Genomic DNA, 54950 nt, shown 5'->3' with positions numbered 1-54950 from the left:
GACACCGAGCGTCCCCGCCCCCAGCGCGCCCGCACCAACCGCGCCGACCAGGAAATTCCTTCGCTGCATGCTTGCCTCCTACCAGCTCAGGCCGTGGCCGTAGGGGTAGAGCACGGAGCCCGCCCCCTCGGCCGTGGGGATCGTGACGGGCAGCCGTCCGCTCGGGGACAGCTCGCCGTGCAGCGCGCGGACGAGGGCGTCCATCGCCGCGCGGGTGTACGAGTACGTCGCCAGGTAGGTGGTGACACCCGGCAGGTACGCGATGTCGTACGGGTCGCGGACGGCCACGACGATCACGGGTTTCCCGGCGCCGAGCAACGCCGCGACGAGGCGCTGCTGAGTGGCTCGCGGGTCGGTGACGGCCGTGTCCCACGCCTTGTTCACGAGCACGACGGTGAGGTCGTGCTCGGCGGCCTGGCTCGCCGTGGCGGTGATCGTCGCGTCGGAGGGCAGGGTCGCCGGTCGGGCGGTGACGCGGGCACCACGCGTGGTGAATCCGGCGGCGACCGTCGCGACCGGGGCGAAGGCGGCGCTGTCCCAGCCCGTGACCAGGACCGACCGGTCGGCGTGGGGCAGGGGCAGCACTCCGGCATCGTTGCGGACGGCGGTGAGTGTCGGGTCGGTGACCTGGGTGACGGTGGCGAGGTGCTCCGGAGCGCCGACGGTCCGGACGGCCTTCTCGACGTCGACAAGCGGCGAGCGGGCGAGTCCCTGGCGATACTTCACGCCGAGGATGCGCCGGACCGACTCGTCGATCCGACGTTCGGTGAGCTCGCCGGTGGCGACGGCCCGCAGCACCGCGTCCCGCGCCAGCGCGAGATTCGGCGGCATGAGGAGCTGGTCGGCGCCGGCCTTGAGCGCCAGTACGGGCACCCGCTCGTCGCCGTACTTCGCCCGCACGCCAGCCATGTTCAGCGCGTCGGTGACGATGACGCCCCGGAAACCGAGCTCACCGCGCAGCACGCCGGTGAGGATCGTCGGCGACAAGGTCGCGGGGTCGCCGGACGGGTCGAGCGCCGGGACCACGATGTGCGCTGTCATGATCGTGTCGACACCGGCGCGGATGGCACGCTTGAACGGCGGCGCGTCGATCCGATCCCACTCGGCGCGGCTGTGGTTGATCACCGGGAGACCGGTGTGGCTGTCGGTGGCCGTGTCGCCGTGCCCGGGGAAGTGCTTTGCCACGGCGGTCACTCCGGCCCGGTCCTGAAAACCGCTGACCTGGGCGGCGGTGAGGTCGGCCACGAGGGTGGGGTCGGCGCCGAAGGACCGCACGCCAATCACCGGGTTGCCCGGGTTGACGTTGACGTCGGCGATCGGCGCGTACGGCTGTTGGATGCCGACGGCGCGCAGCTCGCGTCCGGTGACCTCCGCCGCCGTCCGGGCGGCCCGGGGCGACCGCCCCGCGCCCAGCGCCATCGACCCGGGGAACTGGGCGGCGGGGGAGGGCATTCGCACCACCGCGCCCTGCTCCTGGTCGGTGGAGATGAGCAGTGGCACCCTGCCCTTTGCCCCGTCGCCACGGGCAGCCCTCTGCAGTCCGTTGGAGAGGGTCGCGATCTGCCGGGGGCTGTCCAGGTTGTGCGACCAGGAGAAGTAGCAGACGCCGCCCAGGTGGTACCGCTCGATCACCTCGGCCGGTGTCTCCACACCGAAGGCGGCGAGGTTCGCGGTCCGGTCCGCGGCGCTGGGGTCCGTGGCGTCACCGCCGTAGACGTAGGTGGCGAAGAGTTGTCCGACCTTCTGCTCCAGGCTCATGTGTCGCAGCGTCGACGTGACCCAGCCGTGCTCGGCGGTCGACGGGCGCACCGGCGTGGCGCCCTGGGCAGGCAGGGGAGCGAGAGTGGCCGCCAGTGTGGCCGCCAGGGCGGTCGCGGTAACGAGTCGGGTCTGCATAGACGCCTCTCAGTCCGGGTGGCTGAAACTTAGCTACACGTCAGCCTCCCGTCAAGAAGACAACCTACGAATTGCCGCCGGCCGACACGGGGGGCCCCGGGAGCGCGCTTGAACCGTCGCCAAAGGACACGTCGATCGCCACCTCGGCTGGGAGCTGTTGGCCTACCTCCTCGCGTTCGGCTCGATCGCGATGAACGTCGCCACCCGCCGAATGACCCGGGCGATGCTGCGCTGACGACCACCGCATCCTCGACCCCTCATCGCTGGGCGACGATGGCCTCGAGCACCGTGCGGACGGGTGTCGGGCGATGGCCGATGACTGCCTCCAGCGTCGGATCGGTCACCGCGAACTCCTTCTCTCGCGCCGCGCGGTACATGCCGAGAGTGAAGTCGGCCGCCGCGGCGGGCATGCCCCGCTCGATGGCGGACGCCCGCCACTGGTCGTCATCCGCGACGACACGTTCGACGGTGCGGCCCGTGATGTCGGTGAGGATGGCGGCCACCGCTTCGAGGTCGAGCATCTCCGACGCGGTCAGCGGTGCCGTGACCCCGTCGAGCAGGCCCTCCTCGGTCAGGGCGACGGCTGCGGCCTCGGCCAGGTCGGCGTGCGCGGTCCAGGAGACCGGGCCGTCCGCCGGCGCCACGAGCTGCCCGGTCTCCAGCGCCGTACCGATGGAGAAGCTGAGCGTGCTCGCGTAGAACCCGTTGCGCATGGCGGTGAAGGGAACCCCCAGCCCGGCGAGATACTCCTCGGTCGCGGCGTGCGTGGGCTGGGGGGCGAAGAGCGAGTCCCGGGAGGCGGCCTGGTGGCTGGTGTAGAGGATTCGATTGACTCCGGCGTCGCGGGCGGCGTCGACGGCGGCGCGGTTCGCGACGAACGCGCCGGGGCCGCGGATGGCGGCGGAGACGACGAGGACCTTGTCGGCACCCTCGAAGGCGTGCCCCAGCGTGGCCGGGTCGGTGAAGTCCGCGGCGCGCAACCCGCACCCCGCGCTCGGCGAGGCCGGCGGCCCTGTCGACGTCGCGCACGCTCACGCCCACGGCGTCGGGTGACAGCCGGTCGAGCAACCGGTCGACGATCTGGGACCCCAGCTGGCCAGTGGCACCGGTGACGACGATCATGATGAGCACTCCTTGTTATCGACGTTACGGTGCGAACGTTAGCATCGATAATTCATGGATAACAAGTTACTGTTAGCATCGGTTCATGGTGACGACGCAGGACACCCGCGACGATGTCCGTGCGGGCATCGTCTCGGCAGCGACCCAACTGCTGCGGGAGAAGGGCGCGAACGCGGTGACCACGCGCGCCGTCGCCCAGGCCGCGGGCGTGCAGGCGCCGACCATCTATCGCCTGTTCGGCGACAAGGACGGCCTCATCGACGCCGTCGCCGAGCACGTCATGGCCACGTACGTCAGCGGCAAATCCGTGGCAGCGGACGGCGACCCGGTCGCGGACCTGCGCGCCGGGTGGCGCGCGCACGTGGAGTTCGGCCTGACAAACCCCGAGTTGTACGCGCTGATCGCCACCCGGGGGAGCGGTGCGCCCTCGCCGGCGACGATCGCCGGCCTCGACGTGCTACGCCGCCGTGTCCGACGACTCGCCGCAGCCGGCCTCCTCCGGGTCGACGAGGAGCGGGCGCTGATGATGATCCACTCTGCGGGCAACGGCACCATTCTCACGCTGCTGGGAATGCCCGCCGGGCAGCGTGACCTCGGTCTGGGTGAGGCCATGCTCGATGCCGTGCTCACCAGCATCCTGGCGACAACTCCGGTAACACCCGACACCACCGCTAACGCGGTCGCGGTGACCTTCGCGACCGTGCTGCCCGACCTCCCGGGGCTCACCGACGCCGAACGCGCGCTGATGGCCGAGTGGCTGCGCCGAACGCTGACCCACCAGACGCCGTGATCACGTGGCGAGGAAACAACTCGACGGGATCACGGCGGGGGATATAGCGTGCAGTCGACCGCGACACCGCCCGAGGAGGTGAGACCCATGAACGTTGAAGCGATGTGGGTGCTCCCCCTTGCCGTCACGGTCGGGCGATTGACGTAGGTGTCGCCGGGAGCGCCTTGCCAACACGGCACTCCCGAGAGGCAACACCTATGCACCCTCCGCAATTCACCGCCGACCATCCGTCGACCGATCGCACGCCCCACACGTATGACGTGATCATTGCCGGATGCGGGCCGACCGGTGCGATGCTCGCCGCCGAACTGCGGCTGCACGACGTACGGGTCCTCGTCGTGGAGCAGGAGACCGAGCCGGCGTCGGCCGTCCGCATCGTCGGCCTGCACATCCGCAGTCTGGAGCTGATGGCGATGCGCGGGCTGCTGGAACGCATCCTCCCGCACGGGCGGCAGCGTCCGGCCAGCGCCTACTTCGCCGCCATCGCCAAGCCAGCGCCCAAGGGCCTGGATTCCCGGTACGCCTATCTGTTGGGCATCCCGCAGCCGGTCATCGAACGTCTGCTCGAAGAGCACGCCATCGACCTGGGCGCGCAGGTCCGGCGCGGTCGGGCGGTCACCGGTTTCGAGCAGGACGACGAGGGTGTGACAGTCGAGCTGGCCGACGGGGAACAGTTGCGGTCGCGCTACCTCGTCGGCTGCGACGGCGGGCGCAGCACGGTGCGAAAACTGCTCGGCGTCGGCTTTCCCGGCGAGCCCGCCCGGACCGAGAGTCTGATGGGTGAGATGGAAGTGGGCGTCCCGCAGGAGGAGATCGCCGCCACGGTGGCCGAGATCCGCGAGACCCATCAGCGATTCTGGCTCCGGCCCGCGGGCGTCGGGGTCTACAGCGTCCTGGTGCCCGCCGCCGGAGTCAGCGACCGAACCGAACCGCCCACCCTCGACGACTTCAAACACCAGTTGCGCGCCATCGCCGGGACCGACTTCGGCGTGCACTCCCCGCGCTGGTTGTCCCGCTTCGGCGATGCCATCCGGCTGGCCGACAGTTATCGAATCGGGCGGGTGCTGCTGGCCGGCGACGCGGCGCACATCCATCCGCCCATCGGCGGACAGGGCCTGAACCTGGGCGTCCAGGACGCATTCAACCTCGGCTGGAAACTGGCAGCGCGGATCCGCGGCTGGGCGCCGGAGGCACTGCTGGACACCTACCAGACCGAACGCCGTCCGGTCGCCGAGGCGGTGCTGGACAACACCCGAGCCCAGACGGAGCTGCTGTCCACCGAACCGGGCGCACAGGCGGTGCGCAGGCTGCTCACCGAGTTGATGGACTTCGACGAGGTGAACCTTCATCTGCTGAAGAAGATCACCGCCATCGGCATCCGCTACGACTTCGGTGCCGGCCCCGACCTGCTCGGTCGGCGCCTGCCCGACATCGACCTCGAACAGGGCCACCTCTACGGTCTGCTGCACCGCGGCCGCGGTCTGCTGCTGGACCGCACCGAACGCCTCACGGTTGGCGGCTGGTCAGACCGGGTGGACTACCTCGCGGACTCGACCGCGGCACTGGATGTTCCGGGTGTCCTGCTGCGCCCCGACGGCCACGTCGCCTGGATCGGCGACGACCAGCAGGACCTGGACGCCCACCTCTCCCGCTGGTTCGGCCGGCCCGCCCTCTGACCTCAGGCCGGCGGCCTCGATGTTGAGGAACTATCAGTGACCGGGCTCGGAACGACGCTCTGGGTTGCCCCGAGCCCGGTCACTGATGTGAGGCTGGACGTGCCGGTGACGGTTCATGACGCCGCCCGCGGTCAGGTGCGACTGAACCGCCAACGGGTCGCGGTCAGCCCGTCCGTGCCATAGCCGAAAGCCCGGACGGGGGAGACCTCGTAAAAGGCATACTGGGGCGACCCCGGCAGACTCTCGTCATAGACTCGGCCGTCCCTGATGGCGAACGCCCAGGCGTACTTCGTTGCGAAGGCGGCGGCCACCCGGCGCAGCGCGGTGTCGCCCGACACCTGGTGAGCTTCACCGCTGACCACCAGGTCGAGGTCGTCGCTGCTCACGGTGATGACAGCGCGGGGGTTTCCGGCCAGGTTTCGACTCTTGCGGGAGGGTGGGCGGCTCGCAATGCACGGCGCGCCGTCGACCAGCACCACCATCACCGGCGCGGCATGTGGACCGCCGTCCGGTCCCACCGTGGACAGCCAACACTTGTGCGCCGACTCCACACAGGCCAACGCCAGCCTCCAAGGTTTGAGCGTCGCCACGTCGGTGTTGAAGGGTGTCGCATCTCCCTCGCCGAAGAGGAGCTCAGCGACTGGCGTGTGAACCCTCATGACGGGTCCCTGGTCGCGTCGTACTCGTCGTGCAGCCGCCACCACTGGTAGGGCTGGGTCTGCGGCCAGCCTTCCGGCGAGTCCTCCCAGGTCTCCTGTCGGCCGTATGGCGTCAGGTCGAGGAAGGACCAGTTACTGCCGAGCCGTTCCACGCCCCGCGCGGTGGTGGTGTAGGTGCGGAAGATCCGGTCGTCGGCGCGGAGGAAGACGTTCAGTCCGAAGCCGTCGCCGGTTCCCATGTCGGCGTTGAAGCTGTTGTTCAGCGACGAGTACCAGGGCAGGGCCCAACCCATTCGCCGCCGCAGCGCCAGCAGGTCGTCCAGTGGGCCATGGGACGTCAACGCCAGGGTGACGTCGCGGGCGTTGAGGTGGGCCGGGTGTCCGACGTTGTCGGTGAACATCGAGCAGCCGGAGCAGACAGCGTCGACGCCGTGCCACATGAAGGTGTACACGATGAGTTGGCGGCGACCCTGGAACAAGTCGGTCAGACTGGCAGGCCCGGCCGGGCCCTCGAACACGTAGTCCTTCTCGACCGGCGTCATCGGCAGCCGGCGACGTGCCGCGGCCACCGCGTCGAGCTGGCGGGTGAGTGCCTTTTCCTGGATACGCAAGGTGTTCAGTGCCTCTTGCCAGTCCTCGGTCGGCACGATCGGCGGATGGTTCATACGGGCCTCTTTCGGCTTCCATGCGCGCGTGGAGGGCTCAACCAGCCCGTCCCCTTAAGGAACGGACTCGTTGTGACGCTAACAGAGTCAGTTCCTTGAAGGAACCACCTTGCGTATCGTGGCGTCATGCAGCGAACGCAATTCGGCGCCATGGCGTGCTCGATCGCCCGCACACTCGACGTCATCGGTGAGCCGTGGTCTCCGCTGATCCTGCGGGACGTCTACGCCGGCACGCACCGCTTCGAGCAACTCCAGCGGGGCCTCGGCATGTCCCGCAAAGTGCTCGCCGAGCGGCTGAACTGGCTGGTCGAACAGGGCGTCCTGGCCCGGCGGGAGTATTCCGCCCGACCGGTCCGGCACGAATACCTGCTCACCGACAAAGGCAGGGAGCTATGTGATCTGCTCCTTGTCATGGTGCGGTGGGGTGACCGGTGGACGGCGGGCGAGGCCGGCCCGCCGGTGCTCTACCGCCACCACGCCTGCGGCAAGATCAGTCATGTGGAACTGCGGTGCTCGGAGTGCGAACAGCCCATGCGGGCTACGGACATCGACCTGTTGCCCGGGCCTGGAGCCCACCCGGAATCTTGACCATCGGATCGGTCAACATCTTGCCTCGGCACTCACAACGGAACTCGCCAGTGCGATCGATCCAGCACCGGAGCGGTCGCGTCGTGTGCTGTGGATGCTGGCAGACTCATCGCATGACGGGTCTGACAGCCGAGCTCGTGGTCGACGGTTGTGCCCCGCAGGCCCCGGCGCTCGCCCCGAACGGGCACTTGCTCTGCTACGTCCTCGCTCCCCTCAGCCGAAGCAGTGACCACCTCGACACCGAACTCTGGCTCGTCGACACCGATGCCGCGGTCGCGTCACGCCGGGCGACCGCCGACACCGCGACCGAGTCCCAGCCACGCTGGTCGGTCGACTCGGAAACGTTGTTCTTCCTGTCCGACCGCGCCGACCGCGGTACCCCGCAGTTGCACGGGCTCACCCTCGCCGACGGCACGGTGACCACGTTGTCCAGTTGGCGCGGCGGCGTCCTCGACCACCTGCCGCTCAGCGATCCCAACCTGGTCGCCCTGCTCGCCGAGGACGAACCTACCGAGCAGGACGAGCGCCGTGCCCGGGACCGCGACGACGCCATCGTCGTCGGCGAGCGTGAACCACGTGCCCGGATGCGCCTGCTCGACCTGCGTACCGGCCGGGTCACCACCCCGAGTGTGTTCGGTGACCGGCACGTCGTGGAACTGCGCCAACGTCCCGACGGCGGCCCACTTGCCGTTCTCACCTGGGCCTGCACTGACAACGACTACGGCCCACGCACCGGCCAACTGCACCTGTTCGACCCCACGACCGGGACTGCGGAGAACCTCGGACCGGTCGAGGTCGACGCACGATCTCTGGCCTGGTGGCCGGGCGCGGACAGTTGGCACCTCGGTTGGATCGCGCTCACCCCACCGGCTCTGCAGGCCGGCACCGCCGTGTTCGACCTGGCCGTGGGCAGCCGCGTCCTGCGCAACCGCACCGCTGGTCTTTCGATGTGCCCCACCGAACTTGGCCAGACCGACGCCGCCCCGCTGGTGGTGTTCGCCGACGGCCTGAACACGACCCTGGCCCGGCTCGACCCCACCGACCTCACGACCCTGTCGCATCAACCGGGGCGCCTCGACAACCTCACCACCACCCCTACCGGCGACAAAATCGCGGTACTGACCGGCACCCGTTATCAGCCCTCGAACGTTCACATCGGAGCGCCAACCGGCCCGTTGCGGCGAATTACCAACACCCGTCCGGAACTGGACGGCGTCGCACTCGGCACCCAGCAACCGCTGGCCTATCGCGCCGCTGACGGCCTCGACCTGGACGGCTTGCTCGTCCTGCCGGTCGGAAGAACCGCATCGGAAGGCCCGTTCCCGCTGGTCACGATCGTTCACGGAGGCCCATACGATCGCTACGCCGATCGTTGCCAGCTGTTCTGGTTCCCCAGCGCGCAGTGGTTGGCCGCCGCCGGCTACGCCGTGTTGCTGCCCAACCCGCGCGGCGGCCAGGGCCATGGTCACGAGTTCGCCGCCAGCGTCGCCGGTCGAGTCGGGCAGCAGGAGTGGACCGACGTCCTGACCGGCATCGACCTGCTCATCGCCGAAGGCATCGCCGACCCTGATCGGCTGGGCATCGCTGGCTGGAGCCACGGCGGCTTCATGTCCGCCTGGGCCGTCGGCCAGACCGACCGCTTTCGCGCCGCGCTGGTCGGCGCCGGCATCATCGACTGGGGCATGCTCGCCGCGACCGGGGAGAACGGCCAGTTCGAAGCCGCACTCGGCGGCAGCACCGGCTGGTCCGGTATCGGCCCACACCCACACGACGCGGTCAGCCCGATCTCCTTCGCCAGCAACATCCGCACTCCGGTGCTCATCCTGCACGGCGCCGAGGACACCAATGTCCCCCTCGGACAGGCCGTGTACCTCCACCGGGCGCTGCGCCACTTCGACGTCGAGCACGATTTCGTGATCTACCCGAGAGAGGGCCACTCGATCCGGGAACGCCACCACCAACTCGATGTCCTGCGCCGGACCCGCGCCTGGTTCGATCGCTGGCTCGGACCTGACCTGAGCTGACTGTGCGGCTGGACGGGCTGTACGCCACCGGCGCCCGCAAGGTCCCGGCCGGGTTTGTGCCGACGAAGTGAGCCGGCTACCTGGTCGCCGCGGAGCGGACCGGCGACAACCCGCCCGCGAAGCCACCCCCGCCAACACCTGAACTCAGTCGCACGTCGCCGCCGCGCGAAGGCTGCTGGTGGCCTATGCGACATCTCGCCCCAACTGATCGGCGTAGGCGCTGATCCACCTCGCGTCGCGTCGGTAGAGCCCGACGTGACTGCGAATGTTCTCCTGTCCTTGATCAGCCCGCGCCTTGGTGAAGGCGGCGAGGTCGTGTAGTCGATGGACCGCGACCTGGAGGATGTGAGCAGGGTCCTGCCCCGAGCCGTAGGCATCGCAGAGCATGCGCAGCCGACGTGCCCGCTCGCCCAGATCACTGTCGATTGCGTCGCCGTTGTCGGGATGGGCCAGCGGCACCAGCCGGTAGGCAAGGTAGGCCAGATCCCACGACCGGGGACCGGGCGAGGCGGTGTCCCAGTCGATGACTCCGGTGAGCCGCCGGTCGGTGAAGACCATGTTGTACGGCGCGAAGTCGTTGTGACAGATCACCTCAGCTGGCTGTCGCACCGGGAACTGCCAAACTCCGCCCACGGTGTCGAAGCTGGCGCTGGCGTGGTGAAGTTGTGCGAGGTGGACACCGGCATCGGTGAGGACGCCATCGCTCCAGATCCAGTCCGGCAACGGGTACTGCGGCACGATGCCCGGCAGGTACGAGACGCTGTCACGTCCGTGCTCATCGGTCCCGAGCGGTTGCGGAGTCCAGGTGACGCCACGCTCACGCAGATGTCGTAGCAGGCGTTGAATCGTCGGGCTCCAGGCGCCGGCACCGCGGCGAACAGTGGCACCGACACGCGTTGCGCCCCCCATGTTGCCCCCGGGCAGCGCTTCCTCCTGCTCGCCGACCGCGTTCGCGCTGTGGTCATTCATGCCGACATCCTCAGCGCGTGGGGGCCGCAACGCCACCGCGTTCCCGAGGCGGACTGACGCGAGGCCCGAGCCCAGGGAACCAAATACTGGATTGTTATTAACGATAATCCGCTAATTACCCGGGACGAAAGGTGCGAAACGTACGAGCACCATAATGACAGTTATGCAGCGTAATGAGTCAGGGTGTTGTAGGTGGCCCGACGAGCCGCCTGCCCTGTCCCGAGAGGACTTGATGCGGATCGCTGGTGGTGAGGCGTCTGCCAGAATGACTTCCTCGATCCGTGGGGGCGTGCGGTGCTTCCGGGTCGTGGATGGAGGAACGGTGTGAGCGACGTACGGGGGCAGTTGCTTGACGATGTCGCTGACATGGTTCCGACGTTCCCCGCGCCGCAGTGCGTACGGGTGGCCGTTGACGGGGTCGACGGGGTGGGTAAGTCCACGTTCGCCGGCGAGTTGGCCACATTGCTGAACGGCCGGGGACGTCATGTCGTGCACGTGTCGGCGGACGACTTTCATCACCGTCGGGCTGTGCGGCATCGCCGGGGCCGGGATTCGCCGGAAGGCTTCTGGCTCGACAGTTACGACTACGAGGCCCTCGTCCACAACGTGCTGGAGCCGTTCGGTCTCGGGGGCTCTCGCCGTTACCGTCCTGCTGCCCATGATCTTCGGACAGACGAGGTCCTGGATCTTGCGTGGCGGACCGCGGCGCCTGGCACGGTACTCATCGTCGACGGGCTGTTCCTGCACCGTGACGAGCTGGTGGAGTTCTGGGACTTCTCCGTCTTTCTTGACGCGCCGTTCGCGGTCACCGTGGCACGGATGGCCCGACGTGACGGCTCGCATCCGGATCCCGAACATCCCAGCCTCGGCCGCTACGTCGACGGCCAGCGGCTGTACTTCGCCGCCTGCGCGCCTCACGAACGCGCGTACGTCGTCATCGACAACCAGAATGTGACCCGACCGGTCCTCGCCAAGGTCAATATCGGCCGACGATGATCGAGGTGGTTGCAGGGCGCCTGCTACTGCGGCAAGCGCCCTGCTCCTGATGCTTCAGAGCGGGTTGCCATACCCGCCGGGTAGGACGCCGCAGTTTCGGCAGGCTTTTCCCGGGCGGGGGTTCTCGTCGCCGCAGACCAGGCATCGTCCGGCCGGGTCGACACCTGCGGCGTACGCATCGAGCACCCGCTCCACCACGATGGAGAGATCCTCGGTGGGATGCTTCTGCGGATCGGGGCAGTAGGCGATGTCGTGGCAACCCCACGAGTCCCACGGATGCGGCGTCGTGGGGACTCGCCGACCCTCCTGCTTCTGCAGTCGCCGCTGTGCCGCGAAGGCAACTGCCCTTTCCAGCACCAGAGGGCGGGCTGTCTCGAGTTCACCGAGGGCCCGGACCAGCGACGAGGGATCGTCCTCAATGACGGCGGGGATGCGGTGCCGGGTCGCCAGGTGATGCCAGGTGGCGTGGAAGCCGTACGGCGCGAAGTGGTAGAGGCAGTCCCGTAGGTGCCACCGGCGCCGTCGGGGGCTGAGGCTCTCGTCACGCACCCGGCGGGCGGTCGCGCGGAAACTGGTCATCTCGGGACGATCACTACGAGCGGCCGTACGCTGCGCGGGCCTGGGCTACCTCGGCGGCCTCACGCTCACGCCAGCGGCGCTGGGCCTCCCGGTTGCAACTGCGACAGACCCGACGGTACCGGCCCGTGGCCGGGTCGAGCTCACGGTCGTGGCCGTTGCGGCACTGTGCCAACTGGTTGCGGCTGCGGCAGGCCTCGGCCCGGCTGAGCTGGCGCAGATGTGTCGGCTCGATGCAGTCGGCGGCACCGCAGGTCTGGTCGACGTCGAGGGCGGGGTCGTACCCGCCGACGAGGACGACGTACGCGGCGATGTGCGCCCACGCGCGACCGGCGACCTTCTGGTGCACCCCGCGTCGTCGCCCGTAACCCTCGATGACCAGGCAGCCGTTCCCCGTGCGGTGTGAGCGCTCCAGCAGGTAGGCGCGCAGCGACTCCTCGGTGTGGTACCGGGACAGACCCTTCACGGCCGAGAGCACAGTGTCACCGTACCCACGTCGCGTTGCCACGTCGAACGACGGCGGTCGTGCTCCGGCCGGTAGCCGACCGTGCTGTCCACACCGGAGCTGCCGTAGCCTCGCCGAGTGGGTCTGCTGTTGGTGCTGCGCGCTCCGCTACCGCGTCCGAAGAGCCTGCGTCGGGCTACCCGCGCGCAGCGGCGGGAGCGCCATCGCGCCGACGCCGACGAGTGGGCCAGGGCGCAGGAGCGCGGCTTGCTGCTCGACGTGCCGGTGGAGAGGTTGCTGCCGTTGCTGAACGCGGCCGGCGGTAACCGACTTCCGATCTTGGGTCAGCTCGACCCGTGGTCAGATGGCGTACTCGTTCATGAGGATCTGCCGCAGCTCGACGCTGACGTCGCCCGTCTGGGGGCGGCGGCGGCTGACGAGGCGGAGCGTGGGCTGGTGGCGGCGCTGAAGGCGTTGTTGGCGCGCTGGCGTGACGAGCCGGGCCTGACGCTGCACTGGTATGGAGACTGACGGAGATGCCAGAAGTCGCACAGAACGGGCTGGGCGGCGCCCGGTCGGCGTCACCGACACAAGTCCGGGCCGGTGACGCCGACGACCGTCTCAGGTGCGGACGCGGTAGTGCAGGGACGCCACACCGTTGCTGAATCGGTGGTTGCTCAGTAGCTCCAGGTCCAGGCGGGTGCCGCTGGGCAGCCCGGGCTTGCCTCCGCCGGTGAGGATGGGATGGATCAGCAGGTGGCACTCGTCGATCAGCCCGGCCTGGAATGCCTGCGCCGCGAGGTGTGCGCCTCCGACGGTGAGGTCACTGGTGGCCGAGGCTTTCATGGCGCGCACCGAGGCGGGGTCGAAGTTCCTTTCCACCCGGGTCCTGGCGGTCGAGGTCGCGTCCAGGGTGGTGGAGTAGACGACCTTTTCCGCTGCCTGCCAGACGTCGGCGAAGTCGGCAGTGAGCTTCGAATGTGTGGCGAGGGACGGGTCGGTCTCCCAGACGGCCATCGACTCGTACAGGCGCCGGCCGTAGAGGTAGGTGCCGGTGGGCCGGACGAGATCCGTGATGAACGCGAGGTAGTCGTCGTCGGGTGGGGTCCAGTCGAATCTGCCGTGTTCGTCCTCGATGTAACCGTCGAGGGACACGTTCGTCACGTAGATCAGCTTGGCCATGGCGCTACACCTCGGTGTCGACTGCGACGGGGTGGGCATTCCGCAGTGCGGCGTCCAGTTTGGAGAAGGCCTCGTTCCAGCCCTGTTCGGCAGGGCCGACCACCCGCCCCGGGAGCCACTGACGGATCTCGAGGCGCGTCCGTCCATCGGCCTCGTCGTGGAACTCGACCCGCATCCTTGTCTCGTGCGGCTCAACGCCCTCCGGCAGCTGCCCGGTGACGTGCGCGACGCCGTCGAGCAGTTCGCCGTCGACGACGTCGGTGAGGTCGATGTGGACCTCGACTCGAAGGTCGGGTTGGGTCGGGAAGACCTCGATCCAGCGCTGGTGGCCGCCGGGTCGAACGTCGAATTTCATCTCCTCTCGGGGCAGTGAGTTGCCGATCGGTCCCCACCATGCGGCCAGGTGGTCCGGGTCGGTGAAAGCTCGGTAGACCAGCTCCCGTGGCGCGTCCATCACGCGTGAGATGACGATTGGCGGTTTGTCGCTGTCCATCAGTTCTCCTTGTCGTGAGCCTTGATCGGGGATTCCCTGTCGGGAATCGCCGGGCCGTGGGCCGTTCGGTCCGTTGGCTGGCCGGCGGCCTGCACGGCCGCGAGGTGGGCGTCGAGGCGGGTGAGGGACGTGTCCCAGAACCGCCGGTAGCGCTCGATCCACTCGGCCGCTTCGCGCAGCGGGGCGGCCTCGATGCGACTCATCCGCAACTTTCCCGACCGGGTGCGTGAGATGAGCCCAGCGCGCTCAAGCGCCTTCAGGTGCCGCGACACCGCCGGCATCGAGATCGGGAGCGGAGCGGTGAGCTCGGTGACCGTGGCGTCGCGGTCGGCCAGCTCGGCGAGGATCGCCCGTCGAGTCGGGTCGGCGAGCGCCGAGAACACCGCGCTGAGTTGATCGCTGCCAGACACCAGAACCTCCAGTCACTTAACCAACACGTTAAATGTAGTGCCGGATGAACGTGTGTCAACACGCCGAGACGTCGCGGTGCCCATGGCGTGCACGCCCGGGCACAGCCGGGTCAGCGCGAGTACGGCGGCCGGGATGACCACGACGCGAAGCCCCGGCGCCTGCGGAGGAGGCGAGCCCAGGACCACTGACAGGAAATGGTCGCGGGTGTCAACGGGCGCCGTAGCTCGCGCCGATCACGGAGCCCAGGGCGGTAGCCAGACCTCGATGTCGGGAGCCGGCACCCGCCGGGAAGCGAGGTAGTCGCGCAGTGCCCCTAGCGCGGGATGCGGGTTGTCGTCGCGCCAGATGAGTGACATGGGGTAGATCGGGGCCGGGTCGCGTACCGGCACGCGACGCAGGTCGTAGCTGTCCGGCCACAGGTACCGGGTGCGAACGCCGGCGAGGGTCGCCAGCTCCGCGGAGTCGGCGATCTCGGCCAGCAACGCCTCGTTGCCGAAGACCGGCCCGACCAGGTCGATGGTGAGGCCGAACGCGGCGGCGAGTTCGTCGTAGTAGTCGGCCCATTCGGTGCCGGGGGCCATCCCGGGCATCCAGATGCGGTGCTCGGCGAGTTGCGCGGGCGTGACGCTGCGGGCGTTGGCCAGGGCGTGGCGGGGGCCGACGAGCAGTTCGTGGTGCTCGTCGATCACGCGGGTGGTCCTGATCGCGGCGGGCAGGTGACGGGCGGCGACGGTGACGGCGTGGAAGGTGGCGTCGACCGTCCCCGCCTCGACGGCGGCCATCGCGGCGTGGACGTCGGCGTCGAGGGTGACGACGTCCAGCTCGATGCGGGGATGCGCGCGGTGGAAGTCCTGCAACAGCACCGCCGGTGCGATCCGTCGGCTGTGCACGTCGACGCGCAGTGCCCGTCGGCCGGGGCGTACGGAGGCGTCGGCGCGCGCCTCGGCTCGGAGCAGTTCACGGGCGTGCGGCAGGAAGGTCTGACCGTCGACGGTGAGGTGGGTGCCGCGAGCGGTGCGGGTGAACAGCCGTACCCCGAGGTCCTTCTCCAGTGCGGCGATGCGCTTGGAGACGGCCTGCTGGGTGATCGACAGCGCGGCGGCGGCGTCCTGGAACTGGCCGGCGTCGACGGCGGCGACGAAGGTGCGGACGGCGTCGAGATTCACCCGGCGAACCCTACTGACACAACCTCTGGTTGTGGCTCGCCGCTCACGCGGTTGTTTGATCCCGGGTGAGCGGCGTTGCTTTGATCCTCACGGTCAACGCCGAGTTGTCGGGACGGGAGGTGCGGGTTGTCCACGACGCGATCCCTGGGACGGCGGTTCGGCTGGTTGTGGGCGTCGTACGCGGTCAGCGCCTACGGCTCCGGGCTGGGTTTCGGGGCGTTGCCGTTGATCGCCGTTCTGGTGTTGCAGGCCAGCCCCGCTCAGGTGTCGGTGTTGGCCGCGCTGGGGCCGGCGGTGGGCGCGCTCATCGCGTTGCCGCTCGGGCCGTGGGTGGAGTTCCACCGCAAGCGGCGGGTGATGATCGCGATGGACCTGGCCCGGTTCGCGGTCCTGCTGACGATCCCCGTCGCGTACGCGCTGGGCCGGCTCAGCTTCGGGCAGCTGCTGGTCGTCTCGGCCGTGCTCGCCACCGCCAAGATCGCCTTCAACGCGGCCAGCGGCGCGTTCCTCAAGGCCCTCGTGCGGCCGGACGACCTACTGGTGGCGAACGCCCGGTTCGAGTCGACGACCTGGAGTTCGATTGCGCTCGGGCCGCCGCTGGGCGGCGCCGCGGTGGGACTTTTCGGGCCGGTCGTCACCGTCGTGGCCGACGCGCTCAGCTACCTGCTCTCCGCGCTGGGCCTCACCGCCATTCGCGGCCACGAAGACCGCCCCCGGCGCACCGGCGCCGGCCGGGTACGGGCCGGTGAGCTGCTCGACGGCTGGCGGCACCTGCTGACCCACCCCGGTCTGCGGGCGCTCTACCTCAACCAGTTGCTCGTCGGCGGGCTGATCATGGCCACCGAGCCGCTGCTGGCCGTGCTCCTGCTCGGCGAGCTGGGCTTCCCGCCCTGGCAGTACGGTCTCGCCTTCGCCGTGCCCTGTGTCGGGGGGCTCATCGGGTCACGCCTGGCCCCTCGGGTGGTGGCACGCTACGGCCAACATCGGATCATCCGCATCGTGGGTACGCTGCGCGCGATCTGGCTGATCGGCCTCGCCGTCGTCCAGCCCGGCGTGGTCGGCCTCGCCACGGTGATCGCCGTCGAGTTCGCGATCATCATCAGCATGAGCCTGTACAACCCGGTGCTCGCCACCTACCGCCTTCAACAGACTCCGAAGGATCGCATCGTCCGTACCCTCTCCGCCTGGTCGATCGGCAGCAGCGCGGCCATCGCCACCCTCAGCGCGCTCGGTGGGCTGCTCGCGCAGGCCACCAGCCCTCGCACGGCGATCACGGTCGCCGGACTGGTGATCCTCGCGAGCCCGCTGCTGCTGCCCCGACGCCCGGACGTCGATCGGCCGGCACCGGAGCGCTCCGCACGGGTCTCTACGATCGCGTGATGTTCCAGCCGACCTACCCGATCCGCACCGCACGGCTCGTCCTGCGCCCGGTCACGATCGACGACCTCGACGACGTGTACGCGTTCCAGCGTCGACCCGACGTCGTGCGCTGGATGCTCGGCGCGGAGCCGCGTACCCGTGAGCAGTCGCGGGTGTCGGTGCTCGCCATGGCGGGCGAGGACGCGTGGCGCGCGGAGGGCGACTGCCTGACGGTGGCCGTGGTCACCGACGCCGGGGTGATCGGGATCGTGGAGTTGGTGTGGCGCAGCCAGCTCGACCGTACCGCCGAACTCGGGTTCATCCTCCACCCCGACCACGGCGGTCGCGGGTTGGCCACGGAGGCCGCCACCGCAGTGCTGGACTGGGGTTTCACCGAGGTCGGACTGCACCGGGTCTACGGCCGGTGCCACGGTCGCAACACCGCGTCGGCCCGACTGATGGCGCGACTCGGCATGCGGCAGGAGGCCCGCCATGTCGAGAGTTACCTGTTCAAGGGGGAGTGGGCCGACCAGCTCGTCTTCGCGATCCTGGCGAACGAGTGGCAGGCCGGGACCAGCACGCCACACGGTGGGATGCATCAGTAGCTGGCCTTGCGCCGGCTGATCGGCTGGAGCCCTGGTCAGAGACGCAACTCGAGCACCAGTTCGTGCCGGACGGGGATGCCGTCGTCCTCCAGCGGGATGCTGGGCTTGAGCCGCCGGGCCCGGGTCACGGCATCCCGATCGACGCGTACCAGGTCGAAGCCGCGCCGCTGATAGAAGCGCAACGCCGCCAGATTTTCGTTGGTCGTCACCAACCAGAGCACTGTGACGCGTTGACGGATCGCCTCGGCCCGCAGCCAGTCGAGGAGGGCGCTGCCCGCACCGATCCCTGGCTCGGTGGCGGCGAGCGAGAGGATCTCCCAGGTCTGGGCGCCGTCGCGGCGGTAGGTGATCACCCCGACGCGGCGGCCGTCCCGCTCGGCTACGCCGGCAGCATCACCGGTGGCGTCCAGGAGTTCGTCGTGCACCGCCATCATGGTGCTGCCGAACGTGTCGGCCAGGGCCTCGTCGACGAACGGCGCGTCCTCGACGACGGCGTTCCGGACGGTCACGCGGGAATCCGATGTGTGCATGGTCATGGAGTCGGCTCTCCAGGTTCGGGGGACGGCGCGCGGAGCAGGCTAACGCCCAGGTTCGGCCGTACCCAGCGCGGGCCCTGGCCGCCTCGTCAACCGTGCACTTCCGCCGCCGTACCCGCGCGTCGCGGCGGCGGTCGATCGCCGCCGCGAGACGCGGGGTGTGCCTGCTCAGGCCCGGCGCGCGAGCCACTCCCGGTAGGCGGTGGGCGCGATGACGGCGTCGTCGCCTGCGATGAGGACGTCGCCGGACATGGCGGCGAACATGCCGGCGCCGGCGTCGGTGGTGACGGTGCGCTGGTCACCGCGGGCGGCGAGGGTGATCCGCCCCAGCTCGTCGAGGGCGAAGACGTCAGGTCCGGCGACGTTGCGGATGCCCTGCAACGGCGCGCCCATGCTGACCTCGGCGACGGCCTGCGCCACGTCGGCGGCGGCCATCGGCTGCACCGGCGTGCTGGGCAGGCGGACGGTGGTGTCGTCAGCCGTCCAGGACAGGATCGCCTCGACGAACTCGAAGAACTGGGTGGCGCGGACGATCGAGTACGGAATCGGACCAGCCGTGAGGATCTCCTCCTGGAGGGTCTTGGCGCGGTAGTAGTCCAGGTCGGGCACCTTGTCGACGCCGACGATGGAAAGGATCACCGCGTGGCCGACGCCCGCGCGAGCGGCTGCGGCCAGCAGGTTGTCCATGGTCGTCTGGAAGAAGGCGGGGGAGGCCTCGTCGAAGGTCGGCGAGTTCGTCAGGTTGACGACGACCTCGGCGCCGGCGAGCCCGTCGGACAGTCCCTGCCCGGTGAGCAGGTCCACCCCGGTGGACGGCGAGAGCGGCACCGCCTCGTGCCCTGCGGCCTGCAGGATCTTGACGACCTGCGACCCGATGAGGCCGGTTCCGCCCAGTACGGCGATCTTCATCCCATGCACCTTCCCGTGACTGTGGTCCGACTGCTGAGGTTCAGCCGAAACTCGGACCTTCCTTGTCCGAGAACTATACTCGGACACAATGAGTCCGAGTGGCGGGGTGACTAGGGTGACGTCATGAAGATGTCCGGCGGGGTCGAGTGGGCGCTGCACTGCTGCGTCGTGCTCACCGCCAGCCACACGCCCGTTCCGGCGGCGAAGCTGGCGGAACTGCACGACGTCTCCAGCAGCTACCTCGCCAAGCAGCTCCAGGCGCTCGCCCGCGCCGGCCTGATCCACTCCGTGCAGGGCAAGTCGGGCGGCTACGTGCTGACCCGCGCACCGGAGAGCATCACCCTGCTCGACGTGGTCCGGGCCGTCGACGGTCCCGGCCCGACCTTCGTCTGCACCGAGATCCGCCAGCGCGGCCCGTTCGCGACGCCGGCCGACGCCTGCACCACGCCGTGCCCGGTGGCCCGCGCGATGTGGGCGGCCGAGGACGCGTGGCGCCAGGCGCTCGCCGCGGTCACGATCGCCGATCTAGCCGGCGATGTCGACGCCACCTCCGGCCCCGAGGCCCTGGTCGGCATCCAGGCCTGGCTGACCGGCGGAGCCAGCTGACCGGCCCAAGCCGGTGGTGCGCGGTCAGCCGGTGTGGCGTACCTCGGTGTCCCAGATCTGCGACCACGGACGCCGCAGCCCCCGGCACACGTGGATCGGGCCGCCGTTCTCGTCGTTGTCCACCTCGACCCGCTGGTCCACCCGACCGGCGAGGACGCACTGCTCGAACCAGGTGTTGAGCTGGTCGGGGCGCTCCCAGCCGACGGCGATGACCACGTCCGCGTCGACCGGCGGGCGACCGAAGTCGGCCATGCTGTTGTGCCCGGAGTACGCCCGGGGGAGGTCACGGGCCGGACCGTAACGCGCCAGTGCGCCGGCCTCGCCGTAGTTGGCGGTCAGGACGACCGCCCGTGACCGCTCCTCGGCCGGCAGGCCACGATGGACCCTCGCGACCGAGTCGGCGAACGCCGGCCAACCGATCGTCTCGCCGGCGTCGTAGTTGACGTCGACCACGAAACCGGGCAACCGGTCGGCCGGCAGCACCGGCAGCAGCAGCACGACATTGGGCAGCAGGAACGGCACCACGCCCAGCGCGAGCAACCCCCGACGCCACCAGAGCGACCCGCGCGAGGCCCACGCCACGGTGACCAGCGCTCCGGCGGCGGTGAGGACCAGCAACAGCGGCGCGTCGTAGTAACCCTTGCCGCCGGCGATCAGCACGATGCCGACGACGACCACCCAGGCCCACCCCACCGCCCGGTAGGCCCGCCACGCTGGACGGCGTAGCAGCGCGACCAGGCCGGCGATCCAGATGGGTACGGCGTACGGGCTGATGATGACGAACTGGAGGGTGAACGCGTCCCGCCGGCCGCTGTATGAGCTGTCGCCGTCGGAGATGGAGGCGGCCACGCCGAGCTGCGGAAAGCCGTTGGCCGCCTGCCAGATCAGGTTCGGCGCGGCCAGCAGCACGGTGATCCCGGCGGCGGCGAGCACCCACCGGTCGCGCAGCAGCCGGCGTGGGCCGGCGATGAGCACCCCGGCGACCAGGCCGACGGCCAGCAGCGCCGGCAGCAGTTTGCTGAGCATGCCCACACCGAGCGCCAGCCCGATGCCCAGCGCCCAGCGGCTGTCACCGGAACGCAGCAACCGCACCGCACACCACGCCGCGACCAACCAGACCAGCAGGTCGACGGTGGTGGTGCTGAGCAGGTGGCCACTGGCGAGGACGATGCCGGAGAGCGCGGCGAGCACCGCCGCGAGGAGCTGCCCGCCCCGGCCGGCACCCAGCTCCCGGGCGATGGCGGCGACCAGCAGCACCGCACCGCCGGCCAGCACCGCCGACGGGGTACGCAGCACCACCAGGTTGCCCGGGGCGATCGTGTCGAGCAGCCGGGCCAGCGCCGGGACCAGAGGCCCCTGATCGACGTAGCCCCAGTCGAGGTGCCGGCCGGCGAGCAGGAAGTACAGCTCGTCGCGGTGATAGCCGTAACGGCCGGCGAGCAGCAGGAGCGTCACGGTGGTGGCGGCGGCCACCAGCCACGGCCCACGGGTACGAACGCCAGGCTCCGGCGGCCGCCCCGACGGCGGCGACTGGGTCGGCCGCTGAGGTCGGTCGATCTCGATCGCGGGCTCGCTCACCCCCTCATGATGACCGGCGGCGTTGCCGCGTGGGTGCCCCTACCGGCGTTCGGCACTGTCCCGAATGCGGGTGGTCGAGGCGGGTGCGAAGATCAGCTTTGTCACTCGGACCGAAAGGACGATATGCGCTATCGCACTCTGGGCAGCACCGGCACCGTGGTGTCCACCCTGTGTCTGGGCACGATGACCTTCGGCGCGGAGACCGACGAGGCCGGCAGTTTCGCCCAACTGGACCGGTTCGTCGAGGCCGGCGGCACCTTCATCGACACCGCTGACGTCTACTCCACCGGCGTCTCCGAGGACATCATCGGGCGCTGGCTGCGCAGCCGACCCGACCTGCGTGACCGCCTGGTGATCGCCACCAAGGGGCGGTTCCCGATGGGCCCGGGGGCCAACGACGCCGGACTGTCCCGGGTGCACCTCACCCGCGCCCTGGACGCCAGCCTGCGCCGCCTCGGCGTCGAGGCCATCGACCTGTACCAGGCGCACGCCTGGGATCCGCTGACCCCGCTGCCGGAGACGCTACGGTTCTTCGACGACGCGGTCAGCGCCGGCAAGATCCGCTACGCGGGGGTCAGCAACTTCACCGGCTGGCAGTTGCAGAAGGCCGCCCTGCTCACCCAACACCTCAACCTCACCCCGATCGTGACCCTGCAACCGCAGTACAACCTGCTGGCCCGGGAGATCGAGTTCGAGTTGGTGCCGGTCTGCGAGAACGAGGGCATCGGCATCCTGCCGTGGTCACCGCTGGGCGGCGGGTGGCTGACCGGCAAGTACCAGCGTGACAGCACGCCCACCGGCGCGACGCGGCTCGGCGAGAACCCGCAGCGTGGCGTCGAGGCGTACGCGGGTCGCAACGCCGAGGAGCGCACCTGGCGGGTGCTCGACGCGGTCCGCCGGATCGCCGGGGACCGCGACGTGTCCATGTCGGCGGTGTCGCTGGCCTGGCTGGCGGCCCGACCGGCGGTTACCTCGGTGATCCTCGGCGCGCGGACCACCGAGCAGCTCGACGACAACCTGACCGCCGCCGACCTGGTCCTCGACGCCGAGCAGATGCGGCTGCTGGACGAGGCGAGCGCCCCCCTGGTCGGCGACTACCCGTACGGCGCGGCCGGGGTGCGTCAGCGCGGCCGTGACCTGCCGGCCGGATCATGACGTCGTTCCCCGAGCCCACCGACCCGGCCGGCAGCCGCACCGAGGTCTTCCTGCGCTACCTGGACTACTTCCGGGAGTCCGTGGTGGCCAAGGTGTCGGCGCTGGCTGAGCCGGAGCTGCGGCGCAGCCGGCTGCCGTCCGGGTGGACGCCACTGGAGCTGCTCAAACACCTGCGCCACGTCGAACTGCGCTGGATCGAGTGGGGGTTCCAGGGCCGGGACGTCGCCGAGCCGTGGGGCGACCGCCGCGACGACCGCTGGTACGTCGGCCCCGACGAGACCCGCGCGGATCTGGTGGCGGCGCTGCGGGCGCAGGGCGCGCACACCACGGCCGTGGTGACGGCACACGACCTGGCCGAGATTGGCGCGCCGGGCCCGCGGTGGAACGGCGCGGACCCGGCGTCGCTGGAGCGGGTGCTGTTCCACCTGGTGCAGGAGTACGCCCGCCACCTGGGCCACCTCGACGTGGTCGCCGAACTCGCGGGCGGCCCGACGGGGAAGTGAGACCGTCGGCTCGATAATGGGCTGATGCCGCTGCTCGTCGCACCAGCCCTGCCCGCCGGGAGCCTCGCCGCCCAGGAGCAACCCCACCTTCCGGTACGCCACGGGCTGGCCCTGCGGCCGTGGCGCGACGACGACGCCCCGACAGTCCGGGCCGCCTTCGACTGCCCGCAGATCCAGCGGTGGCACGTCCGGCGCATCGACGGCGACGACGAGGCGCGGGCGTGGACGGCGCAGTGGGCCGGCCGTTGGCGTGACGAGACGTCGGCCAGCTGGGCGATCGTCGACGCCGACGACCGACCGCTGGGTCAGGTGGGGTTGCGGGGCGTGCTGCTGGACGAGGCGTCGGCGCAGGTGTCGTACTGGATGTTGCCCGCCGCGCGTGGTCGGGGCATCGCCACCGAGGCGCTGGGGGCACTCACCCGGTGGAGTTTCACGCGGGCCGGTCTGCACCGGCTGGCCCTGGAGCACTCGACCGCCAATATGGCGTCGTGCCGGGTGGCCACGCGGGCCGGCTTTCCGGTGGAGGGCGTGGCCCGGGGGTCGGTTCGCCACGCCGACGGCTGGCACGACATGCACCTGCACGCACGGCTGCGCACCGACGGCCCGATCTGATCACTTGATCTGCTCGGCGGTCGGCACAACTGGTGTCGGCGTCGCGCCATCCTCGTCGGCGCGTCGCACCGCCCGCGGCAGCCGCAACGCGACGACGCCGGTGGCCACCAGGCCGCCGACGCCCGCCACCATCAGGGTCACCGGGGCGGAGGTGGCATCCAGCAGGACACCACCGGCGAGGTAGGACGTCGCGGCGGCGACCCCGATCGCACCGTACAGATTCCCGAAGACCCTGCCGCGCATGCCCGGTGGCACCGTGCGTTGCAGCAGCGTGCTGGAGGCGACGTCCATGGCCGCCAACCCGAACCCACGGACGGCTTGCAGGGCGATCGCGGCGGCGACGGCCCAGGCGAGCCCGGTCAGCAGGTTGCCGACACTGCTGACGGCGAAGCCCGCGATCAGCAGCAGCGGCATCGACGCCCGGGTGCCCCACCTGGACAACATGGCGTAACCGGCCACCAGTCCGACACCGACCGCGCCCAGCAGAAGCCCGACCGCCGATTCGCCGACCTGAAAGGTCTTTTGAGCCAGCAGCACCAGCGCCACGTCGTCGACCCCGTTGAAGGCGACCACCGCGGTGAAGCCAAGGAAGATCACCCGGACCGTCGGAACACTCAACAGATAAGCGACGCCCGCTCTGGCCTGTCGCAGCAGGGACGGCTGCCGCCCGGCGCCGGAAGCTGGCGGTAGTGAGGGGAGCGTGGCGAGCAGCACGGCCGAGACCAGAAACGACACGGCGTCGACGAGCAGCACACCACGCAATCCGACCAGCGGGAACAGGGCCGCGGCGAGCAGGGGGCCGACCGCCTCCGCCGCGTTGGAGCCGAACCCGAGGGTGGAGTTGGCGGTTTCCAGGTCACGGTCACCGACCAGTGCGGGCACCGCCGCCCGAGACGCCGGTTGGAAGAGCTGCGACGCGGTGGCGCGAACCGCGACCAGAGCCAGCAGCATCGGCAGCGAGGGCATTGTCAGCACGATGACCAGCAGGACCACAGCTTGGATGAGTTCGCAGACGACCATCAACCGTCGAAGATTGAGCCGATCAGCGAGGGCTCCGGTGAAGGGACCCAACATGGATGGAGCGAAATCTCCGACCAGGAGCAGAAGCGCGACTGCGAGTCCCTTCCCCGTCGTCTCGGCGACGTGGAAGATCAGCGCGACAAGGCTGAGCGAATCGCCCGCGTACGAGACGAGCCGTGCCGAGAAGAGCGTTCGGAATGGTCTGTTGCGGCGAAGCAGCTGGGTGGGACGCAACGGCGCAGCGTCTGCCGTGGCGGACGCTGCGCCGGACATCTCGAACTTCCCCTGTCGCCGAGGGCTGCGGTCAGGCGTCGTGCTGCCGATACGAAGGACGGGTGACACCGTTCACCCACCAGCCTGTAGGTGAAGGTAGCCATCAAAGCGTCGGTGAGCGCGGTATTTACGGTTGTCGGGGAACTGATTCAGGAAGCTATCGGGACGTCGGTGGTGCTCCCGTTGGCGTCGGTGACCCGTACGTCGGTCGCGGTCGCGGGCAGGAGTGCCGCGTTGCGGCCGCCGTCCTGCCATTGGCCGTCGCCGATTCGGTAGCTCAGCGCCGACCCCTCGGCGGCGACGAGAACGCCCTGGTCGTCGGGCAGTCGTAGCTGCACAGGTAGGGGTGCCGACCAGTCCGCGGTCGTGCTGGCCACCGCTTCGAACGGAAGGTACCTGCGGGCGAGCAGCGCGATGACGCGGGACGGGTCGTCGTCGTACTGGACGGTTTCCACGAGGAGCCGCCGGCCGTCGGGGGTTGCCCCGTAGACCCATAGGAGGGGAGAGCCGTTGTGCGTGTGCGCTCCGACAGGGTCGATGTATTCGGCGAGGGCTTCGGTCGGGGCGTTCACCTGTTTGGCAGCGGGGTCGGTGCCCCAGACCTGCTCCGCGCCGGGCAACGTGTGGCGAAGAAGCGGTGGTGCGGGCCGATCCTTGTTGTCGGGGAAGTAGATCTCGCTCGTGCCGTCGATGTGAATCATGTTCTGCCGTCTAACCGGAGTCCTGGAGAGCGCGACGGTGAGCTTCGTGCGCTGTGACGGCACCGACAACACCGCCGCACCGTCCTGGAATACCACCGGCTCGAAGGTCCGCTCGACCTTGCCATCGGGCATCGACCGCAGTTGCGAGGAGAACTGCACCGGTTGCCCGAAGTCCAGCACAAGGAGCACGTCGCGCTGCGGTCCGAGCAGTACCGCCTGCTCGAGGCCGTCTGTTTCGCTGTCGGTGGCCCGCGTCAGAGTGCGGACGCGCGGACCGTCGGCGGTGGGTTCGACGAACCCCACCGTCGTGCCGTGTGCGGTGGCATGGGCGACGTAGGCGGCCGGGCCAGCAGGCGTGCCTCCTGCCCACACGACGTGCGGCTCGCCGCGCGTCCGATCTCCGACCTCCCTGATCCGGCGCTGCCACACCTGGCGGACCTGCCGCAGGTATCCCTCGTCGGCGGCCAGATCACCGCGAGTGGGCTGGTCGAGCAGCGGTGAAGCGACAGGTGCCTCTCCGGCGTTGCCGGGCAGGTCGAGGACGCCAGCCACGGGCACGGCCACCACGGCCGCGCAGACCGCCGCCAACACGGCCCGCCGGCGCACCACCCGCCGCCGCCCACCCCGACGCACCTCAGCGAGCAGGCCCGCCGGGCTGACCAGGTCATCCGTCGCGCGATGCAGGATGCCGCGCACGTCACTGTCGTTCATGGTCATCGCGAACTCCCGGTTCGAGTGATGGGCATGACGAGGTTCGATCCGGCCAGCGCCTCTCGCAGCCGAGCCAACCCACGGGAGGCGTGACTCTTCACCGCACCCTCGGAGCAGCCCATCGCCGCGGCAACGTCGACGACCGGCAGGTCTTCCAGGTAACGGAGCACGACGGCGGCCCGCTGCCGAGCCGGCAACGCCCGCAGCGCCCCGACGACCAGCTCGCGAACCGCCACCGCGTGGGCGTGGTCCCCGGCAACACCGTCATGGTCGCCCAGCGACTGTTCCGGACGGCGGGCACGCCACCGCCACCGGTTGATCGACCGATTGACCAGCGCGCGTCGCGCGTACGCCTCCGGGCTGCTCTGCACCCGACGCCAGCGCACGTACATCTGCTCCAGCACCTCCTGAAGCAGGTCCTCCGCCGCGTGCCGGTCCCCGGTCAGCAGGAAGGCAACCCGCAACAGCACCCCCGACCGTGTGCGAACGAAGTCGTCGAACTCCGCCCCGCGCGAATCCCTCATCTGACCTCCCGGCCTCGTCAACCAGCAAGACACCAGGTGGGCTCGCGAGGTTTACCGGGCCGGCAACTTCGCCCGGCGGATCGGACCCGGTGGAGGGCGTGGGCCGGTGATCCGGGTGGGTGCAGGCGGCCAGCTGTCAGTAGGGGCACCTGCGCCCATCGCGCAGCATCTGCGCGTACTCGGCGCCGGTGATGCGCAGCCGATCGGTCTCGGTGCCGTCCTTGGCCCGACAGCCGTTCAGCGGATTGAGGTAGATCCCGGCGTAGGCCGAGTCGTCAGCGCGCCCGGTCACCTCGAACGGTTTGTCGCCGGGTGCCGAGATCACCATGGTCTGGCGTCGTCCGTCGGCGAGGTAGTCCAGCTCCAGTCGCCACCGGCAGTGCTGCTTCGCGCTGAGCGCTCGTACCTGGATGACGTTCTTCTCACCCTTGGGCAGGGTGATCTTGTGGGTGGAGAAGAACGGGGCACCGGCACCCTCGCCATCCGGGTCGTCGACGAGCATGCGGGGATTCGGTCGGTCCACGTGTGTCACGAGGACGATCTTCTTGGAGTCGCCCTGGGAATCGTTGTGTTCCCGAGTCCCGGTGAGCGGGGGGCGGCATGGCTCGACGAGGACGGGCCGCAGGTCGACGGCCTCGCCGGCCTCGTCCCGGGTGCCGACGAGGGTGATCTCCCAGGTGCTCCGTTCGATGTCGACAGCGCCGGCCTCGACGGTCGGATCGTCCGGCCGCTTGGCGTCCAGGCGAGCCAGGTCGGCGCTGGCGGGGTAGACGTAGTCGAGCGCACCCTCCTGCGGGTAGGGCACGTGCTTCACGTCCAGGACGACGACCGGCCCCCGGCCGGCCAACTGCTCCGCCAGTTCGTTCGCGGGCTTCCACTGGTTGATCGTGCCGACAACGACGGTGCCGAGCCAGGTGGCGACGGCGCCGACCACGATCGTCAGCAGCCAGGTGACGGGGCGTTTCCACCAGGCGACGGCTGCTGGCGCGGGCGGCGACACCGGGGCCGGTGCGGCCGCAGCGGGGGCCTTACGGCGACGCGGGCGCTTGTCACGTGGACTCATGGACCGGAGTCTCCTGCGTATCGATGGATGTTTCGGTGTCGAGGAGCCGACGGGCCAGCAGCACCGGCAGCGCGACGAGCCAACCCCAGGCCGCGCCGAACCGCAGCGCTGAGGTCAGTTGCAGGCCCAGAGACTGCCAGGGCGCACAGCCGGTAGGGGAGTCGGAGATGGCGCAGTCGACGAGGACATCGGACGTCGCGGTCAGCGCGGACGCCGCGATCGTGGCACCCCAACAGACGACGACGAGCCCGAGGCGGTGCCCGGAGTTCGGCAGACCGGCTAGCAGTGCCCACAGCAGGAGCCACAGCACCACCAGCAGGGCGAGGGCGAGCACCGACCTGTGCACCCATACGTCCATCGACAGGGCATTCGGATCGATCTCGTGGGTCAGCCGATATTCGACGTCGTCGCGTCCACGTGGAGGTGGGGACAGGGCGGGGCGGGACAGGAACACCCTGAGCAGCGCCAGGAATCCTCTCCCCGAATAGCTGTCCCACACCGCCTGGGTGCCGTTGACCAGCATGAGCACCAGCACCGGAAGGACGCCGGCCAGGGCAAGGTTCGCGCTGCGTCCTCGCACGTCGCCGATCAGCGGAACGCGGGCTGCCGGAGCGCTGTCGTCGGTCACGTCCCGGGGCTCGTCGGCACCGTCGTCGGTGTCCTTCTTGAACCGGTCCAGCAGCAGTATCGCCAGGCTGGTGCAACCCACCAGGGAAGCGTTCGCGCCCGCCAACAGGCAGCCGAGGAAGAGGGCGTCGGACGTCCAGCCGGTCAGCGTCAGGTGCGCGCTGGCGAGGAGCGTCGAATGGTCCAGTGCCTCGTTGGCGTACCAACCGGTGGGGGCGGTGTGGACGCGGACCACCAGGGTGGCCCACCAGAGCAGGTCCCCGATCGCCGTGGCGGTGAGGGCGGCGGCCGCACCGACCATCGCCGCGATGAACGGGTGCGTCCGCCGGGTGACCAGGCCGCAGGCCAGGTACGTCGACACCCCGACCAGCAGGATCACGACCCAGCGGATCAGCGGCGTCACCGCGTCCATCATGGGAGCGGTGACGGGGTCGAGCGGGGCGAAGAAGACCATCCCCTTCGCGACGAGGGTCTGGAAGTCGACGGCGGTCCGCGTGACGGTGATCGGCTCCGACATGGAGTTGACCTCGGCGGTGACCACCAGGTACATCAGGATGGCGCTCACCGCGGCGAGCACGGCGGCGACGGTCCTGAATGGTCGGCTCATCCGGGCGGCCTCATCCCGGGGCGGGTCGTCACGCCGTCAGTCTCCCGCATCGTGCTGACTCGTACAGACCCCCGGGGTGGTTGACGACCGCCTCAGCGGGCCTCTGCCCAGCCGACGAAACGCGGGGTCGCATCGGGCAGCGCGACGTCCGGGTTGAGCGTGGTGAGATCGGCCGTGTACGAAGGCTCCCGGTGCTCGCCGGGCGCCTTCGCCGTTGGTGGGCCCGGCCCTCGATCACCGCCCATCGACGACCGATGTGCTCAACGGACGGCGGCTGGGTCGGCCGGTTGCGGTTGCGGGGTCGCCGGCCAGGTGAGCCGGCGTACGCCGGGCACGAGCGCGGTGCCCGCGCAGGAGGCGAGGACCAGCAGGCCCGCCACGGCCAGCGGAAGGGGTGCGCCGAACGCGTCGGCGGCCAACGGCGCCAGCGCGTAGCCCAGCGGCATGGCGCCCAGCGACACCAGCCAGTCGTACGAGGTGACCCGGGCCAGGACCTCCGGCGGGAAGTGGTGCTGCACGACGGTCTCCCACACCGGGTTGAGGTAACCGAGGGCGGTCAGTGCCACCGCGTAGGCGGCGATCACCGCGGGGGCGGGCGCGGCGACGGCGAGCAGGAACAGCGGCGCGGCGTAGCAGGCCAGCCCGAGGTTGGCCAGCAGCACCGGCCGGTGCAGCCGGACCCGCCCAGCCAGCAGCGATCCGGTGAGCATCCCGATCGCGCCGGCCTGCAACAGCAGCACCCAGGTCGTCTCGCCACCCAGGCGGTCGATGGCGACGGCCGGCCCGAGGGTCATCAGCACGGCGGCGGCGCCGTTCCACACGCCGTGCCCGAGCAGGCTGGTCCAGAACCAGTCGCGGGCGCATACCTCACCGAAGCCGTGCCGCAGGTCGGCGAGGACGGAACGGCGGGGCACCGGCACGTGGCGGACCCGTACCAGCGCGAGCAGCGCGGCGCTGAGCGCGAACGACGCGCCGTCCAGGATGAACGCCCAGCCTGGTCCGGCGGCCCAGATCAGCGCGCCGGCCAGCGCCGGGCCGGCGAGTCGGCTGGTGTTGGCGGTGATCCCCATCAGGGCGTTGGCCCGCTGCCGCTCGGCCGGTTCGACGGTGCCGGCGACCAGCGGAGACGCGGTCGGGATGGCGAACGCCGAGGCGGTGCCGCCGAGCGCGGATGCCACGACCACTGTGGTGAGTGACGGGTCGCCGCCGAGCAGTTCCACGCCGACGGCGAGTTGCGTCGCGCAGCGGACCAGGTCGGCCAGGAGGGCGACCCGGCGGGCATCGAACCGGTCGGCAACCACACCGCCGAACGGCAGGAAGACCAGCCGGGGGACGACCGCCGCGGCGAGGACGACGGCCAGCGCGCTGGTGGAGCCGGTGGCCCGCAGTACGGCCAGCGCCAGCGCGGCGGGCACCACCGCGTCGCCGATGGCGGAGACGGTGCGACCCAGGAACAGCAGCCGGAAGGAGTGGTTGCGCAGTGGGTGAGCCATAACCGCAATGTAATTCGACGTCGAATATTTCGTCAACGAATATTTTGGCGCTGAGGTAAGCTGGCCTGGTGACGACCACTCCGGACGCCGTCGACCGGCACATCGAGCGTTGGCTGCCAGTGGTTCCCGACCTCGACGCGGACGTCGAGGGGGCGGTGACCAGAATGATCCGACTGACCCGGCATCTGCGGGCCGTCAAGGAGCGGGTCCTGGTCGACCTCGACCTGCCGGCGCACGAGTACGACACCCTGCACGCCCTGGCCGGCCGCGGCGGCCGGGCCGCACCCTCGGACCTCGCCGCGGACCTCACGATGGCCCCCGCCTCGATCACCGCGCGGGTCGACGCGCTGCTGCGGCGGGGCTTCGTACACCGGATTCCGTCGACAGTCGACCGTCGACGCGTCGACGTGGAACTCACCGAGGCGGGTCAGGCCGCGTGGCGCGGGGCGATGGAGGTCCAGGGCGCCGAGGAGCACCGCCTGCTCGGCGCGCTCACCGCGACCGAGCGGCGACACCTTTCCGACCTGCTGCGCCGGGTGCTGCTCGTCGCCGAACAGCCGCAGAGCACGCCGCAGACCGACTGAGCGGGGCCGAAAATCGCCTGGCGGCCCGCGTACCGCTGATGCAAGGGTGACCGGCGTGACTGCGCATGTGCTGGCCGGGGCCCTGGCCGACGACGGACGGCGACGAATCTTCGCGGCGGTCGTGCTGGGTGCGACCAGCGCGACCGAGGTCGCCGAGCGGACCGGCCTGCCGGCGCGGGCGGTGCTCACCGGGGTCCGCCGACTCACCGACGCGGGCCTCGTCACCGGCGCGGACGGCGCGCTCGCCGCCGACGAGGCGTCGCTGCGGGCCACCGCGCGTGACAGCCGTCCGGCCGACGACCCCGAACCCGGCGTCGACCCGGTGCTGCGGACCTTCCTGCGGGCCGGCGTCCTGGTGGGTCTTCCGGCACAGCGGGGTCGACGGCGGGTGCTGCTGGCGCACATCGCCGAGCAGTCGTTCGAGCCGGGCACCCGCTATCCGGAGCGGGCCGTCGACGACGCGCTCAAGCCGTGGTGCGCCGCAGGCGGGTCGGATCACGCGACGCTGCGCCGGTATCTGATCGACGAGCGGTTGCTCACCCGCGAGCACGGCATCTACCAGCGGCTCTGAACGTCGGCTGCGCGAACCGTCTGGTTGCGGAGGATCTTGCTAGCCTCGGCGCATGACCTCGTGCACGCCCTCGGATGGCCCGCCGGACCTGTTGTTCCTGCTCTCCTGGGCGAGTCACGCGTTGCAGACCGAGCACGCCGCCGGCCTGGCCGAGTTGGGCATCTCGCCGCGGGCGCACTACGTGCTGGCGCAGGCCCACACCGGTGAGCTGACCCAGCGGGAGATCGGCGAGCGGTGTGGTGTGGACAAGACCACGATGGTCGTGACGCTCGATCAGTTGGAACGGGCCGGGCTGGCCGAACGCCGTCCGGTGCCCACGGACCGGCGGGCCCGGATGGTCGCTGTGACGCCGGCCGGGGAGCAGGTGCTGCGGCAGGCGCAGCAGGTTGTCCGGCGCATCCAGGACGACCTGCTGGAAACCCTGCCCGAGCAGGACCGGGAGGTGTTCCTGCGGGCCCTCCTGGCGCTGGTGGGCGGACCGTTGGCCAACACCTCCCCGTACGCGCCGGGGGCCCGTTCCGGCTGTTAGTTCCGAGAGAGATAGTTCCGAACAAGACTATCTGTTACGGTCGTACTCGTTCACTTCCCCTGAACGAGGAGCCGTCATGAGTGCTACCGCCGTCACGACCCCCGCCCCCTCACCACTGCGCCGCCGTGCCCTCGGCGTCGCCGCCGCCGTCGTGGCTCCCCTGGCCATCTGGGCGATCGGCGCGTTGGCCGGAGTCGACTACACCGTCGAGAGCCCGGGCCAGCCCGCCACTGTCATCGGGGCCGGCGCGATCGTCATGATCGCCCTGGTGGCCGCCCTGCTCGGCTGGGCGGCGCTGGCGCTGCTGGAGCGGTTCGCCACCCGGGTCGCCCGACCGGTCTGGATCTCGCTGGCCATCGTCGTGACGGTGCTGTCCTTCGTCCCCGTGCTCAGCGTCGAGGCCACCGGCGGGGCCAAGCTCGCCCTCGGCGCGACACACGTGGCCGTGGCGGTCGCGTTGATCGCCCTGCTGCCCCGCCCCCGCCGGTAGACGACTGGTATTCCCCCCGCCCACCTCGTGTCGCGCTGACCACGGGGTGGGCGAAACCCTCGGGAGTCGATGCGCCGAGGTTGCTACCATCGCCGCCATGGCACGAGGTATCTGGTCGCAGAAGGTCCGCTCCGCCCGCTGACGGCGGCGCCCTTCGTTCTGCTGAATTCGCGCTCGCCGTCCCGGTTCCCGCCGGGCGGCCGTTGGCTGCTGCCCGGCTCCATCGCGAGCTGCGGAGCACCGTTGAACCCCGAAGTCATCTCCCTGCCGGCCGAGGCCGGCGGCAGCGCGCACGTGCGCGCCACGAACATCACCGTGACCCGCGGGTCCCGTCGCGTCCTGACCGATGTCTCGGTCACCGTCTCCGCCCGTTCGCGGGTGGCGGTCGTCGGCGAGAACGGTCGCGGCAAGACGACGCTGCTGCACGTCCTCGCCGGGCTGATCACGCCGGACCACGGCACCGTGCAGCGGGCCGGCACGATCGGCCTGGCCCGCCAGGAGCTGCCCGCCCGCGACGGCGAGACGGTCGGCACCCTGACGTCCGAGGCGCTGGCCGCGTCGCTCACCGCCCTCGCCGCGCTGGACGAGGCGACCCTCGCCCTGACCGAAGGCGATCCGAGCGCCGAGGACCGCTACGCCGCCGCGCTCGACGCGGCCACCCGGCTCGACGCGTGGGACGCCGAACGCCGCGTCGACGTGGCACTGGAGGCCCTCGGCGCCTGCACCGACCGCGAGCGTCCCCTGGCGACGTTGTCGGTGGGGCAGCGCTACCGGGTGCGGCTGGCGTGCCTGCTCGGCGCGCGCCACGACGTACTGCTGCTCGACGAGCCGACGAACCACCTCGACGCCGACGGCCTGGACTTCCTGACCCGCCGGCTCCGCGAGCACGACGGCGGTCTCGCGATCGTCAGCCACGACCGGGCGCTGCTGCGCGACGTCGCGGACCGGTTCCTCGACCTCGACCCCACCCATGACGCGAAGGCGCGGCTCCACGCCGGCGGTTACGACGCCTGGCAGGACGCGCGGCGCCGCGAGCGGGAGCACTGGGAGCAGGAGTACGAGCAGCAGCAGGCCGAGCGTCGACGACTCCAGGACGCGGTGTCGAAGGCCCGCGACCGGCTCTCCACCGGCTGGCGGCCGGACAAGGGGACCGGCAAGCACCAGCGCCAGTCCCGCGCGCCGGGCGTCGTGCAGGCCCTGAACCGGCAGCAGGACGCGCTCCAGGCACACCGGATCGACGTACCGAAACCACCGCCGACGCTGCGGTTGCCGGACCTTGGCGTACGGCTGGGCGCACCGCAGGTACGCGCACAGGGCGTCGCCGTCGACGGGCGGCTCGCTGGTCCGGTCGACCTCACCATCGACGGCGGTGATCGGCTGCTCGTCACCGGGCCCAACGGCGTCGGGAAGTCCACACTGCTCGCGGTGCTCGCCGGAGCGCTCGAACCCACCGACGGGTACGCCTGGACGGCGAAGGAGGCGCGGGTCGCCCGGCTCACCCAGGAGACCGCCGGGCAGGCCCCCGACCTCACCGCCGACGAGGTGTACGCCCGCCGGGTGGGACGGCTGGTGTCGCGTGGAGTGCTGCCCGCGGCCGAGACCGTGCCGCTCGGATCGCTCGGGCTGCTGGATTCCGCCGCGACGCGTACGCCCGTCGGGCGGATGTCGCAGGGGCAGCAGCGCCGCCTCGACCTGGCGCTGGTGCTGGCCGGGCGGCCCACGCTGATCCTGCTCGACGAGCCGACCAACCACCTGTCGTCGACCCTGGCCGACGAACTGACCGCCGCGATCCGCGCCACGAGCGCCGCCGTCGTCGTCGCCACCCACGACCGGCAGCTGCTGCGGGACCTGGCCGACTGGCCGCTGCTACGGGTCGGCGAGCCCGCGCCACCGGGCACGCCAACCGGGGCGACCGGATAAAACCGTTGACCGGGCGGTGATGATCAACAGGTGACCATTGCCGCCCGGCCCACCTGGACGACCATTACCAGCCGGCCCGACCACCCCGACGCGTTGCTGCTGCTGCGCGAGTACATGACCGAAATGGTGGTGCGCTACCACCGTCGCCCGGCCCTTCCCGGCGAGGTCGACGCGGCGCTGACCGAGTTGCCCAGCGACGACCTGACCGCGCCGAGCGGGCTGCTCCTGCTCGCCCACCACGGCACCGACCTGGCCGGCTGCGCCGGGCTGCGCTGGCAACCCGGCTGGGCCGAGCTGACCCGGGTGTTCATTCGCCCCGAGCACCGCGGCGCCGGCGGGGGCGCCGCGTTGCTGACCGCCGTCGAGGAGCAGGCCCGCGCGACCGGGGCGGACCGGATCCGGCTCGACACCCGGCACGACCTGGTCGAGGCCCGAGCCCTGTACGCGCGGCACGGCTACGCCGAGATCCCGGCGTACTCGCGGGGCCCCTACGCCGAACACTGGTTTGAAAAGCGGTTGTCCGGAGCAGTTGACGTCGGCGCGCGGACGCGCTAAATAAGAAGAGGAAGTTGAGTCACCCCGGCTCAACTCATCACCTTCGGCCAGGAGAACCGAGGAGGCATGACGATGTTGATGCGTACCGACCCGTTCCGCGAGATCGACCGGCTCGCCGAGCAGTTCTTCGGTACGGCGGCCCGTCCCGCGACGATGCACCTGGACGCCTACCGCGACGGCGACCACTTCTACGCGGCGTTCGACCTGCCCGGCGTCGATCCGGACAGCATCGACTGCACCGTCGAGCGCAACGTGCTCACCGTCCGCGCCGAGCGTCGCCGGCCCACCGGCGACGGCGTCGAACTGGTCGCCGCCGAACGCCCGATGGGCACCTTCACCCGGCGGCTGTTCCTCGGCGACACGCTGGACACCGACAAGCTGGAAGCCGGCTACGAGAACGGGGTGCTGACGCTGCGCATCCCGGTCGCCGAGCGCGCCAAGCCCCGCCGGGTGACCGTCCAGGCCAACGGCGGCTCCCGCCGAGAGATCAACGCCTGATCCGACACGGTGACGGGTGGGACCGGCGCGCCTGCACGCCGATCCCACCCGAGGCTGAGAGCCTTTTTCACATGGTGTTCTCCGACGCTCCGGTGCTCGCCCACCCGTCCGCGCCACCGGCGCTGCCGAGCGGGCCGGTCGAGGTCACCGAGGCGTGGCTGCGCAACCGGCGGCTGTCCGAGCACACCCGCGACGCCTACCGACGTGACGTCACCGGTTGGCTCCGCTGGTGCTCCGGTCACGACCTGGACCCGCTGCGGGCCACGTTCCTGCACGTCAACGAGTACGCCCGCGCGCTGGAGAGCAGCGTCGACGCCCGCAGCGGCCGCCCACTGACCCCGGCGACCGTCGCGCGCCGACTCTCGGCACTGTCCAGCTGGTACGACTTCCTGGTCAAACTGGGCGCTGTGCCGGCCAACCCGGTCTCCGGCGCCGACCGCCCCCGCGTCGACCGGGACCACTCCGCCACCGTCGGGCTCACACCCGAGGAGGTGGACGCCCTGCTCAGCGCGGCCGACGCGGACACCGGCGCGACCGCCGTACGCAACCGGGCGGCGCTCGCGCTCCTCGCCGACCTGGGTCTGCGGGTCGGGGAGCTGATCTCGCTGGACCTGACCGACCTCGGCACCGAACGCGGCCACCGCAGCGTGCGTTTCGTCGGCAAGGGCGGCAAACAACGTCGTCGCGCCCTCACCCCCGGCACCGGGCACGCCGTGGACGCCTACCTGGCCCAGCGGGCCGCCACCACCGGCGTGCCGGTGCCGCAGCTCACCGGCCCGCTGCTGGTCACCGCCAGCGGTGCCCGGCTGGACCGGCACTCGGTGTTCCGGATGGTCCGTCGGCTCGCCCGCGCCGCCGGCATCCCGGCCTGGGCGAAGCTGTCCCCACACTCACTGCGACACGCCTTCGCCACCACGGCCCGCTCCGAGGGCGTGCCGTTGGAGGACGTGCAGGACGCCATGGGGCACGCCGACCCGCGCACCACCCGCCGCTACGACCGGGACCGGCACAACCTCGACCGCGACCCGGCCTACGCGGTGTGGGCGGCCCGGTCGCGTCGTCGCGGCTGACTGCTACAGCCCGAGGTCGGGTTGTTGTCAGTCGAGAACCGCGGTGGCTTCGACCTCGACGAGGAGATCCGGCTCGCCCAGAGCACTGACACCCAGCAGCGTGATGGGCTTGACCAGGTCAACTCCCAGCTTCGCACCCGCCCGAGCGACGCCTTCGCCCAACAGGGGCATCTTGTCGGGCGACCAGTCGACGACGTAGATGGTCAGTTTCGCCACGTCGCCGAAGGACCCACCGATCTCGGCCAGGGCGGTGCCAATGTTGAGATAGCACTGCTCGACCTGGGCGGCGAGGTCTCCCTCGCCGACCTTGCGCCCTTCCACGTCGCGGGCCACCTGACCGGCGAGGAAGACCAGCTTGGACCCGGTCGCGATCGACAACTGACGGTAGACGTCCGGCTTCGGTAGCCCGTCCGGATTGACGAGGGTGATGGCCATGCTGACTCCTTCTGTCGTCGCGCCGGGCCGTCTCAGCTCTGTGGGCGGGGGCAGATGCAGAACGGCTGCCCGATCGGGTCGAGAAGCACCACCCACCGCTCGCCGCCGGGCTGGAAGGCCGGCTTCGACGCACCCGCGGCGACGAACTTCTCCTCCGCCGCCGCCAGGTCGTCGACGTAGAGATCCAGGTGGTAGCGCTTGTCGCCGGTCTGGTCCGGCCAGGAGGGCGGTCGGTAGCCCTCGACCAGCCCGAAGCCGATGGAGACGCCACCGGAGCTGATCATCGCGTACTCCGGTTGGCTGTGGGTGACCTCCCAGCCCAGCGCCTCGTGGTAGAACGCGGCGTGGCCGGCGGGATCGGAACTGTCGAGGTTGACCATTGCGAGGTCGGCAGAAGTCGTCACGCCGGCAGTATGCCGCCGGGGCCCGACAACTCCGGCCCCGCGACACTCGCTGCGGCCCGGTGTCGGGCCCCGGCCCTACGGTCGACGGATGAGACATGGTCTGGAGATTTCCTGCGGCGGGGCCTCGGTCGCGGTGTCCACCCTGGTCGAGCTGGGTGAGCTGGCCGAACGCGCCGACTGGGACGGCGTGTTCCTGGAGGACTATCTGATCCACTATTCCGGCGACGAGCCGTTCACCTACGACCCGTGGCTGGTCCTCGCCGCGATCGCCGGGCGCACCGACCGGGTGCGGCTGGGCACCACGGTCACCGCGCTGCCCCGGCGTCGCCCGGCGAAGTTGGCACGGGAGGTCCTCACCCTCGACCACCTCAGCGCGGGCCGGGCCACCGTGGCGGTCGGTGTCGGCGACCCCGGCGATCGGGGCCTGGCCGCCTTCGGCGAGCAGACCGAGGTGTCCGTGCGGGCCGCGATGCTCGACGAGGGTCTCGACCTGCTGACGGGGCTGCTCAGCGGTGGCCGGGTCAGCCACCAGGGCACCCACTACCGCGCCGACGGGGTGTCGCTGCGGCCGGCACCGGTGCAGTCGCCGCGGGTGCCGGTCTGGGTCGGTGGGAGCACCCAGGCCGGGGCGGTGCGCCGCCGGGCCGCCCGCGCCGACGGCATCGTGCCGTACAAGCTCACCGACACCGACGGGTGGTCCGACTTCACCCCCGACGAGGTACACGACCTGGCGAACGCCCTGCCAGCGACGCGCGCCGACGGTCAGCCGTTCGACGTGGCGGTCGGCGGCCGGCGGCGCCGTTCCGACGAGCGCACCGAACGGGCCTACCTCGGTGAGCTGGCCGCCGCCGGGGCCACCTGGTGGCTGGAGTTCGTCCCGGCCGACGACCCGGCGACGATGCGCGCGGCCGTTGCCCGAGGCCCCCTGCGCTGACCCGGCGTCACGGGCCCTCGATTGGCCAGAACGTCACGCGGGCCGTGCCGTCGCGGCAGATCAACCCGGCGCCGACCCGGCGGCAGTCGGTCACACCCGCCGGGAGCACTGCGGACACCCGATGGCCGTCGCGTCCCATCGTCGCGACCAGGGGGCGCCTTCCGTCCGCCGCCATTCCCAGCACCACCAAGGGTTCCGCAGCGACCCGTGGGCCAGCCACCGTCCGCCAGCGCGCCCCGGCCGGCCACGTCCACGCCCGCACCCCGCTGCCCGGGTCGATCGCCCAGCGTCCCTGCTCGTCCTGCCCGCAGATCAGACCCTGGCAGGGCCGCAGGATCAGCTCGCCCGGCTGCACCGGCACCTGCCAGCGTCGCGCCAGCCCGGGTAGGTCGTAGCCGGTCAGCGCCATCGCGGCGCCGCTCGGGTGGCGCAGCACCAGGTGCGCGCCGGCGACCTGGGGATTGTCCGGGCCGTAGTCGGCCGGCGGAAGCTGTCCCCGCCCGCGTTCGGTGCCGTCACGGGCGTCGAGCAGCCGGACCAACCCGTCATCCTGTACCAGCAGCACCCGCCCGGGCAGCGCCCGCAGCACCGCCGTGGAAGGCAGCGGGACCGACCACCGGGTCGCGCCGGTGGCCGGGTCGACGCCGTGCACCGTGCCCTCGACCCGCCGACCCGGTTCGGAGGCGCTGCGCACCTCGCTCACCGCGACCGCCTCGTTCCCGGCCGCGTACACCCGCTCGGGTCGCCGCCACACCGGCTGGCCGGTCCGCAACGACCGCGCGGTGGTGACCCGTGCCCCGAGCGCCTGGTCGCGCTCGACCAGCAGTAACAGGTCACCGGCGACCTCGGCGAACCACCCGGCGGCGGGCGGCACGGTGACCCGCCACCGCGGCGGGCCGTCCGGTGCGGCCGAGTCGTAGGCGCTCAGCGTCGGCGGGTTCGGCTCGGGGTCGACGACCAGCAGCAGCGGCCCCGCGCCGAGCACGGTCGCCCGGGCGGGCACCGCCGGCCCGGGCTGAGGCGTCAGGCGCGCGGCTGGGGTGGCACCGCCGAGCAGGACACAGGCCGCCACCAGCGCCGCCACCCGCCACCGGCGGGACACCTGCGGCGGTGGCCGGCGTTCCTCCAAGGGTGCGCCCCGGTCGTCACCCAGCTCGATCAGCACCGACATGGGCGCCCACCCGTCCGCTCGCGCCGGCCGGTCAGCAGAGCAGGTCGAGGTGGTGGTGGGCGTCCTCGGCGATCTCCTCGTGCCGCAGCCAGCGGCGCGCCCACAGTCGGGCGGCCAACTCCGCCTGCTCGTCGCCCCACGCGGCGTGCTCGACGAGCAACGCGGTGGTCAGCGCGTACGCCAGGCGCAACGCCAGACCGCGGGCGCCCGCGAGCACCGCCGACGCACCCGGGTCGACCGTCACCGCGGTGATGGTCTCCGCCAACTGCGCGGCGGTGGTGGCCAGGGTGTCGGCCAGCACCGGCGACAGCGGCCGGGCCAGGTCGGCGGCGGCGGCCAGCCGGCTCAGCAGCGGCGCACCGGCGTCCTCGCGGGTCAGCGCGCGCAGCACGTCCAGGGCCAGCACATTGGTGGTGCCCTCCCAGATCGGCAGCACCTGGGCGTCGCGCAGCAGCCGGGGCACGCCGGTGTCCTCCACGTAGCCGGCACCGCCGAAGCTCTCCACGTACTCGCTGGCGGAGCTGACGGCGAGCCGTCCGGTGGCCAGCTTCGCCAACGGCGCCACGATGCGCAGCTCGGCAGCGGCCTCCGGGTCGGCGCCGACCTCGACCCGCCCGAGCAGGGCGAAGGCGTGCCCAGCAAGGGCGAACGCGCCCGCCGCGTCGACCGCGAGGGTGCCCAGGGTGGCCCGGTGCAGGGGCGAGGACACCAGCGGGCCACCGGCGACGTGCCGCACCTCGGCGTACGCGCGGGCGTAGGCGAGACCCCGTCGCATCCCACCGGCCGCCGCCGCGGCGTTGTGCACCCGGGTCACCACGACCAGGGTCATCGCCCGAACCAGACCGGGCACCGCCGGGTCACCCAGCGGGAGGGCGTACGCGTCGCGCAGGCCGATCTCGGCGGTGGGCAGCGCCCGGGTGCCGAGCTTGTCCTTGAGCCGGTGCACCGTGACACCCGGTGCGGGTGCACCCGGCGCCGCGCCGTCGGCCAGCGGTGAGTCGACCGCGTACCGGGGAACGAGGAACGGGGCGAGCACCCGACTGCCCCGCCCGGCGCCCTCCGGCCGGGCCAGCGCCACCGCCATCGCCGCGTCGGCAGCGGAGCAGAACCACTTCTCCCCGGTCAGCCGCCACGAACCGTCTGCCGCGGGTCGACCGAGCGTGCTGGAGCGGCCCAGATCGGAGCCGCCCTGCGACTCTGTCATCCACTGCCCACTGGTGATCGCCGTGGTCGGGTCCGTGGAGATCAGCCGGGGCAGCCACGCGTCGCGGACCGAGGCGTCGACGTCGGGCATGCTGAGCAGTGCCGCCGCCCCGTCGGCCATCGCCACCGGGCAGGAGAACGTCGCCGACTCCGGCCCGTACAGGTGCAGCAGGGCGTGCTGAACGACCCGCGCGGCGGCACCCCAGGTGCCCCGGGCGTCCGGCAGGTAGGGCAGCGCCACCACGGCGTGTCGGGCGGCGGCGGCGCGCTGCGCCTGCCAACCGGCGGAGGTGTCGATGCGGTCGATCCGGGCACCCCACGGGTCGTAGCGGACCAGCGTCGGCGGGTGGGCCTCCGCGTCGGCGTGCGCCGCGCGCAGCGGCCCGGTGACGTCGGCGGCCAGGTCCGCGAGACGGCCCTTCGCGGCGGCGTGCCCGCCCGGGCCGAGGTGACGCTCCAGCCAGGACCGCAGCAGGCCATCGTCGGCGTACGGGTCGACGGGGGGTGGTACCGGCTGCACGAAGCGGCTCATCGATCGGCTCCTGGCACTGCTCGGGGGTGTGCGCCGACGGTAGACGATGTAGGGCCGCCGCGAACAGGGCACACCCGCGCATCGGGCGCACCCAGTTTCCGGCTTGTCGCCCGTCAGCGTGAGCGTCTTCTCTACGGTCGGTAGTCGTGGGTGCGGGCCAGTCGTGGAGCCGACCGGCCCGGCGTCGCCGCCCGATGCGCACCGGGTTGGCGTTCGCCGGGTTCGGCGTGGCGTTGTGCTGCGTGGGGGTGGCCGGGTTGGGCGCCTGGAACCTGCAGACCGTCCGGCAGGCCGCCGGCCCGATCCGGGAGACCGCCGACGGTTTTCTCAGCGAGGTGGCCCTGGGCGACAGTGACCGGGCGTACGAGCGGCTCTGCGAGGACGCGCGCAGCCGGTGGAGCGCGATCGGCTTCACCAGTTGGGTGCGGACACCACCGATGGTCACCGACTACGAGATCACCGACGTGTCGGTCGCCACCCGCAGCGGACGACCGCACGGCACGGTGACCGTGAAGGTGACCCGCGACGGCGGAATCAGCGAAGAACGTCGCCTGCCGGTGGTCCGTGAGGACGGGAACTGGCGGGTGTGCGGTGACCCCTTCTGAGCCCCCGGTCGCCGCCCCGGTACGCCCACAGTTGCTGCGACCACGTGAGGGGGTGCAGCCGACCACGTCGACGGAGCTCTTCTTCGACCTGGTCTTCATCTTCACCATCACCCAGTTGTCGCACTACCTGATCGCACACCCGGACTGGCGGGGCGCCGGGCGTACCGGCCTGTTGCTGGCGCTGGTGTGGCTCGTCTGGGTCTACACCACCTGGCTGACCAACTGGCTGCAACCGGACCAGGGACCGGTGCGGACGATGCTGATCGGGGTGGGGCTGGGCAGCCTGCTGTTGTCGGCGGCGATCCCGCAGGCGTTCGGCTCGACCGGGCTGCTCTTCGCGCTGGTCTACGTGATCGTGCAGGTGGGTCGCACCCTGTTCTCGTTGTGGGCGGTGCAGGGCAGTCCGTGGTTGGTGGCCGGATTTCAGCAGTCGCTGCCGTGGATCGCCGGGACATCGGTCCTCGTGGTCGTCGGTGGCCTGGTCGGCGGGGCCGCCCGGGACGCGGTGTGGGCAGCGGTGATCGTGATCGAGGTGGTCGGCCTCTCGATCGGCTATCCGCTGCCGCGACGGGGACGTAGCCGACCCGAGCGGTGGATGGTGGAGGGTGGGCACCTGGCCGAACGGTGCGCGGCGTTCGTCCTGATCGCGCTGGGGGAGTCGATCCTGGTCACCGGCAGCGCCCTCACGTCGCACGTGGACCTGGTGACGTCTGGGGCGTTCCTGCTGGCGTTCGGCGGTTCGGTGGCGCTGTGGTGGGTGTACTTCGCCCGCTCGGCCCAGGCCGCCACGGAGGTCATCGCCCAGGCCGGAGAGCGCACCGGCGCGTTGAGCCGGGTCGCGTTCAACTTCCTGCACCCGGTGATCGTCGCCGGTGTCGTCGTCACGTCGGCGGCCGACGAACGGTTGCTGCGGGAGCCGGGCGTGCCGGCCACCACGGTCGACGTGCTGCTCATCCTGGGTGGTCCCGCGCTGTTCCTGGCCGGGCACGCCGCCTACAAGGCGCTGCTGTGGCGGGCCCTGCCGACCAGCCGGGTCACGGCGGTGGTGGTCCTGCTGGCGTTGATGCCGGTCGGTGTGGTGCTGGGGGCACCCGTCGCGGTGTGCGCCGCGGTGGCGTTGGCGGTGACGGTCGCCGTGATCCTGACCGACCGGTTCCGGTCACCGGTGGTTGCACGGTGAGCGGAGCGTCGCCAGGACGCGGTCCACGTCATCCGCAGTTGCTGCGCCCGCGCCGTGGCGTGGAGCGGACCACCTCCACCGAGCTCTTCTTCGACCTGGTCTACGTCTTCACGATCACCCAACTGTCGCACTACCTGGCCGAGAACCTGAGCTGGCAGGGTGTCGGGCGGACAGCGGTGCTGCTGAGCCTGATCTGGCTGGTCTGGATCTACACGGTGTGGGCGGGCAACTGGCTGCACCCGGACCGGACACCCGTGCGGGCCACACTGCTGGTGGTGACGCTCGGCAGTCTGCTGCTCGCCGCCGCGCTGCCCACCGCCTTCGGCGACAACGGTCTGCTCTTCGCCCTGGCGTACGCGGCGGTGCAGGTGGGTCGCACGGCCTTCTCCCTGTGGGCGATCCGGGGCGAACCCTGGCTCGGTGACAGTTTCCGGCAGTGTTTCGTCTGGATCACCGGTACCGGGGCCCTGGCGGTCGTCGGCGGGCTGGTGGACGCCCCGGCCCGGGAGCTGATCTGGATCGCGGTGATCGTCGTCGACTCGGTCGGGCTGGCGGCCGGGTTTCCGGTGCCCGGGATGGGCCGCAGCAGGCCGGAGCACTGGCGGGTGGAGGGCGGGCACCTGGCCGAACGTTGTCAGGCGTTCATCCTCATCGCGCTGGGAGAGTCGATCCTGATCACCGGTGGGACGCTGACACAGCGGTTGGACCGGGTGACCATCGCCGCGTTCCTCCTCGCGTTCGCCGGTTCGGTGGCCCTGTGGTGGGTGTACTTCGACCGGGCGCGGGCCAGCACGGCGGCGTTGGCGACCGCGGGTGACCGGGCCGGGCGGCTCTCCCGGCTGGTGTTCAACTATCTGCACCCGGTGATGGTGGGCGGCATCGTCGTCACGGCCGTCGGTGACGAGCGGCTGCTGCACGACCCCGGGGAACCGGTCGGCTGGGCGAGCGCGCTGGTCGTCCTGGGCGGTCCCGCGTTGTTTCTGGCCGGGCACGCCGCGTACGAGTTGGCGCTCGGCGAGGCTGGGGTGGTCGCCCGGGTCGCGGCGACGCTGCTGCTGCTCGCGCTGTCCCCGGCGGCGGTGGCGTTGCGGGCGCCGGTCGCGTTGGCCGCCGGTGTGGCGCTGCTGATCACGGTCGGGGTGATCGTCGCCGACCGTGTGTCGGCGCGGCGGGCCGTTCAGTCGCGGGGGCCGAGGTCGCCGCTGCGGTAGTGCCGGCGGCAGAGCACCTGGTAGCGCACGTCGGCGGTGTCGACGGTGTCGCCGATGACGACCTGGGCGCCCTCACGGACGACCCGCCCGTCGACGACCCGGGCGTTGAGCAACCCTTCGCGGCCGCACCAGCAGAGCACCTCGACCTGGATGCGGGCCACTTCGTCGGCCAGCTCGAACAGGCGTTGCGCGGCGGGGAACAGCCGCGACCGGAAGTCGGTGGCCAGGCCGAACGCGAACACGTCGACGTCGTAGCTGTCCACCAGCTCGGCCATTTGCTCGACGTGCTCGACGGTGTAGAAGCACGCTTCGTCGCAGATCAGGTAGTCGACGCGTACCCCGTCGGCCCACCGGCCGCGCACGAGGGCCCGCAGGTCCAGGTCGTCGGTGACCTCGATGGCCTCGTGGGCCAGGCCGATGCGGGTGGTGACCTGCGGTCCCAGCGACCGATCGATGCGGGTGGTGACCAGCCCGCGCCGGCCCTGCCGGGCGTGGTTGTAGTTCATCTGCAACGCCATCGTGGACTTGCCGCAGTCCATCGGCCCCCAGAAGAACTTCAACGCCGCCGCGTGCACCGGACGCCCGTCGAGCCCGCGCGCGGCCGCGCACCCGGCCGGAGCGTGTGGCTGGCCGGGGAACGGGTGGGCCAGGCAGGTCGGGGCGGTGGCGGCGTCGTCGGTCACGGTCGGGCAGCCTAGCCCATTGACCGGCCCGGATCGGTTGGGCGCGGGACCCGTGCTCAGAGCACCCGGGGTGGGGTGTTGCCCGCGGCCACGATGGCACGGCGGATCGGCACGGCGGCAAGGAGCAGGAACCCGACCACGAAGAAGATCAGCAGTGAGACCAGGCCCACCCGGTACGAGGAGGTGAGCTGGAACACCAGGCCGAAGGCGAGCGGGCCGAGCCAACTGGTGCCCTTGTCGCTGATCTCGTAGAAGCCGTAGTACTCGCCTTCCTTGCCGGCCGGAATGAGCTGGCTGAACAGCGACCGGCTCAGCGCCTGGCTGCCACCGAGAACCAGGCCGATGGCCGCGCCGAGGACCATGAACGGCACCGGCGCCTCGGCGGGCAGCCGGAACGCGGCGATGATCACACCGGTCCAGAGCACCAGGCTGAGCAGCACGGTCTTCCAGGCGCCGATCCGCTTGGCCAGCGCGCCCAGGCTCAACGCGCCGCCGAAGGCGAGGAACTGCACCAGCAGGATCGTGATGATCAGGGTGCTCTGCTCCAGCCGCAACTCCTCGGTGCCGTACTGGCTGGCCAGGGTGATGACGGTCTGGATGCCGTCGTTGTAGACCAGGAAAGCCAGCAGGAAGTACAGCGTCAACGGGTACGCCTTGACCTCGCGCATGGTGCGGGCGAGTTGCCGGAACCCGTCGGTGAGCACGTTGCCGCCACTGGCCAGGGCCGCGACGCTGGGGCGTTCGCGCAGCCAGCGCAGCGGCACCAGCGTGAACAACGCCCACCACACTCCGGCGGACACGATCGACCAGCGAGCCAGGTCCAGGGTGCGTTGCGGGTTGTCGCCCTCGTCGAGGACTGTGATCGCGACGAGGTTGAGGGCCAGCAGCAGACCGCCGCCGAGGTAGCCCAGCGCCCAGCCGCGACTGGAGATGCCGTCGCGTTCGTCGGGGCCGCCGAGCTGCGGCAGGAACGAGTTGTAGACCACGATCGCCGCGCCGAAGGAGATGTTGGCGACCAGGAAGAGCGCCCCGCCGAGCAGGTAGCGGTCACCGGTGACGAAGGCCATCGCGATGGTGGCGCCGGCGCCGGTGAACGCGGCGCCGCCGAGCAGCCGCTTCTTGTGTGCCGAGCGGTCGGCGATCGCCCCGATGACCGGCAGCACGAACACGGTGAGGAACACCGACAGCGAGATCAGGTACGGGTAGTAGGACCCGGCGGCGATCTTGATGCCCAGTGGGTAGACGGAGCCGTCGCAGGAGTCCGCGCCGAGTTCGCAGCCGGCCGCCAACTCGGCGACGGTGGTCAGGAACGGGCCGAGGAACACGGTGATCACGGTGGTCTGGAACGCGGAGTTGGCCCAGTCGTAGATGTACCAGCCCCTGCGTTCCCGGCGGGTGCTCGCCGGAGGCGGGGTGTCGTCCACCGTGGGGGTCACGGTCTCGGCCATCGGGGTCCTTCGATGGTCAGGCGGCCCAGTGGCCGCGGCTGCGGTAGACGTCGCGCAGCACGCCGACGTGATCGGTCATGATGCCATCCACGCCACGATCCAGTAAGTCGTGCATCTGGGCTGGTTCGTCGATCGTCCAGACGTGCACCTGCAGGCCGATGCGGTGGCAGTAGTCGAGGAACCGGCGGTTCACCACCGGCACCCGCCCGTAGTGTGGCGGCACCTGCGCGGCGACCACCGACGGCGGCAGCCGCAGTGGGCGTCCGTGCAGGGAGGCCAGCCGCAGCCGGGCGACCCCACGCATGCCGAGGCTGGTGGCGACCCGGCCCTCGGTGAGCGCCCGCAGCCGGGTCAGCCGGGCGTCGCTGAACGAGGCGAGCAGCACCCGGTCGCCGGCGCCGGCCCTGCTCACGGTCGCGACCGTCGGCTCGACGCCGCCGTCGGCCTTCACGTCGACGTTGAAGCGGACCTGCGGCCACGCCCCCAACACCTCGTCGAGCCGGGGTACGACGGCGGCGCCGCCGACGCGTACCGAGGCGAGGTCGGCCCAGCTCATGTCGGCGATGCGTCCCGCCTCACCGGTGACCCGGCGCAGCGTCGGGTCGTGGAAGATCACCGCCACACCGTCCGCGGTGGCGTGCACGTCGGTCTCCACGTACCGGTAGCCCAGCCCGATGGCCCGGGCGAACGCCTCGGTGGTGTTCTCGTCGCCTTCGGCGGCGCCGCCACGGTGGGCGAACGCCAGCGGCGCCGGCGCGTCGAGGTAGCCGAATCGGGTCAACACGCGACGCAGTATGCCCCCGGTTGGTGGCCGGCGGGTGGCCGGCCGGCGTCTGTCGCCCGCTCGCGCCGCCGTCCGGGCTCGGTGTTGATCGACTCGGCTTCCTGAAAGGCGGGGTGTCCGGGGCGCGGGGATGTCCGGGTTCGCGGGAAGCCGAGTCGATCAGCGCGAGGCGATGCGGTCGACGCCCGGCGGGTCAGCCGGCGGGTCGGTGGATCAGCTGAAGGCTGCGCCGGATGCGGTCGCGGAACTCGTCCCTGGTGGCCGAGGTCGATTTCCAGGTCAGGGCGGCGGAGAAGAGCAGATCCATCACGTCGTGTCCGGTCAGGTCGGCGTGCAGCAGGCCGGGCGGGGCGGTGGCGGCGATGTGGGCGCTCAGCGTCGCCCGGGCCCGCTCCTGGTAGTCGTGGAACATCGAGCCCAACCGGGGTTCGCTGTTCTCCAGCAGTTCGTTGAGGTCGCGGGCCAGCGGGGTGTCGATGTACGGGCCCATCAGCGCGTCGAGCGCGGCCACGACTCCCGCGTCGAAGCTCAGCGAGCGGTCGGCGAGGTGGACCTCCATGGCCCGCTGGGCGCGCTCCAGGACGCCCTGCATGGTGGCGCGGTACAACTGCTCCTTGTTGGGGAACATCAGGTACAGGCCAGGTCGGGAAATGCCGGCCGCCCTGGCGACGGACTCCATGGACGTCTTCTGGAATCCGTAGCGGCCGAAGACCCCGACCGCCGTCACAAGGACTGCGGCGCGCTTCGGGTCTTCGACGTCCATCTCAGTGTTGCTCACAGTAGACAGATTAGATGATCTTGCGAAAATTGCCCAATTCGTCAGCCCTGGGTGCGGCAGGCACCATCATCCCTGGTTGCGGCGGTGGGCGCGACTCGGGTCGCTGGGCCGGCCGGGGTCGACGTGACGGGGCAGGTCCGGCTCGTCGGGGCGCAGCGGGGCGAGGGTGTCGGTGAGCGCGTCGATGATCCGGTCGGTCGCGCGGCGGGCCGCGCCGGGGTTGGCGGCGGCCGACTCGCCCAGGGCCACGGGGGTGCCGAAGTGCACCCGGATCACCGGTCGACGCCACAGCGAGCGGGCGATGCCGCGCAGCATTCCCCGGGGCGCCTGGTAGGGGAGCACCTCGTGAGCGCCCCACTGGGCGACCGGGACGACCGGAGCGCCGCAGGCCAGCGCGAGGCGGGCGGCGCCGGTCTTGCCGCGTTCGGGCCACAGGCCGGGGTCCAGACCGATGCGCCCCTCCGGGTAGATGAGGATCACCGAGCCGCGGGCGGCGGCGGTGGCGGCGTCGTCGAGGGCCCGGTGCACGGCGTTGGTGCCCCGGTCGACGCGGATGTGCCCGGCGTGGCGCATGGCGGCGCCGAGCACCGGGGCGCGGAACAGTCCGGCGGTCGCCATGATCCGGGGAGCGATGCCCCGGGCCTGGCAGGCGGCGGCCATCACCAACGGGTCGAACGGGCTGATGTGGTTGGCGGCCAGCACCAGCGGGCCGCGGCGCAGGTGCGCCGGGACGTCGCCGGTGACCTCGAGGCGGGCGAGCAGCCCGACCAGGCCCCGAGCCAGCAGCAGGGCTGCGCGCCAGATCAGCGGCGGCTGCCAGGTGGCGTGTGCGGTGTTCATCAGCGCGCCATCGTCGCACGCGCCGGCGGGGCGGCGAGGGCGGGTCGGGTGATCAGGGTCATTGGTCCCGGGTGCGTTCGGGCCGCCCGGCCCTGCCCAATCCTCTACGACGAGCGGTAGTATTTACTACGTCGCGTAGTACGGATGGTTGGGGGTTTTCAGGTGGACGCGTTGGACGTTGCCCGCTGGCAGTTCGGTGTCACCACCGTCTACCACTTTCTCTTCGTGCCGCTGACCATCGGCCTCTCCGTGCTGGTGGCCATCCTGCAGACGATGTGGCACCGCACCGGCAACGAGCGCTACCTCAAGCTCACCAAGTTCTACGGCAAGCTGTTCCTGATCAACTTTGCCATGGGCGTGGTCACCGGGATCGTGCAGGAGTTCCAGTTCGGCATGAACTGGAGCGACTACTCCCGCTTCGTCGGCGACGTCTTCGGCGCGCCCCTGGCCATCGAGGCGCTCGTCGCGTTCTTCCTCGAATCCACCTTCATCGGCCTGTGGATCTTCGGCTGGGACCGGCTGCCCAAGCGGGCACACCTGGCCAGCATCTGGGCCGCCGCGATCGGCACCAACCTCAGCGCGTACTTCATCCTCGCGGCGAACTCGTTCATGCAGAACCCGGTCGGCTACCGGATCAACGCGGACACCGGTCGCGCCGAGCTGACCGACTTCCCGGCCGTGCTGACCAACAAGGTCGCCCTGATCACCTTCCCGCACACCCTGGCCGGCTCGTTCCTGGTCGCCGGGTCGCTGATCGTCGCGGTCGGCCTGTGGCACGTCATCCGCAACCGCGACTCCGCCGACGCCGGCGCCTACCGCTTCGCCACCAAGTTCGGCTCCTGGGTGGTCCTGGTCGCCTCCGCGGCCGTGCTGTTCACCGGCGACATCCAGGGCAAGATCATGACCGACGTGCAGCCGATGAAGATGGCCGCCGCCGAGGGCCTCTACACCACCGAGAGCCCCGCCTCGTTCTCCGTGCTCACCATCGGCAGCCTGGACGGCAGCCGCGAGGTGTTCGCCATCAAGATCCCGTACCTGCTGTCGTACCTGGGCACCGGCGACCCGAACGGCACCGTGCACGGCATCAACGACCTGCAGGCCCAGTACGCCACCCAGTACGGCGCGGGCAGCTACACCCCGATCATCCCGGTCACCTACTGGAGCTTCCGCTTCATGATCGCCTTCGGGATGGCGGCCGGCGCGATCGCCCTGCTGGTGCTCTGGAGCCAGCGCAAGGGCCGCACCCCGAGCAGCAAGTGGCTACTGCGCGCCGGGCTGGCCATGCCGGTGCTGCCGTTGCTGGCCAACTCCTTCGGTTGGATCTTCGCCGAGATGGGCCGTCAGCCGTGGATCGTCTTCGGCGAGATGCTCACCCGCAACGGGGTGTCGCGCAGCGTCTCGATGGCCGAGGTGCTCACCTCGTTCACCGCCTTCACGCTCATCTACGCCACCCTCGCCGTGATCGAGGTCAAGCTGCTGCTTCGTTACGCCAAGGCCGGCGTGCCCGACGTCAGCGAAGAGCACCCCATCGACGACACCCACGACGACGCCGAGCGCCCGCTCGCCTTCGCCTACTGATCCCGGAGCCCATCGTGGAACTGACCACCATCTGGTTTCTCCTCGTCGCCGTGCTGTTCACCGGGTACTTCATCCTGGAGGGCTTCGACTTCGGCGTCGGCATGCTGCTGCCCGTGCTCGGCCGCGACGACCGGGAACGCCGCGTCCTGATCAACACCATCGGCCCGGTCTGGGACGGCAACGAGGTGTGGCTGATCACCGCCGGTGGCGCCATGTTCGCCGCGTTCCCCGAGTGGTACGCCACCCTCTTCTCCGGCTTCTACCTGCCGCTGCTGCTGATCCTGCTGGCCCTGATCGCCCGGGGAGTCGCCTTCGAGTACCGGCACAAGCGCCCCGAGGCGTCCTGGAAGCGTCGGTGGGACGCAGCGATCGTGGTCGGATCGCTGCTGCCGGCGATCCTGTGGGGCGTCGCCTTCGCCAACATCCTGCGCGGCGTGCCACTGGACGCCGACCACGAGTACGTCGGCGGCCTGCTGAACCTGCTCAACCCGTACGCCCTGCTGGGAGGCGCGACCACCCTCGCGCTGTTCCTCACCCACGGCGCGGTGTTCATCGCCCTGAAGACCACCGGCGACATCCGCGAGCGCGCGGGCGCGCTCGCCGTGCGCCTCGGTGTGGGCGCCGCCGTGCTCGCGGTCGGCTTCCTGACCTGGACGTTGAGCATCCGCTCCAGCGCGGCCGCCGTCGTGCTCGCCGTCGGCGCGGCTCTCGCCCTGCTCGGTGGTCTGGCCGCCGCCCGGGTACGCCGGGAGGGCTGGGCGTTCACCGGCACCGCCGTGGCGATCGGCCTGGCCGTGGCGACCCTGTTCGCGGCGCTGTTTCCGAACGTGCTGCCCTCCACCCTGGACGCGGCCGGCACGCTGACGGCCACCAACGCCGCCTCCACCCCGTACACCCTGAAGATCATGACCTGGGTTGCGGTGATCTTCACTCCGGTCGTGCTGGCCTACCAGGGGTGGACGTACTGGGTGTTCCGCAAGCGCATCGGCGTGGCCAACATCCCGCAGCACTGACCTGCGGGCCGCCCCCGTCGATCATGGAGTTGTGGTGCCCGCTTCAGACTACTAACAGACGCTTTGTTACCCACCACAATTCCATGATCGACGGGGCAGGGGACCTGGTGGCGTGACGGTTCCCGGGTGGCCGTAAATCGGCTGTGGGTGGGGATTCGCCTCGCTAGGGTGTGCCGATGCCTGAGCCCGTGCACGTACGCGAACTCACCGCCGACGACCTTGAGGCCGCCTGGGAGCTGGGTCGGTTCGCGTTCGGCTCCGACCCGCAGCGCCCAGCGCCCGCGTCCACGCCGGTGCCCGGCCTGACCCGTTACGGGGCGTTCGACGACGCCGGTCGGCTCGTGGGCAAGGCCGTCGACCTGCACCATGACCAGTGGTGGTCCGGGCGGGCGGTGCCGGCCGCCGACGTGGCCGGGGTGGCGGTGGCCCCCGAGGCCCGTGGTCGCGGCGTGGCGCGCGCCCTGCTCACCGCGCTGCTGCGCGGCGCCCGCGACCGTCAGGCGGCGATCAGCGCGCTCTATCCGACCGTCGCCGCCCCGTACCGGGCCTGCGGTTGGGAGGCCGCCGGGGTGTTGCGCACCGTCGACCTGGCCACCGCCGCGCTGCCCCGGCACCGGCCCGCGTCGCACCTCACCGTGCGGGCCGGCACACCGGCCGACCTGCCCGCCGTCGCCGACCTCTACGAGCGCGTCGCCCGGCACCGCAACGGCATGCTGACCCGCCGGGGTGAGCTGTTCGACGCCGCCGACCGCGGTCTGCCCGGCGACGGGGTCACCCTCGTCGAGGCCGACGGTGAGCTGGTCGGTTACGCCACCTGGCAGCGGGGCCGCGGCTACGGTGCCGACTCCGTGCTCACCGTCGACGAGGCCCTGGCCGTCACCGCCGAGGCCGCCCGGGAACTCGTCGGGGTGCTCGCCAGCTGGGCCAGCGTCGCGCCGACGCTGCGGCTGTGCCCGCTCGACGGCGACGCCGTCAGCACCGTCCTGCCTCTGGAGGCGGCGCGCGAGCACGAGCGGGACCTGTGGATGCACCGACCGGTCGACGTCGCCCGCGCGGTGGCCGCGCGCGGGTGGCCCGCCCACGCCCGGGGCGTCGTCGACTTTCACCTCACCGACCCGCTCGCCGAATGGAACACCGGCACCTGGCGGTTGGCCGTCGCCGACGGCGCCGCCGAGCTGACCCGCGTCGACGCCGAGGTGCGGCTGCGGCTGGATGTGCGAGGTTTCGCGCTGCTGTACGCCGGGGCGGCCCGCGCCCGGTCGGTCGCGCAGGCGGGCCTGCTGCACACCACCGGCGTCGCGCCGGACGCCCTGGACCTGTTGGGCGCGGGAGGCCCGGCGCAGCTGCTCGACTACTTCTGACGCCGTTGCCGAAGCCGGGCGTTCGGGCGCGGACCTACTCCGGGACTGCCCGTCGGGGACGACCATGGGTCTGCCTCGCCGGTACGGTGTGCCGGTGGAAATTCTGGCGCGGATCCACTCTGGAGCGACGGTGCGGCGGCTGCTGTGCCACCCCCGCCTTCCGCTGGTGGCCGGTTGGGACGCCGACCGTCCGGCGATCAGGATCTGGGAGTACGGAGACGGGCAGCTGCGGGAGTGTGGGACCGTCGGCGCGGGTTCGGCCGGCTATGGCGACGACATCGGCCATGAGCGGTCCAAGCGGACACCCTCCGCCGCCTGGCATCCGGGCGAGGCGCTGCTGGTGGTGGCGGACGCCGAGAGCACCGCCCGCTGGACACCGTCGGGCACCTCGCCGATCGACGGCGTTGCGCCGACCGAGTACCAACGCGAGGTGGCGTTCAGTCCGGACGGTCGGACGCTCTGGTTGTCACCCTCCGGCGGAGAGGACGGCTGGGAACGGTCTGTCGCGCTCGACCTCGCCCTGGGAACGACCTCCATCGGCCCTCAGTGGGACACCGGGGTGGTGGCGCATCCGGCGGGCGGTCTCGTGTGCACCCTCCAGAGCGACCAAGGTGCCACGCTGGTGCTCTTCTCCGAGGACACCGGGCCGGTGCTGCGGCCGTTGCGCCGTGCGCTGGTCCTGGACTGCGACGGCTACGAGGCGCCGATCTTCAGCTCGGACGGCCGGCACTTCGCGGTACGCGGCAACGCGTACGACAACTCGCTGGAGGTGTTCGAGTTCCCCTCGCTACGACGCATCCTGAGCATGACGCTGGGCGAGCCGAGTCCGGGGTACCCGTACCCGCAGGAGTGGCTGGACGAGATGGAATCCTGGTCCCGCCACAACGTCGCGTCCGGTCCGTTGCCGGGGGTCCTCTGGATCGGGACACCCGATGGCGCGGTGGTCGAGCTGGAGATCGACGGGAAGCGGATGACCGAGCACGATGTGCTGCCCGGGTCCGCGGTGACGGCGCTGGCGGCCACCGCCGCGGGTGAGCTCGTCGTCGCGGGCAACGACGGCGTGCTTCTCCTGCTGTCGGCGGGGAGGATCGGCACGGGCGAGGCCCCCAGGGCCGGGGTGACCGAGTTCCTCGCCGCCACCTCCGAGGCGTCGGTTGTCGACATGGACCAGCTCGACCTCACCGACGGGACGCGGACCTGGCAGCCGGGTGACCTGGAGGTGGTCAGCGAGGACTCCGGGAGCGACCCGTCCTGGCTGAGGATCCGGGCCGCCATGAACCGGCTCACCTGAGTCGCTGTCGGGTCAGGCGGCGCCTGCGAGTTCGCCGTTCGCCCGCTGGGTGACCAGGGTGAGCACCCGGGCCGCGGCGGCGAGTTCGTGGGCTGGGATGTCCCCGTACAGCCTGGCGGTGATGCCCGCTACGGCCTCGGCGACGCGGGCCTGCATGGCGTGACCGGTGTCGGTGAGCCGTACGTGCGGCGCGGGGCCGTCGACCTGGGCGAGGTCGGCGTCGATGAGGGCGTCGGTCACCTCGCGCACGGCCCGTTCGTCGACTTTGAGGGTGCTGGTGATCCGGTGCATGAGCTGTGCGCGCTCGACGGGGCCTGCGGCGAGGGCGTTGAGGGCGACCACCTGCCCGAAGCTGAGGCCGAGCGGGCCGGTGGCCCGTTCGAGCAGCGCGCGGGTGGCGTAGTGGGCCTGGCCGATGACCTGGCCGTTGAGGGTGGGGACGGTGGACATGACGCCTCCTTCGATACGTTGGCCGAACCAACGTTGGTCGGACCAACGTAACACCCAATTGTGGGTCGCGCCAACGATTCCTGGTAGGCTGCGCCCCATGGACAACGCGGCCCCGCAGTCACCCGCCGGGCTCAGCACCACCGCGAGCTGGCTGCTCAACCAGACCGCCAGTCACGCCGCCCGCCTGCTCAGCGAGGGCTTCGCCGCGCACGACCTGCGCGGCTACCACTACCGGCTGCTCGCCACCCTGGCCGAGGACGGGCCCGCGAGCCAGGCCGACCTCGGCCGGCGC

The 54950-nt window shown here is 71.1% G+C and carries 60 protein-coding genes (2 of these 60 running past the window's edge); 29 read left to right on the top strand and 31 right to left on the bottom strand.

The window, feature by feature from the left end; all coding sequences use genetic code 11:
* The 3 genes from ABTW72_RS28700 to ABTW72_RS28690 all read right to left on the bottom strand — a co-directional run.
* Positions 1–69, bottom strand: partial view of an exo-beta-N-acetylmuramidase NamZ family protein gene (locus ABTW72_RS28700; RefSeq protein ID WP_350863926.1) — the 5' portion only. Its footprint begins 1221 nt before the window's first position; the window shows 69 of its 1290 coding nt (coding positions 1–69); it begins with the start codon at positions 67–69; the stop codon falls past the left edge of the window.
* 9 nt (positions 70–78) lie between these two features.
* Complete coding sequence (locus ABTW72_RS28695; protein ID WP_350863923.1) at positions 79–1896, bottom strand: glycoside hydrolase family 3 protein; 1818 nt, start codon at positions 1894–1896, stop codon at positions 79–81.
* Between the two features lie 257 nt (positions 1897–2153).
* The gene (locus tag ABTW72_RS28690; protein ID WP_350863920.1) at positions 2154–2876 is read right to left on the bottom strand and encodes an NmrA family NAD(P)-binding protein; all 723 of its coding nucleotides are present in this window, start codon (positions 2874–2876) and stop codon (positions 2154–2156) included.
* 227 nt (positions 2877–3103) lie between these two features.
* Between ABTW72_RS28690 and ABTW72_RS28685 the strand changes: the two genes are divergently transcribed.
* Entirely contained in the window at positions 3104–3808 is a 705-nt protein-coding gene (locus tag ABTW72_RS28685; protein WP_350863918.1) for a TetR/AcrR family transcriptional regulator, read from the top strand.
* A 197-nt stretch (positions 3809–4005) separates the two neighbouring features.
* Positions 4006–5484, top strand: a complete 1479-nt coding sequence (rox, locus tag ABTW72_RS28680) for a rifampin monooxygenase (RefSeq protein ID WP_350863915.1) — start codon at positions 4006–4008, stop codon at positions 5482–5484.
* 131 nt (positions 5485–5615) lie between these two features.
* Here the strand turns inward: rox and ABTW72_RS28675 are convergent, their stop codons facing one another.
* Both ABTW72_RS28675 and ABTW72_RS28670 read right to left on the bottom strand, forming a co-directional pair.
* Positions 5616–6143, bottom strand: a complete 528-nt coding sequence (locus ABTW72_RS28675) for a pyridoxamine 5'-phosphate oxidase family protein (protein WP_350863912.1) — start codon at positions 6141–6143, stop codon at positions 5616–5618.
* A complete protein-coding gene (locus ABTW72_RS28670) occupies positions 6140–6808 on the bottom strand; it encodes a DUF899 domain-containing protein (RefSeq protein ID WP_350863909.1) in 669 nt (222 codons plus the stop codon). The genes ABTW72_RS28675 and ABTW72_RS28670 overlap by 4 nt, the downstream gene beginning before the upstream one ends.
* A 126-nt stretch (positions 6809–6934) precedes the next feature.
* On the opposite strand from ABTW72_RS28670, the gene ABTW72_RS28665 reads away from it, so the two are divergent.
* A complete protein-coding gene (locus ABTW72_RS28665; RefSeq protein WP_112602389.1) occupies positions 6935–7396 on the top strand; it encodes a winged helix-turn-helix transcriptional regulator in 462 nt (153 codons plus the stop codon).
* A gap of 113 nt (positions 7397–7509) precedes the next feature.
* Positions 7510–9420, top strand: a complete 1911-nt coding sequence (locus ABTW72_RS28660; protein WP_350863907.1) for a S9 family peptidase — start codon at positions 7510–7512, stop codon at positions 9418–9420.
* Between the two features lie 183 nt (positions 9421–9603).
* Here the strand turns inward: ABTW72_RS28660 and ABTW72_RS28655 are convergent, their stop codons facing one another.
* Positions 9604–10389: a phosphotransferase gene (locus ABTW72_RS28655; RefSeq protein WP_350863905.1), complete on the bottom strand. Its 786-nt coding sequence runs from the start codon at positions 10387–10389 to the stop codon at positions 9604–9606.
* Positions 10390–10791: 402 nt separating this feature from the next.
* Here ABTW72_RS28655 and ABTW72_RS28650 point away from each other — a divergent pair, with 402 nt between their 5' ends.
* Entirely contained in the window at positions 10792–11385 is a 594-nt protein-coding gene (locus ABTW72_RS28650) for a nucleoside/nucleotide kinase family protein (protein WP_350863902.1), read from the top strand.
* 54 nt (positions 11386–11439) lie between these two features.
* On the opposite strand, the gene ABTW72_RS28645 is transcribed toward ABTW72_RS28650, so the two are convergent.
* Both ABTW72_RS28645 and ABTW72_RS28640 read right to left on the bottom strand, forming a co-directional pair.
* On the bottom strand, positions 11440–11964 hold the full coding sequence (locus ABTW72_RS28645) for a hypothetical protein (RefSeq protein WP_350863899.1): 525 nt from the start codon (positions 11962–11964) through the stop codon (positions 11440–11442).
* 13 nt (positions 11965–11977) lie between these two features.
* On the bottom strand, positions 11978–12439 hold the full coding sequence (locus tag ABTW72_RS28640; protein ID WP_350863896.1) for an HNH endonuclease: 462 nt from the start codon (positions 12437–12439) through the stop codon (positions 11978–11980).
* Positions 12440–12544: 105 nt separating this feature from the next.
* Here ABTW72_RS28640 and ABTW72_RS28635 point away from each other — a divergent pair, with 105 nt between their 5' ends.
* Positions 12545–12937 carry a hypothetical protein gene (locus ABTW72_RS28635; RefSeq protein WP_350863894.1) on the top strand — a complete coding sequence of 131 codons (393 nt, stop codon included), beginning with the start codon at positions 12545–12547 and terminating at the stop codon, positions 12935–12937.
* Between the two features lie 90 nt (positions 12938–13027).
* On the opposite strand, the gene ABTW72_RS28630 is transcribed toward ABTW72_RS28635, so the two are convergent.
* The 4 genes from ABTW72_RS28630 to ABTW72_RS28615 form a co-directional block, all read right to left on the bottom strand.
* A complete protein-coding gene (locus ABTW72_RS28630) occupies positions 13028–13588 on the bottom strand; it encodes a dihydrofolate reductase family protein (RefSeq protein ID WP_350863891.1) in 561 nt (186 codons plus the stop codon).
* Positions 13589–13592: 4 nt separating this feature from the next.
* A complete protein-coding gene (locus ABTW72_RS28625; RefSeq protein ID WP_350863888.1) occupies positions 13593–14081 on the bottom strand; it encodes an SRPBCC domain-containing protein in 489 nt (162 codons plus the stop codon).
* Positions 14081–14491 carry an ArsR/SmtB family transcription factor gene (locus ABTW72_RS28620; RefSeq protein WP_350863885.1) on the bottom strand — a complete coding sequence of 137 codons (411 nt, stop codon included), beginning with the start codon at positions 14489–14491 and terminating at the stop codon, positions 14081–14083. Before ABTW72_RS28620 ends, ABTW72_RS28625 begins: the two co-directional genes overlap by 1 nt.
* A gap of 234 nt (positions 14492–14725) precedes the next feature.
* On the bottom strand, positions 14726–15658 hold the full coding sequence (locus ABTW72_RS28615) for a LysR family transcriptional regulator (protein WP_350863882.1): 933 nt from the start codon (positions 15656–15658) through the stop codon (positions 14726–14728).
* A 126-nt stretch (positions 15659–15784) separates the two neighbouring features.
* On the opposite strand from ABTW72_RS28615, the gene ABTW72_RS28610 reads away from it, so the two are divergent.
* Complete coding sequence (locus ABTW72_RS28610; protein ID WP_350863879.1) at positions 15785–17038, top strand: MFS transporter; 1254 nt, start codon at positions 15785–15787, stop codon at positions 17036–17038.
* Positions 17038–17622, top strand: coding sequence for a GNAT family N-acetyltransferase (locus tag ABTW72_RS28605; protein WP_350863876.1), 585 nt, complete (start codon positions 17038–17040; stop codon positions 17620–17622). Before ABTW72_RS28610 ends, ABTW72_RS28605 begins: the two co-directional genes overlap by 1 nt.
* 35 nt (positions 17623–17657) lie before the next feature.
* On the opposite strand, the gene ABTW72_RS28600 is transcribed toward ABTW72_RS28605, so the two are convergent.
* A complete protein-coding gene (locus tag ABTW72_RS28600; RefSeq protein ID WP_350863873.1) occupies positions 17658–18131 on the bottom strand; it encodes a GNAT family N-acetyltransferase in 474 nt (157 codons plus the stop codon).
* 195 nt (positions 18132–18326) lie between these two features.
* The gene (locus ABTW72_RS28595; protein WP_350863870.1) at positions 18327–19067 is read right to left on the bottom strand and encodes an SDR family oxidoreductase; all 741 of its coding nucleotides are present in this window, start codon (positions 19065–19067) and stop codon (positions 18327–18329) included.
* A gap of 123 nt (positions 19068–19190) precedes the next feature.
* Between ABTW72_RS28595 and ABTW72_RS28590 the strand changes: the two genes are divergently transcribed.
* Positions 19191–19673, top strand: a complete 483-nt coding sequence (locus ABTW72_RS28590; RefSeq protein ID WP_350863868.1) for an RrF2 family transcriptional regulator — start codon at positions 19191–19193, stop codon at positions 19671–19673.
* Positions 19674–19697: 24 nt separating this feature from the next.
* Here ABTW72_RS28590 and ABTW72_RS28585 read toward each other — a convergent pair whose 3' ends face one another.
* Positions 19698–21251 carry an ArnT family glycosyltransferase gene (locus ABTW72_RS28585; RefSeq protein WP_350863865.1) on the bottom strand — a complete coding sequence of 518 codons (1554 nt, stop codon included), beginning with the start codon at positions 21249–21251 and terminating at the stop codon, positions 19698–19700.
* A gap of 123 nt (positions 21252–21374) precedes the next feature.
* On the opposite strand from ABTW72_RS28585, the gene ABTW72_RS28580 reads away from it, so the two are divergent.
* Genes ABTW72_RS28580 through ABTW72_RS28570 form a run of 3 tightly spaced genes read left to right on the top strand, consistent with a single transcriptional unit; the run spans position 21375 to position 23521 of the window.
* The gene (locus tag ABTW72_RS28580; RefSeq protein WP_350863862.1) at positions 21375–22406 is read left to right on the top strand and encodes an aldo/keto reductase; all 1032 of its coding nucleotides are present in this window, start codon (positions 21375–21377) and stop codon (positions 22404–22406) included.
* Positions 22403–22909, top strand: coding sequence for a DinB family protein (locus tag ABTW72_RS28575; RefSeq protein ID WP_350863859.1), 507 nt, complete (start codon positions 22403–22405; stop codon positions 22907–22909). Before ABTW72_RS28580 ends, ABTW72_RS28575 begins: the two co-directional genes overlap by 4 nt.
* Positions 22910–22933: 24 nt before the next feature.
* Positions 22934–23521 (top strand): GNAT family N-acetyltransferase, encoded by a 588-nt coding sequence (locus tag ABTW72_RS28570; RefSeq protein ID WP_350863856.1) that lies wholly within the window; start codon positions 22934–22936, stop codon positions 23519–23521.
* Here the strand turns inward: ABTW72_RS28570 and ABTW72_RS28565 are convergent, their stop codons facing one another.
* The 6 genes from ABTW72_RS28565 to ABTW72_RS28540 all read right to left on the bottom strand — a co-directional run bounded on the left by ABTW72_RS28565 (position 23522) and on the right by ABTW72_RS28540 (position 30540).
* A complete protein-coding gene (locus ABTW72_RS28565; RefSeq protein WP_350863853.1) occupies positions 23522–24814 on the bottom strand; it encodes an MFS transporter in 1293 nt (430 codons plus the stop codon). It lies immediately after the preceding gene.
* Positions 24815–24963: 149 nt separating this feature from the next.
* Complete coding sequence (locus ABTW72_RS28560; RefSeq protein ID WP_350863850.1) at positions 24964–26232, bottom strand: hypothetical protein; 1269 nt, start codon at positions 26230–26232, stop codon at positions 24964–24966.
* A complete protein-coding gene (locus ABTW72_RS28555; protein WP_350863848.1) occupies positions 26229–26750 on the bottom strand; it encodes a SigE family RNA polymerase sigma factor in 522 nt (173 codons plus the stop codon). The genes ABTW72_RS28560 and ABTW72_RS28555 overlap by 4 nt, the downstream gene beginning before the upstream one ends.
* A 136-nt stretch (positions 26751–26886) precedes the next feature.
* Positions 26887–27813: a hypothetical protein gene (locus ABTW72_RS28550; protein ID WP_350863846.1), complete on the bottom strand. Its 927-nt coding sequence runs from the start codon at positions 27811–27813 to the stop codon at positions 26887–26889.
* Positions 27800–29047, bottom strand: coding sequence for a hypothetical protein (locus ABTW72_RS28545; protein WP_350863844.1), 1248 nt, complete (start codon positions 29045–29047; stop codon positions 27800–27802). The genes ABTW72_RS28550 and ABTW72_RS28545 overlap by 14 nt, the downstream gene beginning before the upstream one ends.
* Before the next feature lie 260 nt (positions 29048–29307).
* Positions 29308–30540, bottom strand: a complete 1233-nt coding sequence (locus ABTW72_RS28540) for an MFS transporter (RefSeq protein ID WP_350863842.1) — start codon at positions 30538–30540, stop codon at positions 29308–29310.
* A gap of 68 nt (positions 30541–30608) precedes the next feature.
* Between ABTW72_RS28540 and ABTW72_RS28535 the strand changes: the two genes are divergently transcribed.
* The 8 genes from ABTW72_RS28535 (at position 30609) to ABTW72_RS28500 (ending at position 36757) form a co-directional block, all read left to right on the top strand.
* On the top strand, positions 30609–31124 hold the full coding sequence (locus ABTW72_RS28535; protein ID WP_222431320.1) for a MarR family winged helix-turn-helix transcriptional regulator: 516 nt from the start codon (positions 30609–30611) through the stop codon (positions 31122–31124).
* Positions 31125–31179: 55 nt separating this feature from the next.
* Positions 31180–31695, top strand: coding sequence for a DUF2087 domain-containing protein (locus ABTW72_RS28530; protein WP_350863839.1), 516 nt, complete (start codon positions 31180–31182; stop codon positions 31693–31695).
* Between the two features lie 52 nt (positions 31696–31747).
* The gene (locus tag ABTW72_RS28525; RefSeq protein WP_350863838.1) at positions 31748–32224 is read left to right on the top strand and encodes a MarR family winged helix-turn-helix transcriptional regulator; all 477 of its coding nucleotides are present in this window, start codon (positions 31748–31750) and stop codon (positions 32222–32224) included.
* Between the two features lie 76 nt (positions 32225–32300).
* Positions 32301–32714 carry a DUF6069 family protein gene (locus ABTW72_RS28520; protein WP_350863835.1) on the top strand — a complete coding sequence of 138 codons (414 nt, stop codon included), beginning with the start codon at positions 32301–32303 and terminating at the stop codon, positions 32712–32714.
* A gap of 243 nt (positions 32715–32957) precedes the next feature.
* Complete coding sequence (locus ABTW72_RS28515; protein WP_350863832.1) at positions 32958–34634, top strand: ABC-F family ATP-binding cassette domain-containing protein; 1677 nt, start codon at positions 32958–32960, stop codon at positions 34632–34634.
* Positions 34635–34664: 30 nt separating this feature from the next.
* The gene (locus ABTW72_RS28510) at positions 34665–35189 is read left to right on the top strand and encodes a GNAT family N-acetyltransferase (protein ID WP_350863829.1); all 525 of its coding nucleotides are present in this window, start codon (positions 34665–34667) and stop codon (positions 35187–35189) included.
* Positions 35190–35261: 72 nt separating this feature from the next.
* Positions 35262–35687, top strand: coding sequence for an Hsp20/alpha crystallin family protein (locus ABTW72_RS28505; protein WP_350864015.1), 426 nt, complete (start codon positions 35262–35264; stop codon positions 35685–35687).
* 71 nt (positions 35688–35758) lie between these two features.
* Positions 35759–36757, top strand: a complete 999-nt coding sequence (locus tag ABTW72_RS28500; protein WP_350863826.1) for a tyrosine-type recombinase/integrase — start codon at positions 35759–35761, stop codon at positions 36755–36757.
* Positions 36758–36784: 27 nt separating this feature from the next.
* Here the strand turns inward: ABTW72_RS28500 and ABTW72_RS28495 are convergent, their stop codons facing one another.
* Both ABTW72_RS28495 and ABTW72_RS28490 read right to left on the bottom strand, forming a co-directional pair.
* Positions 36785–37192, bottom strand: a complete 408-nt coding sequence (locus ABTW72_RS28495) for a RidA family protein (RefSeq protein ID WP_350863823.1) — start codon at positions 37190–37192, stop codon at positions 36785–36787.
* Between the two features lie 32 nt (positions 37193–37224).
* Positions 37225–37596 carry a VOC family protein gene (locus ABTW72_RS28490; RefSeq protein WP_112586954.1) on the bottom strand — a complete coding sequence of 124 codons (372 nt, stop codon included), beginning with the start codon at positions 37594–37596 and terminating at the stop codon, positions 37225–37227.
* Between the two features lie 88 nt (positions 37597–37684).
* Between ABTW72_RS28490 and ABTW72_RS28485 the strand changes: the two genes are divergently transcribed.
* Positions 37685–38530, top strand: a complete 846-nt coding sequence (locus ABTW72_RS28485) for an LLM class flavin-dependent oxidoreductase (RefSeq protein ID WP_350863821.1) — start codon at positions 37685–37687, stop codon at positions 38528–38530.
* Between the two features lie 7 nt (positions 38531–38537).
* Here the strand turns inward: ABTW72_RS28485 and ABTW72_RS28480 are convergent, their stop codons facing one another.
* A complete protein-coding gene (locus tag ABTW72_RS28480; RefSeq protein WP_350863818.1) occupies positions 38538–39701 on the bottom strand; it encodes an outer membrane protein assembly factor BamB family protein in 1164 nt (387 codons plus the stop codon).
* 31 nt (positions 39702–39732) lie between these two features.
* Positions 39733–41436 (bottom strand): acyl-CoA dehydrogenase family protein, encoded by a 1704-nt coding sequence (locus ABTW72_RS28475; RefSeq protein WP_350863815.1) that lies wholly within the window; start codon positions 41434–41436, stop codon positions 39733–39735.
* 194 nt (positions 41437–41630) lie between these two features.
* On the opposite strand from ABTW72_RS28475, the gene ABTW72_RS28470 reads away from it, so the two are divergent.
* The 3 genes from ABTW72_RS28470 to ABTW72_RS28460 are packed head-to-tail and all read left to right on the top strand — an operon-like array spanning position 41631 to position 44432.
* The gene (locus tag ABTW72_RS28470) at positions 41631–42041 is read left to right on the top strand and encodes an Rv0361 family membrane protein (RefSeq protein WP_091398090.1); all 411 of its coding nucleotides are present in this window, start codon (positions 41631–41633) and stop codon (positions 42039–42041) included.
* Positions 42028–43221, top strand: coding sequence for a low temperature requirement protein A (locus tag ABTW72_RS28465; RefSeq protein WP_350863812.1), 1194 nt, complete (start codon positions 42028–42030; stop codon positions 43219–43221). Before ABTW72_RS28470 ends, ABTW72_RS28465 begins: the two co-directional genes overlap by 14 nt.
* A 59-nt stretch (positions 43222–43280) precedes the next feature.
* The gene (locus ABTW72_RS28460) at positions 43281–44432 is read left to right on the top strand and encodes a low temperature requirement protein A (RefSeq protein ID WP_350863809.1); all 1152 of its coding nucleotides are present in this window, start codon (positions 43281–43283) and stop codon (positions 44430–44432) included.
* On the opposite strand, the gene ABTW72_RS28455 is transcribed toward ABTW72_RS28460, so the two are convergent.
* The 5 genes from ABTW72_RS28455 to ABTW72_RS28435 all read right to left on the bottom strand — a co-directional run bounded on the left by ABTW72_RS28455 (position 44399) and on the right by ABTW72_RS28435 (position 48965).
* Positions 44399–45115, bottom strand: coding sequence for a thymidine kinase (locus ABTW72_RS28455; RefSeq protein ID WP_502892258.1), 717 nt, complete (start codon positions 45113–45115; stop codon positions 44399–44401). The genes ABTW72_RS28460 and ABTW72_RS28455 overlap by 34 nt on opposite strands.
* A gap of 56 nt (positions 45116–45171) precedes the next feature.
* Positions 45172–46563 (bottom strand): MFS transporter, encoded by a 1392-nt coding sequence (locus ABTW72_RS28450; RefSeq protein ID WP_350863806.1) that lies wholly within the window; start codon positions 46561–46563, stop codon positions 45172–45174.
* 16 nt (positions 46564–46579) lie between these two features.
* Positions 46580–47347, bottom strand: coding sequence for a glycerophosphodiester phosphodiesterase family protein (locus ABTW72_RS28445; RefSeq protein ID WP_350863804.1), 768 nt, complete (start codon positions 47345–47347; stop codon positions 46580–46582).
* A 193-nt stretch (positions 47348–47540) separates the two neighbouring features.
* Entirely contained in the window at positions 47541–48125 is a 585-nt protein-coding gene (locus ABTW72_RS28440) for a TetR/AcrR family transcriptional regulator (protein WP_350863802.1), read from the bottom strand.
* Between the two features lie 66 nt (positions 48126–48191).
* Positions 48192–48965, bottom strand: coding sequence for a lysophospholipid acyltransferase family protein (locus ABTW72_RS28435; protein ID WP_350863800.1), 774 nt, complete (start codon positions 48963–48965; stop codon positions 48192–48194).
* Between the two features lie 162 nt (positions 48966–49127).
* On the opposite strand from ABTW72_RS28435, the gene ABTW72_RS28430 reads away from it, so the two are divergent.
* The 4 genes from ABTW72_RS28430 (at position 49128) to ABTW72_RS28415 (ending at position 54208) form a co-directional block, all read left to right on the top strand.
* Positions 49128–50543: a cytochrome ubiquinol oxidase subunit I gene (locus ABTW72_RS28430; protein WP_350863798.1), complete on the top strand. Its 1416-nt coding sequence runs from the start codon at positions 49128–49130 to the stop codon at positions 50541–50543.
* A gap of 14 nt (positions 50544–50557) precedes the next feature.
* On the top strand, positions 50558–51556 hold the full coding sequence (gene cydB, locus ABTW72_RS28425; RefSeq protein WP_112586980.1) for a cytochrome d ubiquinol oxidase subunit II: 999 nt from the start codon (positions 50558–50560) through the stop codon (positions 51554–51556).
* A gap of 176 nt (positions 51557–51732) precedes the next feature.
* Positions 51733–52917, top strand: coding sequence for a GNAT family N-acetyltransferase (locus ABTW72_RS28420; protein ID WP_350863796.1), 1185 nt, complete (start codon positions 51733–51735; stop codon positions 52915–52917).
* A 94-nt stretch (positions 52918–53011) separates the two neighbouring features.
* Positions 53012–54208, top strand: coding sequence for a WD40 repeat domain-containing protein (locus ABTW72_RS28415; protein WP_350863794.1), 1197 nt, complete (start codon positions 53012–53014; stop codon positions 54206–54208).
* Positions 54209–54220: 12 nt separating this feature from the next.
* On the opposite strand, the gene ABTW72_RS28410 is transcribed toward ABTW72_RS28415, so the two are convergent.
* Positions 54221–54658, bottom strand: coding sequence for a winged helix DNA-binding protein (locus ABTW72_RS28410; protein WP_350863792.1), 438 nt, complete (start codon positions 54656–54658; stop codon positions 54221–54223).
* A gap of 97 nt (positions 54659–54755) precedes the next feature.
* Here ABTW72_RS28410 and ABTW72_RS28405 point away from each other — a divergent pair, with 97 nt between their 5' ends.
* Positions 54756–54950, top strand: partial view of a MarR family winged helix-turn-helix transcriptional regulator gene (locus ABTW72_RS28405; RefSeq protein WP_350863790.1) — the 5' end (the start) only. It continues 258 nt past the right edge of the window; 195 of the gene's 453 nt are visible here — the first part of the coding sequence; the start codon lies at positions 54756–54758; the stop codon falls past the right edge of the window.

This window comes from Micromonospora sp. NPDC127501 (genome assembly GCF_040302185.1).
GTDB lineage: Bacteria > Actinomycetota > Actinomycetes > Mycobacteriales > Micromonosporaceae > Micromonospora.
The sequence above is the reverse complement of the archived record's forward strand: the minus strand, read 5'-3'. Positions and strand labels throughout refer to the sequence as shown.

What these genes read in the sequence shown, in the direction of transcription:
- ABTW72_RS28695 (WP_350863923.1), bottom strand. Translation starts at nt 1,896, where the DNA reads ATGCAGACCCGACTCGTTACCGCGACCGCCCTGGCGGCCACACTGGCG.
- ABTW72_RS28685 (WP_350863918.1), top strand. Translation starts at nt 3,104, where the DNA reads ATGGTGACGACGCAGGACACCCGCGACGATGTCCGTGCGGGCATCGTC.
- rox (WP_350863915.1), top strand. Translation starts at nt 4,006, where the DNA reads ATGCACCCTCCGCAATTCACCGCCGACCATCCGTCGACCGATCGCACG.
- ABTW72_RS28675 (WP_350863912.1), bottom strand. Translation starts at nt 6,143, where the DNA reads ATGAGGGTTCACACGCCAGTCGCTGAGCTCCTCTTCGGCGAGGGAGAT.
- ABTW72_RS28670 (WP_350863909.1), bottom strand. Translation starts at nt 6,808, where the DNA reads ATGAACCATCCGCCGATCGTGCCGACCGAGGACTGGCAAGAGGCACTG.
- ABTW72_RS28665 (WP_112602389.1), top strand. Translation starts at nt 6,935, where the DNA reads ATGCAGCGAACGCAATTCGGCGCCATGGCGTGCTCGATCGCCCGCACA.
- ABTW72_RS28660 (WP_350863907.1), top strand. Translation starts at nt 7,510, where the DNA reads ATGACGGGTCTGACAGCCGAGCTCGTGGTCGACGGTTGTGCCCCGCAG.
- ABTW72_RS28655 (WP_350863905.1), bottom strand. Translation starts at nt 10,389, where the DNA reads ATGAATGACCACAGCGCGAACGCGGTCGGCGAGCAGGAGGAAGCGCTG.
- ABTW72_RS28645 (WP_350863899.1), bottom strand. Translation starts at nt 11,964, where the DNA reads ATGACCAGTTTCCGCGCGACCGCCCGCCGGGTGCGTGACGAGAGCCTC.
- ABTW72_RS28630 (WP_350863891.1), bottom strand. Translation starts at nt 13,588, where the DNA reads ATGGCCAAGCTGATCTACGTGACGAACGTGTCCCTCGACGGTTACATC.
- ABTW72_RS28625 (WP_350863888.1), bottom strand. Translation starts at nt 14,081, where the DNA reads ATGGACAGCGACAAACCGCCAATCGTCATCTCACGCGTGATGGACGCG.
- ABTW72_RS28605 (WP_350863876.1), top strand. Translation starts at nt 17,038, where the DNA reads ATGTTCCAGCCGACCTACCCGATCCGCACCGCACGGCTCGTCCTGCGC.
- ABTW72_RS28595 (WP_350863870.1), bottom strand. Translation starts at nt 19,067, where the DNA reads ATGAAGATCGCCGTACTGGGCGGAACCGGCCTCATCGGGTCGCAGGTC.
- ABTW72_RS28590 (WP_350863868.1), top strand. Translation starts at nt 19,191, where the DNA reads ATGAAGATGTCCGGCGGGGTCGAGTGGGCGCTGCACTGCTGCGTCGTG.
- ABTW72_RS28580 (WP_350863862.1), top strand. Translation starts at nt 21,375, where the DNA reads ATGCGCTATCGCACTCTGGGCAGCACCGGCACCGTGGTGTCCACCCTG.
- ABTW72_RS28575 (WP_350863859.1), top strand. Translation starts at nt 22,403, where the DNA reads ATGACGTCGTTCCCCGAGCCCACCGACCCGGCCGGCAGCCGCACCGAG.
- ABTW72_RS28570 (WP_350863856.1), top strand. Translation starts at nt 22,934, where the DNA reads ATGCCGCTGCTCGTCGCACCAGCCCTGCCCGCCGGGAGCCTCGCCGCC.
- ABTW72_RS28565 (WP_350863853.1), bottom strand. Translation starts at nt 24,814, where the DNA reads ATGTCCGGCGCAGCGTCCGCCACGGCAGACGCTGCGCCGTTGCGTCCC.
- ABTW72_RS28560 (WP_350863850.1), bottom strand. Translation starts at nt 26,232, where the DNA reads ATGACCATGAACGACAGTGACGTGCGCGGCATCCTGCATCGCGCGACG.
- ABTW72_RS28555 (WP_350863848.1), bottom strand. Translation starts at nt 26,750, where the DNA reads ATGAGGGATTCGCGCGGGGCGGAGTTCGACGACTTCGTTCGCACACGG.
- ABTW72_RS28550 (WP_350863846.1), bottom strand. Translation starts at nt 27,813, where the DNA reads ATGAGTCCACGTGACAAGCGCCCGCGTCGCCGTAAGGCCCCCGCTGCG.
- ABTW72_RS28545 (WP_350863844.1), bottom strand. Translation starts at nt 29,047, where the DNA reads ATGAGCCGACCATTCAGGACCGTCGCCGCCGTGCTCGCCGCGGTGAGC.
- ABTW72_RS28540 (WP_350863842.1), bottom strand. Translation starts at nt 30,540, where the DNA reads ATGGCTCACCCACTGCGCAACCACTCCTTCCGGCTGCTGTTCCTGGGT.
- ABTW72_RS28525 (WP_350863838.1), top strand. Translation starts at nt 31,748, where the DNA reads ATGACCTCGTGCACGCCCTCGGATGGCCCGCCGGACCTGTTGTTCCTG.
- ABTW72_RS28520 (WP_350863835.1), top strand. Translation starts at nt 32,301, where the DNA reads ATGAGTGCTACCGCCGTCACGACCCCCGCCCCCTCACCACTGCGCCGC.
- ABTW72_RS28505 (WP_350864015.1), top strand. Translation starts at nt 35,262, where the DNA reads ATGTTGATGCGTACCGACCCGTTCCGCGAGATCGACCGGCTCGCCGAG.
- ABTW72_RS28500 (WP_350863826.1), top strand. Translation starts at nt 35,759, where the DNA reads ATGGTGTTCTCCGACGCTCCGGTGCTCGCCCACCCGTCCGCGCCACCG.
- ABTW72_RS28495 (WP_350863823.1), bottom strand. Translation starts at nt 37,192, where the DNA reads ATGGCCATCACCCTCGTCAATCCGGACGGGCTACCGAAGCCGGACGTC.
- ABTW72_RS28485 (WP_350863821.1), top strand. Translation starts at nt 37,685, where the DNA reads ATGAGACATGGTCTGGAGATTTCCTGCGGCGGGGCCTCGGTCGCGGTG.
- ABTW72_RS28480 (WP_350863818.1), bottom strand. Translation starts at nt 39,701, where the DNA reads ATGTCGGTGCTGATCGAGCTGGGTGACGACCGGGGCGCACCCTTGGAG.
- ABTW72_RS28475 (WP_350863815.1), bottom strand. Translation starts at nt 41,436, where the DNA reads ATGAGCCGCTTCGTGCAGCCGGTACCACCCCCCGTCGACCCGTACGCC.
- ABTW72_RS28470 (WP_091398090.1), top strand. Translation starts at nt 41,631, where the DNA reads ATGCGCACCGGGTTGGCGTTCGCCGGGTTCGGCGTGGCGTTGTGCTGC.
- ABTW72_RS28450 (WP_350863806.1), bottom strand. Translation starts at nt 46,563, where the DNA reads ATGGCCGAGACCGTGACCCCCACGGTGGACGACACCCCGCCTCCGGCG.
- ABTW72_RS28435 (WP_350863800.1), bottom strand. Translation starts at nt 48,965, where the DNA reads ATGAACACCGCACACGCCACCTGGCAGCCGCCGCTGATCTGGCGCGCA.
- ABTW72_RS28420 (WP_350863796.1), top strand. Translation starts at nt 51,733, where the DNA reads ATGCCTGAGCCCGTGCACGTACGCGAACTCACCGCCGACGACCTTGAG.
- ABTW72_RS28410 (WP_350863792.1), bottom strand. Translation starts at nt 54,658, where the DNA reads ATGTCCACCGTCCCCACCCTCAACGGCCAGGTCATCGGCCAGGCCCAC.